The 57,671-nt window shown below is 32.7% G+C and carries 53 protein-coding genes and 1 tRNA gene (2 of these 54 cut by a window edge); 20 read left to right on the top strand and 34 right to left on the bottom strand.

All coding sequences use genetic code 11. From position 1 onward, the window contains the following. From ABD011_RS00735 to ABD011_RS00695, 9 genes are all read right to left on the bottom strand, one after another. On the bottom strand, positions 1 to 662 hold the 5' portion of the coding sequence (locus tag ABD011_RS00735; protein ID WP_343795110.1) for a 2-hydroxyacid dehydrogenase. 274 nt of this gene lie to the left of the window's left edge; only the first 662 of its 936 coding nucleotides appear in the window; its start codon is at positions 660 to 662; its stop codon lies beyond the left edge, outside the window. Positions 663 to 665: 3 nt separating this feature from the next. After that, entirely contained in the window at positions 666 to 2,036 is a 1,371-nt protein-coding gene (gene mgtE, locus ABD011_RS00730; RefSeq protein WP_343795109.1) for a magnesium transporter, read from the bottom strand. Positions 2,037 to 2,078: 42 nt separating this feature from the next. Further along, the gene (gene rsmA / locus ABD011_RS00725) at positions 2,079 to 2,858 is read right to left on the bottom strand and encodes a 16S rRNA (adenine(1518)-N(6)/adenine(1519)-N(6))-dimethyltransferase RsmA (RefSeq protein ID WP_343795108.1); all 780 of its coding nucleotides are present in this window, start codon (positions 2,856 to 2,858) and stop codon (positions 2,079 to 2,081) included. A gap of 4 nt (positions 2,859 to 2,862) precedes the next feature. Continuing rightward, positions 2,863 to 3,186 carry a DUF4286 family protein gene (locus ABD011_RS00720; RefSeq protein ID WP_129760873.1) on the bottom strand — a complete coding sequence of 108 codons (324 nt, stop codon included), beginning with the start codon at positions 3,184 to 3,186 and terminating at the stop codon, positions 2,863 to 2,865. Between the two features lie 51 nt (positions 3,187 to 3,237). Continuing rightward, the gene (locus tag ABD011_RS00715) at positions 3,238 to 3,747 is read right to left on the bottom strand and encodes a GNAT family N-acetyltransferase (protein ID WP_343795107.1); all 510 of its coding nucleotides are present in this window, start codon (positions 3,745 to 3,747) and stop codon (positions 3,238 to 3,240) included. A 5-nt stretch (positions 3,748 to 3,752) separates the two neighbouring features. Then, positions 3,753 to 5,531, bottom strand: a complete 1,779-nt coding sequence (locus tag ABD011_RS00710; RefSeq protein WP_343795106.1) for a tetratricopeptide repeat protein — start codon at positions 5,529 to 5,531, stop codon at positions 3,753 to 3,755. Positions 5,532 to 5,963: 432 nt separating this feature from the next. Next, entirely contained in the window at positions 5,964 to 7,232 is a 1,269-nt protein-coding gene (serS, locus tag ABD011_RS00705; protein ID WP_335972637.1) for a serine--tRNA ligase, read from the bottom strand. Between the two features lie 45 nt (positions 7,233 to 7,277). After that, positions 7,278 to 8,591 carry an HTTM domain-containing protein gene (locus ABD011_RS00700; RefSeq protein WP_343795105.1) on the bottom strand — a complete coding sequence of 438 codons (1,314 nt, stop codon included), beginning with the start codon at positions 8,589 to 8,591 and terminating at the stop codon, positions 7,278 to 7,280. Then, on the bottom strand, positions 8,592 to 9,512 hold the full coding sequence (locus ABD011_RS00695; RefSeq protein ID WP_343795104.1) for a bifunctional riboflavin kinase/FAD synthetase: 921 nt from the start codon (positions 9,510 to 9,512) through the stop codon (positions 8,592 to 8,594). A gap of 202 nt (positions 9,513 to 9,714) precedes the next feature. Here ABD011_RS00695 and ABD011_RS00690 point away from each other — a divergent pair, with 202 nt between their 5' ends. Next, positions 9,715 to 11,757 carry a zinc-dependent metalloprotease gene (locus ABD011_RS00690; protein WP_343795103.1) on the top strand — a complete coding sequence of 681 codons (2,043 nt, stop codon included), beginning with the start codon at positions 9,715 to 9,717 and terminating at the stop codon, positions 11,755 to 11,757. Between the two features lie 85 nt (positions 11,758 to 11,842). Then, positions 11,843 to 15,196, top strand: a complete 3,354-nt coding sequence (locus tag ABD011_RS00685; RefSeq protein ID WP_343795102.1) for a zinc-dependent metalloprotease — start codon at positions 11,843 to 11,845, stop codon at positions 15,194 to 15,196. A gap of 45 nt (positions 15,197 to 15,241) precedes the next feature. Here the strand turns inward: ABD011_RS00685 and pth are convergent, their stop codons facing one another. The 3 genes from pth to ABD011_RS00670 form a co-directional block, all read right to left on the bottom strand. Then, positions 15,242 to 15,874: an aminoacyl-tRNA hydrolase gene (pth, locus tag ABD011_RS00680; RefSeq protein ID WP_131508746.1), complete on the bottom strand. Its 633-nt coding sequence runs from the start codon at positions 15,872 to 15,874 to the stop codon at positions 15,242 to 15,244. Between the two features lie 77 nt (positions 15,875 to 15,951). Further along, positions 15,952 to 16,587, bottom strand: coding sequence for a 50S ribosomal protein L25/general stress protein Ctc (locus ABD011_RS00675; protein WP_262733301.1), 636 nt, complete (start codon positions 16,585 to 16,587; stop codon positions 15,952 to 15,954). Between the two features lie 89 nt (positions 16,588 to 16,676). Further along, positions 16,677 to 17,618, bottom strand: coding sequence for a ribose-phosphate pyrophosphokinase (locus ABD011_RS00670; protein ID WP_129760882.1), 942 nt, complete (start codon positions 17,616 to 17,618; stop codon positions 16,677 to 16,679). Positions 17,619 to 17,763: 145 nt separating this feature from the next. Here ABD011_RS00670 and ABD011_RS00665 point away from each other — a divergent pair. Next, a tRNA-Leu gene (locus tag ABD011_RS00665) sits at positions 17,764 to 17,845 on the top strand. 91 nt (positions 17,846 to 17,936) lie between these two features. Here ABD011_RS00665 and ABD011_RS00660 read toward each other — a convergent pair. From ABD011_RS00660 to ABD011_RS00650, 3 genes are read right to left on the bottom strand one after another with little or no spacing between them, the layout of a single operon-like run. Further along, positions 17,937 to 18,413 carry a hypothetical protein gene (locus tag ABD011_RS00660; protein ID WP_343795101.1) on the bottom strand — a complete coding sequence of 159 codons (477 nt, stop codon included), beginning with the start codon at positions 18,411 to 18,413 and terminating at the stop codon, positions 17,937 to 17,939. Continuing rightward, positions 18,410 to 19,036: a helix-turn-helix domain-containing protein gene (locus ABD011_RS00655; protein ID WP_343795100.1), complete on the bottom strand. Its 627-nt coding sequence runs from the start codon at positions 19,034 to 19,036 to the stop codon at positions 18,410 to 18,412. Before ABD011_RS00655 ends, ABD011_RS00660 begins: the two co-directional genes overlap by 4 nt. Next, entirely contained in the window at positions 19,014 to 19,397 is a 384-nt protein-coding gene (locus ABD011_RS00650; protein ID WP_343795099.1) for a hypothetical protein, read from the bottom strand. Before ABD011_RS00650 ends, ABD011_RS00655 begins: the two co-directional genes overlap by 23 nt. A gap of 275 nt (positions 19,398 to 19,672) precedes the next feature. Between ABD011_RS00650 and ABD011_RS00645 the strand changes: the two genes are divergently transcribed. From ABD011_RS00645 to ABD011_RS00620, 6 genes are all read left to right on the top strand, one after another. Beyond that, on the top strand, positions 19,673 to 19,951 hold the full coding sequence (locus ABD011_RS00645; RefSeq protein ID WP_343795098.1) for a helix-turn-helix domain-containing protein: 279 nt from the start codon (positions 19,673 to 19,675) through the stop codon (positions 19,949 to 19,951). 6 nt (positions 19,952 to 19,957) lie between these two features. Continuing rightward, the gene (locus tag ABD011_RS00640; RefSeq protein WP_343795097.1) at positions 19,958 to 21,412 is read left to right on the top strand and encodes a hypothetical protein; all 1,455 of its coding nucleotides are present in this window, start codon (positions 19,958 to 19,960) and stop codon (positions 21,410 to 21,412) included. 321 nt (positions 21,413 to 21,733) lie between these two features. After that, positions 21,734 to 22,462, top strand: a complete 729-nt coding sequence (locus ABD011_RS00635) for a hypothetical protein (RefSeq protein ID WP_343795096.1) — start codon at positions 21,734 to 21,736, stop codon at positions 22,460 to 22,462. Positions 22,463 to 23,009: 547 nt separating this feature from the next. Further along, complete coding sequence (locus ABD011_RS00630; RefSeq protein ID WP_343795095.1) at positions 23,010 to 24,275, top strand: DNA cytosine methyltransferase; 1,266 nt, start codon at positions 23,010 to 23,012, stop codon at positions 24,273 to 24,275. A gap of 37 nt (positions 24,276 to 24,312) precedes the next feature. Next, complete coding sequence (locus ABD011_RS00625) at positions 24,313 to 25,059, top strand: SinI family restriction endonuclease (protein WP_343795094.1); 747 nt, start codon at positions 24,313 to 24,315, stop codon at positions 25,057 to 25,059. 45 nt (positions 25,060 to 25,104) lie between these two features. After that, positions 25,105 to 25,617: a hypothetical protein gene (locus tag ABD011_RS00620; RefSeq protein ID WP_343795093.1), complete on the top strand. Its 513-nt coding sequence runs from the start codon at positions 25,105 to 25,107 to the stop codon at positions 25,615 to 25,617. Between the two features lie 38 nt (positions 25,618 to 25,655). Here the strand turns inward: ABD011_RS00620 and ABD011_RS00615 are convergent, their stop codons facing one another. From ABD011_RS00615 to ABD011_RS00605, 3 genes are all read right to left on the bottom strand, one after another. Further along, positions 25,656 to 26,387 carry a hypothetical protein gene (locus ABD011_RS00615; protein WP_343795092.1) on the bottom strand — a complete coding sequence of 244 codons (732 nt, stop codon included), beginning with the start codon at positions 26,385 to 26,387 and terminating at the stop codon, positions 25,656 to 25,658. Positions 26,388 to 26,428: 41 nt separating this feature from the next. Next, positions 26,429 to 27,685, bottom strand: a complete 1,257-nt coding sequence (locus ABD011_RS00610) for a tyrosine-type recombinase/integrase (RefSeq protein ID WP_343795091.1) — start codon at positions 27,683 to 27,685, stop codon at positions 26,429 to 26,431. A gap of 262 nt (positions 27,686 to 27,947) precedes the next feature. Further along, positions 27,948 to 28,967 carry a helix-turn-helix transcriptional regulator gene (locus ABD011_RS00605; protein WP_343795090.1) on the bottom strand — a complete coding sequence of 340 codons (1,020 nt, stop codon included), beginning with the start codon at positions 28,965 to 28,967 and terminating at the stop codon, positions 27,948 to 27,950. A 162-nt stretch (positions 28,968 to 29,129) separates the two neighbouring features. On the opposite strand from ABD011_RS00605, the gene ABD011_RS00600 reads away from it, so the two are divergent. Continuing rightward, complete coding sequence (locus tag ABD011_RS00600) at positions 29,130 to 30,518, top strand: RtcB family protein (RefSeq protein WP_343795089.1); 1,389 nt, start codon at positions 29,130 to 29,132, stop codon at positions 30,516 to 30,518. Next, on the top strand, positions 30,515 to 30,943 hold the full coding sequence (locus ABD011_RS00595; protein ID WP_343795088.1) for a hypothetical protein: 429 nt from the start codon (positions 30,515 to 30,517) through the stop codon (positions 30,941 to 30,943). Before ABD011_RS00600 ends, ABD011_RS00595 begins: the two co-directional genes overlap by 4 nt. Before the next feature lie 35 nt (positions 30,944 to 30,978). Here ABD011_RS00595 and ABD011_RS00590 read toward each other — a convergent pair whose 3' ends face one another. Both ABD011_RS00590 and ABD011_RS00585 read right to left on the bottom strand, forming a co-directional pair. Further along, on the bottom strand, positions 30,979 to 31,428 hold the full coding sequence (locus ABD011_RS00590) for a LexA family protein (protein WP_131508755.1): 450 nt from the start codon (positions 31,426 to 31,428) through the stop codon (positions 30,979 to 30,981). Continuing rightward, positions 31,419 to 32,681, bottom strand: coding sequence for a Y-family DNA polymerase (locus tag ABD011_RS00585; protein WP_343795087.1), 1,263 nt, complete (start codon positions 32,679 to 32,681; stop codon positions 31,419 to 31,421). The genes ABD011_RS00590 and ABD011_RS00585 overlap by 10 nt, the downstream gene beginning before the upstream one ends. 121 nt (positions 32,682 to 32,802) lie before the next feature. Between ABD011_RS00585 and ABD011_RS00580 the strand changes: the two genes are divergently transcribed. The 3 genes from ABD011_RS00580 (at position 32,803) to ABD011_RS00570 (ending at position 35,533) form a co-directional block, all read left to right on the top strand. Continuing rightward, entirely contained in the window at positions 32,803 to 33,393 is a 591-nt protein-coding gene (locus tag ABD011_RS00580) for a HupE/UreJ family protein (RefSeq protein WP_129760885.1), read from the top strand. A 110-nt stretch (positions 33,394 to 33,503) separates the two neighbouring features. Continuing rightward, positions 33,504 to 33,935, top strand: a complete 432-nt coding sequence (locus ABD011_RS00575; protein WP_129760886.1) for a deoxycytidylate deaminase — start codon at positions 33,504 to 33,506, stop codon at positions 33,933 to 33,935. Then, a complete protein-coding gene (locus tag ABD011_RS00570) occupies positions 33,935 to 35,533 on the top strand; it encodes a S41 family peptidase (RefSeq protein WP_131508758.1) in 1,599 nt (532 codons plus the stop codon). The genes ABD011_RS00575 and ABD011_RS00570 overlap by 1 nt, the downstream gene beginning before the upstream one ends. Here the strand turns inward: ABD011_RS00570 and ABD011_RS00565 are convergent. From ABD011_RS00565 to ABD011_RS00555, 3 genes are read right to left on the bottom strand one after another with little or no spacing between them, the layout of a single operon-like run. Beyond that, complete coding sequence (locus tag ABD011_RS00565) at positions 35,530 to 36,132, bottom strand: NAD(P)-binding domain-containing protein (RefSeq protein WP_131508759.1); 603 nt, start codon at positions 36,130 to 36,132, stop codon at positions 35,530 to 35,532. The genes ABD011_RS00570 and ABD011_RS00565 overlap by 4 nt on opposite strands. Further along, on the bottom strand, positions 36,132 to 36,335 hold the full coding sequence (locus ABD011_RS00560) for a hypothetical protein (protein WP_131508760.1): 204 nt from the start codon (positions 36,333 to 36,335) through the stop codon (positions 36,132 to 36,134). Before ABD011_RS00560 ends, ABD011_RS00565 begins: the two co-directional genes overlap by 1 nt. A 12-nt stretch (positions 36,336 to 36,347) precedes the next feature. Then, positions 36,348 to 36,935, bottom strand: a complete 588-nt coding sequence (locus ABD011_RS00555; RefSeq protein ID WP_129760890.1) for a MarC family protein — start codon at positions 36,933 to 36,935, stop codon at positions 36,348 to 36,350. A gap of 115 nt (positions 36,936 to 37,050) precedes the next feature. On the opposite strand from ABD011_RS00555, the gene ABD011_RS00550 reads away from it, so the two are divergent. Next, on the top strand, positions 37,051 to 37,620 hold the full coding sequence (locus tag ABD011_RS00550; RefSeq protein ID WP_343795086.1) for a DUF3109 family protein: 570 nt from the start codon (positions 37,051 to 37,053) through the stop codon (positions 37,618 to 37,620). A gap of 2 nt (positions 37,621 to 37,622) precedes the next feature. Here ABD011_RS00550 and ABD011_RS00545 read toward each other — a convergent pair whose 3' ends face one another. Beyond that, positions 37,623 to 39,611 (bottom strand): tetratricopeptide repeat-containing sensor histidine kinase, encoded by a 1,989-nt coding sequence (locus tag ABD011_RS00545; protein ID WP_343795085.1) that lies wholly within the window; start codon positions 39,609 to 39,611, stop codon positions 37,623 to 37,625. 1 nt (position 39,612) lies between these two features. After that, positions 39,613 to 40,347 carry a LytR/AlgR family response regulator transcription factor gene (locus tag ABD011_RS00540; protein WP_131508762.1) on the bottom strand — a complete coding sequence of 245 codons (735 nt, stop codon included), beginning with the start codon at positions 40,345 to 40,347 and terminating at the stop codon, positions 39,613 to 39,615. Between the two features lie 496 nt (positions 40,348 to 40,843). Between ABD011_RS00540 and ABD011_RS00535 the strand changes: the two genes are divergently transcribed. Next, complete coding sequence (locus ABD011_RS00535; RefSeq protein ID WP_343795084.1) at positions 40,844 to 41,335, top strand: RDD family protein; 492 nt, start codon at positions 40,844 to 40,846, stop codon at positions 41,333 to 41,335. A 4-nt stretch (positions 41,336 to 41,339) separates the two neighbouring features. Here ABD011_RS00535 and ABD011_RS00530 read toward each other — a convergent pair whose 3' ends face one another. Beyond that, entirely contained in the window at positions 41,340 to 43,640 is a 2,301-nt protein-coding gene (locus tag ABD011_RS00530; protein WP_134200615.1) for an inorganic phosphate transporter, read from the bottom strand. A 300-nt stretch (positions 43,641 to 43,940) separates the two neighbouring features. On the opposite strand from ABD011_RS00530, the gene ABD011_RS00525 reads away from it, so the two are divergent. Further along, entirely contained in the window at positions 43,941 to 44,291 is a 351-nt protein-coding gene (locus ABD011_RS00525) for a toxin-antitoxin system YwqK family antitoxin (protein ID WP_131508765.1), read from the top strand. A gap of 75 nt (positions 44,292 to 44,366) precedes the next feature. Here the strand turns inward: ABD011_RS00525 and ABD011_RS00520 are convergent, their stop codons facing one another. Then, positions 44,367 to 47,204 carry a TonB-dependent receptor gene (locus ABD011_RS00520; RefSeq protein WP_343795083.1) on the bottom strand — a complete coding sequence of 946 codons (2,838 nt, stop codon included), beginning with the start codon at positions 47,202 to 47,204 and terminating at the stop codon, positions 44,367 to 44,369. 93 nt (positions 47,205 to 47,297) lie between these two features. Further along, positions 47,298 to 48,569, bottom strand: a complete 1,272-nt coding sequence (locus ABD011_RS00515; protein ID WP_131508767.1) for a hypothetical protein — start codon at positions 48,567 to 48,569, stop codon at positions 47,298 to 47,300. Between the two features lie 201 nt (positions 48,570 to 48,770). On the opposite strand from ABD011_RS00515, the gene ABD011_RS00510 reads away from it, so the two are divergent. Beyond that, positions 48,771 to 50,114, top strand: a complete 1,344-nt coding sequence (locus tag ABD011_RS00510; RefSeq protein ID WP_131508768.1) for a deoxyguanosinetriphosphate triphosphohydrolase — start codon at positions 48,771 to 48,773, stop codon at positions 50,112 to 50,114. A 180-nt stretch (positions 50,115 to 50,294) separates the two neighbouring features. Continuing rightward, positions 50,295 to 50,462, top strand: coding sequence for a hypothetical protein (locus ABD011_RS00505; protein ID WP_161566756.1), 168 nt, complete (start codon positions 50,295 to 50,297; stop codon positions 50,460 to 50,462). Here the strand turns inward: ABD011_RS00505 and ABD011_RS00500 are convergent. Then, entirely contained in the window at positions 50,436 to 52,220 is a 1,785-nt protein-coding gene (locus ABD011_RS00500; RefSeq protein WP_343795082.1) for a 1-deoxy-D-xylulose-5-phosphate synthase, read from the bottom strand. The genes ABD011_RS00505 and ABD011_RS00500 overlap by 27 nt on opposite strands. A 22-nt stretch (positions 52,221 to 52,242) precedes the next feature. Then, on the bottom strand, positions 52,243 to 53,163 hold the full coding sequence (locus ABD011_RS00495; protein WP_343795081.1) for an energy transducer TonB: 921 nt from the start codon (positions 53,161 to 53,163) through the stop codon (positions 52,243 to 52,245). 79 nt (positions 53,164 to 53,242) lie between these two features. On the opposite strand from ABD011_RS00495, the gene ABD011_RS00490 reads away from it, so the two are divergent. Then, entirely contained in the window at positions 53,243 to 53,692 is a 450-nt protein-coding gene (locus tag ABD011_RS00490; RefSeq protein ID WP_131508771.1) for a nucleoside deaminase, read from the top strand. A 63-nt stretch (positions 53,693 to 53,755) separates the two neighbouring features. On the opposite strand, the gene ABD011_RS00485 is transcribed toward ABD011_RS00490, so the two are convergent. The 4 genes from ABD011_RS00485 to aspS all read right to left on the bottom strand — a co-directional run. Continuing rightward, positions 53,756 to 53,947, bottom strand: coding sequence for a cold-shock protein (locus ABD011_RS00485; protein ID WP_129760902.1), 192 nt, complete (start codon positions 53,945 to 53,947; stop codon positions 53,756 to 53,758). Between the two features lie 88 nt (positions 53,948 to 54,035). After that, positions 54,036 to 54,278: a hypothetical protein gene (locus tag ABD011_RS00480; RefSeq protein WP_343795080.1), complete on the bottom strand. Its 243-nt coding sequence runs from the start codon at positions 54,276 to 54,278 to the stop codon at positions 54,036 to 54,038. Next, positions 54,275 to 56,050, bottom strand: coding sequence for a chloride channel protein (locus ABD011_RS00475; protein ID WP_343795079.1), 1,776 nt, complete (start codon positions 56,048 to 56,050; stop codon positions 54,275 to 54,277). The genes ABD011_RS00480 and ABD011_RS00475 overlap by 4 nt, the downstream gene beginning before the upstream one ends. A gap of 45 nt (positions 56,051 to 56,095) precedes the next feature. Beyond that, positions 56,096 to 57,671: the 3' portion of an aspartate--tRNA ligase gene (gene aspS / locus ABD011_RS00470; protein WP_343795078.1), read on the bottom strand. It continues 179 nt past the right edge of the window; 1,576 of the gene's 1,755 nt are visible here — the last part of the coding sequence; its start codon lies off the right edge, out of view; its stop codon occupies positions 56,096 to 56,098.

Genomic DNA, 57,671 nt, shown 5'->3' with positions numbered 1-57,671 from the left:
CAAAATGGTTTTTGAAACCCGTTAATAAAATCAGCATTAACCATATTGAGCGTTAGTGGTGTTTGTGGTGTGTGTAAACTTAAAACATCAGCGTTTTTTTGTAAAGTTTCAAGAGGTACTTGTTTGCAGTTATCGTCGCCAACATTAGGTTTTATATCATAGCAAAGAACTTCAACATCAAAACCACGAAGTTTTTTAGCAAAGGCTTTTCCCATGTTGCCATAACCAATAAGTCCAATGGTTTTGCCATCTAGCTCAATACCTCTGTTGGCTTCACGTAACCATTGACCATGTCGTACTTCGTTATCAGCTTTATTGAGATTGTTGAATAAGGAAAGTAACATTCCTAAAGCGTGTTCGCCAACAGCATTGCGGTTACCTTCTGGTGCTGAAATTAAATAAATGCCTTTACTTTCGGCATAATCACAATCTATGTTTTCTAAACCAGCACCAACACGACCTATAAACTTTAAGTTTGTGGCAGCATCAAGAAACTGCTTGTCTATAGTAAAACGACTTCTTATTACAATACCATCATACTCATGAATTTTTGCTTCAACATCAGTTTTTGATGAGGTGTAATCTTCATGATTTGTAAACCCTAATGCATTAAGTTGATTAATGAGAAGCTCGTGATTGGTATCTAGATGTAGGACTTTCATAAGTTAAATCCCTAAAATAAGTTTAGCTATGGTAAAGTAAATTAAGATTCCAAAAATATCATTGCTGGTAGTGATAAAAGGTCCTGTTGCAATAGCAGGATCAATACCACGTTTGTCAAGGAATAATGGTACAAAAGTTCCTATTAAACCAGCTACTATAATTACTACAACTAACGAAATTGAAATAGCAAAAGCAGTTGCGGCATCTTGTTGGGTTGCCCAAACAAAAAGAAATAAGAAAATAGCCAAAATAATTCCATTAAGAGCAGCTAAAAGCATTTCTTTCATTAAACGACTGTTAATACTTCCTTTTATATCATCATTTGCTAAACCTTGCACAATAATTGCACTAGATTGTACACCAACATTACCAGCCATTGCTGCAATAAGTGGTGTGAAAAAGAATAGGATTGCATATTTTGAAAACGCTTCGTGAAAACCTTCCATAATTAAAAAGGCTCCAACACCACCAATAAGTCCTAAAAATAACCAAGGTATACGTGCTCTGGTAAGCTTCCAAACGCTATCATCAGAGTCTACATCTTGAGAAATACCTGCAGCTAACTGGTAATCTTTATCGGCTTCTTCTTTTAAAACGTCAACAATATCATCAATAGTAATTCTACCTAAAAGTGTTTGGTTGTCATCTACAACAGGAATCGCTTCCAAATCGTATTTTGCCATAACTCTTGCCACATCTTCAACATCGTCTTGCACATGAACCCAATCCACACTGCTGTTAGAGATATCGGCTATTTTTTGATCACTTTTAGCAACAATTAAATCTTTAAGTGAAAGTCTGCCAATAAGCTTGTCTTGTTTGTTTACAACGTATATTGAGTGTACTCTTGTAACCTCTTTGGCTTGTCCACGAATGCGACGTAAGCATCCAGCAACAGTCCAGGTTTCATACACTTTTACAAGCTCTTTTGCCATGAGTCCACCAGCTGTATCTTCGTCATAAGCCAAAAGCTCTTCAATTTCGGCTTTATGCTCTTGGTCTTCAATGTTTGAAATTACTTCGGCTTGACGTTCTTCTGGAAGTTCGGCAATAATATCTGCTGCATCATCAGTATCCAACTCTTCAATTTCGTCGGCAATTTCTTTAGCAGAAAGATTTTTTAGGACTTTTTCTCGATTGTCTTCATCGAGCTCCATTAACACATCCGAAGTGGTTTCAGAATCAAGAAGTTTTATGACATAAGTCGCATCTTCTAGATCTAGTTCGTCTAAAACTTCGGCAATATCAGCATAGTGAAACTCACTAAAAAGCGTGTTGAGTTCCTTATCGTTTTTCTCTTCGATAAGAACTTCTACTTGCTCGATGAGTTCATCTGTTAGTTCAAATTGTATGTGCTCTTTTTCCTCTTGCATAAAATTTCTTGTCGTTGCACACTGTTGAAGTGACAAATTGTGTTATTCTTGAGTGTCGTTTTCAATTAATTGCGTGAGAGTTATAAATTCTTCAACGCTTAACTGCTCTGGACGTTTGCCAAATATAACATTTGCTTTTAAATTATCTGACAAATTGAATGTTTTTAAACTGTTACGAAGTGTTTTTCGACGTTGTTGAAATCCTTGTTTTACAACCTTGAAAAATAAGGTTTCGTCACATGGTAAGGAGTAGTTTTCTTTTCTTGTTAATAAAAGTACACCAGAATCTACTTTTGGTGGTGGATTAAACACCGAAGGTGGAACTGTAAATAAATATTCTGCATCGTAAAATGCTTGTGTTAAAACAGATAAAATACCGTATACTTTACTACCTTCTTTAGAACAAATACGTTGCGCAACTTCTTTTTGAAACATCCCTGAAAACTCAGGAATTTGGTCGCGCATTTCTAAAGTTTTGAATACAATTTGTGATGAAATATTATATGGGTAATTACCTATGATAGCAAAAGGCTGCTCGCCAAAAACTTGTGTGATATCGTACTTTAAAAAGTCTTGTTCTATAACTCTATCAGCAAGATTTAGGTAATTGGCTTTAAGGTATTCAACCGATTCGGTATCAATTTCAATAACGTGGGTAGTGATGTCTTTTTTGAGCAAATATTTAGTGAGTACGCCCATTCCTGGACCAATTTCTAAAACATGTTTATAGCCTTTAAGCGATAAACTATCAGCTATTTTTTCAGCAATAGATTCGTCGGTTAAAAAATGTTGTCCTAAATGTTTTTTTGCTTTTACTGACATAGTATTAATTAAAGCTTACTGAAAATTCGTCGATTACTTCTAATTCGGTTCTAAATGCTAACATTTTATCTGCAAATCGTTTAAGTCCGTCTTGACGTAAAGCATCAGCATGATTGTTGTAATAGTCTTCTAAATCGGTTCTTGATTTTGCACGATATTGAATGGAGTAGGTTGTGCCTCCCATTTCTTCTTCAATAAGTACTTTGGTTAACTTAGCTTCAGTGAAATGACCTGTTGCCAAAACCAATGCAATGTGGTTTTTTATCCAATTGAGCCACTCTTCATGTATGCTTTCGTCAATATTAACGGTTACGTTGTATATTATCATGGTTGTTATTTTAATGGATTCCGAACTGGTTACGGAAAGACAAAACTTTTATTATAGTGTTTTTGCAAATAACAGGAGTTCTTCATCATCTTCAAAAGGTTTTACTCTTTTTTCATAAGATAAACCTAATTTTTCTAATAGTTTAATTGAATTTGCATTAGTAGGCAATGTGATTGCTGTTATTTTTTTTAGTTTGAATTGGTCTTTGGCAAGTTTTATAATTTCAGAAGACGCTTCAAACCCATAACCTTTACCTTCATAATTAGGTAGTAGCGAAAAACCAATATCGACATATTCTAACTCATCACGTTTTACCAAACCACAGGTACCAATTGATTTTAGATTTTCATCTTTTAGTTGAATTTTATAAAACCCAAATCCGTGAGTGTCGTAACTTTTTAGGGTTCGTTCTTTTAAATAGTCTTCAGCTTGAGCAACAGTTCTCACATTTCGGTCACCAATATATTTCAACCAATGAGGGGAATTCATGAGTTCTAAAATAAAAGGAGCATCTTCTAAAGTGATTTTAGAAAGCTGAAGACGGTTGGTTTCAACAAACATAAAATTTAGTTTATAGTATCACCACGTAGCATCCTGAAGTTTTTCCTGGCTTCAACAAAATAAATACTGTCTTGATGATTGAATATGATTTTTTCGTAAAGTGCTTTAGCTTCTTCGGGTTCGCCTAAAATGTTATTGTAAAGTTCAGCTAAAAAATAGTAAGCATCGTCAATTAAAATACTGTCACTAAAGTCTGTTATAATTTTTTGATAGTTAACCGTTGCTTTTTCATACTGTTTCTTTTTTTCGAAAAGTTGTGCTTGCATTAACAAAGCTTGACCTTCGATGTTTTCACCTTCATGCTCTGTAAGAATCTTGTCTAAAAGCGTTATGGCTTGATCAGTTTTATTTTGAAATGCCATAAGGTCTGCTTTTGCATAAAGCTTTAACGCTACGTGTAAAGAATCTTCATATTTATTGTCAGAAATAAGTAGTTTTAAATCCAAAGCATCATTAGCAATAAGCTGCGATGTTGATGATTTTAATATTTTAAGTTGCGATTCAGCCCAGTCAAAATCACCTTTATAATAACTAGTTTTGGCAACTTTAAAACGTGCATCTTGCGAGATGGTACTGTTTTTTAAATTGGCTTGTATTTGTGAATAGTAAATAAGCGCTTCATTAAATTTTTCTTGATACACCAAAACATCACCAAGTTTTAGCTTTACAGTAGCCTTTTGAAAGTCGGAAACATTAAGGTTTAAAGTTTCTTTTAAGAATTTGCTTGCATCTTCAGGTTTGTGTAAGTGAAACGCCAAAAAATCGCCATAGGCAATTTGTAAAGAAAGAGTTTGCTCATACCTGCCATATTGATTAAAAAGCGCTAGATACTTATCGTTTATCGCATTAAAATCTTTTTTAGTAGCATTTATAGTTTCTATCTCCAATAAAAATTGATGTGCTCTTAAAAGACTAGAAATATCTTGTGAATTTTCTAATACAAAATTGAATATTTCGGTTGCAATGCTGTATTGTTTTTCGTCTAGAGTTGTAAGTGCAAGTTCAATAATTCGGTCTAGACTTTCAGGATTTCTTCTATAAAGGGCTTTCTCTTGAGTAAAGGATTTGTTATACTCTTTTTCTTGAACAAACAACCAGCTCAGTAGCTCATACCAATACACATCAGGGTTGGTTTGCAGTTTTTTTAGTAATAACCGTTTTAAGAAAATGTTGTTTTCGTTTTCGCTGTTTTCTGAAACAAAATCGCTAAAAGCACGCTTTGAGTTATTTAAAAAGCTAGGGTTGGTTTCTATATAATCTATATAGTTAGAAAACATTTGTTCCACATTACCTTGCTCACCATAAATTCGTGCCAGCTGAATGTTATAGTTTTGTTTAGGATTAAGTTCAGCACCTTTTTTATAGGCAGAAATGGCATAATCTAAAAGGGAATGATTTTCAAATTGTCTAGCAATACTACTTGTATAAATAGGTTTTTCATCGATTTTTAAAAGCGCATCGTTATAATATTTTTTTGCAATTTCTATACTGTCTTGTAGTTGATAGTTGTAACCCAATTCAACCATAAGGGTTGGAAAAGTACTTTTCTCTAAACGTTGGAGCAATAGGTTTTGAACTTCGGTATAGCGCTCTAGCTGTTGTAATGTTTCAACTATTTTGTAAAGGTAAGTTGTGCTTGGTTTTTCAGTATATAATTTTTGGTATTCAATAAGGGCTTTTTCAAATTCACCACGTTTAAAATAATCACTTGCCAACTGCTCACTTTGGGCAAGCATTAAAGTGCTACACAGTATTAGGGCAAAAGTTATTAATATCCTCTTCATAAAGCTAATTTAAATAAACAACCTAAATACAGGTTTTGGTGCGCTTATTTCGATTATTTAGTAAATATAACAAATGCTAGCTTTGGATATTGTAAATGTTTTGATAAAAAAAATGCCTAAACGCAAGTTTAGGCATTACCAACCAAAATAAATGTGCTATTAACCATTATTTTAAAAAATGATTCAGTTATTCTGCTCTGGCATTTTTTATTGTTAACCAAAGGTATATTCTAAAAGAAAATTTTACTGACCATAACGACCAGTGAAACCAGTATTATAATGCGTTTGATATTTTTCATAAGTAGGTTAGCTTTTAATACTTTACTAACATCAAAAAATTTTATGAAAAAACAAAAGAAAACGCTAAAAATTCGTTAAACAACGTCTTTTTTTAGCGTTTTATCGAAATTTGTAGAAAAAATACTACAGATTTTAGATTTTATCAAATCCAGTATAAGGAACTAGAACATCAGGGATTTTTATACCATCTTCAGTTTGGTAGTTTTCTAAAATTCCTGCAAGCACTCTTGGTAGAGCCAATGAGCTTCCATTTAGGGTATGTGCTAATTCATTTTTACCTTCAGAATTTTTAAAACGTAATTTTAAGCGGTTTGCTTGAAAGGTTTCAAAATTTGATACTGAAGAAATCTCTAACCAACGGTCTTGAGCAGTTGAGAATACTTCAAAATCGTAGGTTAATGCAGATGTAAATCCTAAGTCCCCACCACATAAACGTAAAATTCTGTAAGGTAATTTCAGTTCTTTTAAAATGGTTTTTACATGCTCTACCATTTCGTCTAGAGCTGTATAAGAACGCTCAGGATGTTCAACACGTAGAATTTCAACTTTATCAAATTGATGTAGTCGATTTAACCCTCTAACGTGTGCGCCATAACTTCCTGCTTCACGACGAAAGCAAGGTGTGTAGCCTGTAATACCAATTGGTAAATCGCTTTCGTTAAGTAAGGTGTCTCTAAATAAATTGGTTCCAGGAACTTCAGCAGTTGGAATTAAATATAAATTGTCACCAGTAACGTGGTACATTTGCCCTTCTTTATCTGGCAACTGTCCTGTTCCAAAACCAGACGCTTCATTAACCAAATGAGGTAACTGGAACTCTGTATAACCTGCTTCGGTATTTTTATCTAAAAAGTAAGCAATTAGGGCACGTTGTAATCTTGCACCTTTACCTTTATACACAGGAAATCCTGCTCCAGTAATTTTATTACCTAATTCAAAATCGATAATGTCATACTTTTTAGCTAATTCCCAATGTGGTAATGCACCATCAACTAATTTTGGAATATCACCTTCTCTATACACTTCTTCGTTATCCTCATCGGTATTTCCTTTAGGAACACTTTGGTGAGGTACGTTAGGTAGTTGGTATAAAAGCGCGTTTAGTGCTTCTGCTTTATCATTAAGCTCTTGCTCTAATTGTTTAGTGTCTTCTTTAAGTTGAGTTGTTTTTTCTTTTAAAGCATTGGCTTCTTGTGCTTTTCCAGCTTTAAACAAGTTCCCTATTTCTTTGGAGATACTATTAGATTCAGCTTTTAAGTTATCTAAAGTTGCTTGAAGATTTCTTCGGTCTTCATCTAAAGTAATAACATCGTTTATAGATTGTTCAGCATCAATATTACGTTTTGCTAAACGCTCAATAACCAACTCTTTGTTTTCTCTAATAAAAGGGACTTGTAACATAGTGTGAAAAATTTAAGCGACAAATTTAATGAATTGCCAAAACATTTAATTGAGTTTTGAAGGTAAAATCCACGAGCTGTGTTTAAAAACATCCCATTTTACATTGGCAAGGTCAATATTAGGATCTATAAGCTGTTGTCTTGGTCTTCCATTTACGCTTATGCTACAGTTTACAAAGACTTGCACGTCAAATCCTTTTTTTGCAAAATCTTGTTTTAAATGTTGTGCAAATTGCCAGATGACATCTGGTTTGGTGGTTGCACCTCGTTGTTGTTTTCGGGTTAAATAGTCGTTTAATTTAACAGGTAATACATTGTTAGTGTTTTTGTCAATGACTTTATAAGTGCAAAACCCACTTTTTGAGCGCAGCATCATTCGCCATGACAGTCTGTGACCTTCTTCGGTCCAAAGCACATTATCTTGAATAAAATGATGACGAATAGGTAATAGTACTTGAATAATAAAATACACTGAAAATAACCCTACATAAAATTGATTTCCTTTAGGGATGATAACTTCAGCTTCATTATAAAACGGTTTCTTTTTTAAGAATATATTTTGAATGGTTTTAGGCTCAAAAAAGAATAAAATAAAGGCTAAAGATAAATATGGAAATATACCTACATGAAAAATGAATGAATTGAACAGATGAAAGAAAATAGAAATGATAAACGCAAATTTTCTTGTTCTTTTCCATAGTAACAACGGAATGATAAGTCCGTCAAACAAAATGCCTCCATAAGCCAGCATATAGTGTAACCACTTGTATTGTAAAATATCACCAACTAAAACAAAATGTTGTTTGGCTTTCATCATGAGTTCAATAGTAGTGGTGTTTAACCAATCAGGATATATCTTGGCAATTGAGGCGTATGTGTATACAATAAAGAGCTGAATAACAAATACATATTTGCACCACTGTGGCATTGAGCCTCTTTTTAATTTTGGGGTTTGTTTGGCATCAACCGAAAGGTAAGTGTGCGCAGGTTGAAACACCATTATGGCACTCAATAACATTAATAAGTAGTAGTGATTGTTATAAGACGATTTTTGCATAAAGTAAGTGGCAGACCACATGATGGTAAATGCAAACATGCTCCATCTGTATTTATAACCTATCATTACAAAAAGGCCAAATATTCCCATAATAGCATAATAGAGATACATCCAGTTTCCTGGTAAAGGCTGTAACCATTCAAACCCTATAAATGTAAAAGTGAATTCGGGTTCAATAAGCGTTCGTTTTACCCAACCAGTAAAGATGGCTCCAACACTTTCTAAGAAAATAAGTAGTCCAAAAATAATTCGGAATACAATTAATGCACTGTTGTCAATATGTTTAAATAAAAACCTGTTCATCTAGTTAAATAAAGTTAATGCTTTTTCTTTGTCTTTGTTGAGTTGTTCTTTAAGTAATTCAACCGAATCAAATTTTTGCTCGTCTCTAAGTCTGTCAATTAATTCCACTTGTATTGAAGTGTCATAAATATCTTCATTAAAATTGAAAAAGTGTACTTCAATAGATTGCGTTTTTCCATTAACAGTAGGATTGGTTCCAATATTCATCATCCCATAAACTGTAGTGTTGTTAATATTAGATTGCACTACATAAGCACCATTTTTTGGGATGAGTTTATAATCTTCAGGTATTTTAACATTAGCAGTAGGAAATCCTATTTTACTACCAATTTGTTTTCCTTTTACAACGTTACCTGATAAAAAGTAATTGTAACCTAAATACGTATTTGCGGTTTTAACATCACCATTATTTAAGGCATTTCTAATTTTAGTTGAACTAATAGCAACATCTTCAATGTCTTTAACAGAAATTTCTTCTACTTCAAAATCAAATTGAGCACCATAACCTTTTAGGTCTTCAATGTTTGCGCTTCTATTTCTTCCAAACCTATGGTCGTAACCAATGATAACGTGTTTAACGTTTAATTCATCAACTAAAATATGCTTTACATAATCGTTAGCTGATAGTCTAGAAAAATCTTGAGTAAACTTTTTTATAATAAGATTATCAATACCAATTTGAGACAAAATAGTTTTGCGCTCATCAATAGTATTCAACAATTTAATATCAGCATGAGTTTGCAATACCATTCTAGGATGCGGAAAGAATGTTAGCAATGAAGATTCTAGTTTTTTTTCTTTTGCAACAGTTATTAACCTATTAATTATTTTTTGATGTCCTAAATGGACACCATCAAAAGTACCAATAGTAAGTACTGATGGCGCTTTAGAATAGGAAGTTAGGGAATTATATATTTTCAAAAGATTTTTTTGTAAAAATAGCTAATAAGCATTGAAATAAAAAGGAAGGCTTAAAAGGTAATAACTTCACAAATATTAGAGTTTATTTATGTTAAAAAATCACATTTTGTTAAAGAAAACTTAATATAACAATTGATTTTGATTAAATTTGGAGGATGTTTATAGATATTATCCTTTTTTAATTAATACAATTTATATGAAAATGAACTTTACTATTAAATCCCTTTTTGCAATGCTTATGCTAATATGCGTTGCTAATAGCTACTCTCAACAAAGGACTTGTGGAGTGGATGAGTATATGGAAGAAATGCTCAAAAACCCTGAGTTAGCTAAAAAATATGAAGAAAATCAAAAGAAATTTCAAGCAGAGCTTGCTAGAAGAGCTAATGGAGACTATAGTGCTAGAGGAGCTTCAATAGTTATACCTGTAGCTGTTCACTTTCCAACAGGAAATGAGGCAGATAGAGACTGTCTTGTTGCATTGGCTCAAAGTCAGGTAGATGTTTTAAATGCTGACTATACAGCAATGAATGCTGACATTTCTAATTGGACTGCAGCAAGTCCGTTTTATCCAGGATTACAACCTGGAGTGGCAAATATTTCTTTTTGTTTAGCAGTTTCCGATCACCCTGTTGGAGTTGACCCAGAATTACTTGAAGGAGAGCCAGCTGTTACTATTGGTTATAACTTTGCAAATGGTTCTGGATTTCCAGAGTTAGACTCTAATTGGGCTGGATATATGAATTTTCTGATCAAACCATTAGATGGTACAACTCTTGGGTATTCACCATTAGGAGGTAGTATTGAAAATGGAGGAGCTGTTGTAATGAATCTTAGTACTTTTGGAACTGGATCTGGTTGTCCTGGTTCTGGAATTGTACCTGGAGCACCTTTTAATCTTGGTAGAACAGTGACGCATGAGTTAGGGCATTTTTATAATCTAAATCATACATTTGCGGACTTTACATGTACAGGTGATGATGGGCTTGCCGATACGCCAAATATTGACACAGAATCTTATAACTGTCCACCAGCTGGATCAGTGAATGCTTGTACACCAGGTCAATATTCATTAACGATGAATTATATGGATTATGTTAACGATGCTTGTATGTATATGTTTACACCAGATCAAATGAATGTTGTTGATGCATATGTTTCAAGTGTTTTAGCATCTCAAATAAAACCAGGAGTTTGTGAGCCAGCTACACCAGGTTTTAATTTAGCAACAACAGATAATGAAATATTCAGTTGTCCAAATACAGACACAGAAGCTGTATTTACGTTTAATTATTCAACAATTTTAGATTTTAATGAGACTACAACTTTTTCTGCTTCTGGCGTTCCTGCTGGAGCAAGTGTAGCCTTTAGTCCAACGTCATTAAATAGTAATGGAAGTTTTACTATGACTATTGGTAACTTAGGAATGACTGCTCAAGGAGATTATACAATAACTGTTACGGGAACTTCTAGTTCAGTAACTAAGAGTTTTGACGTTGTTTTAAATAATAATTGTACAGAAATACAGTGTAATACATATGAGTCAGCTCCAAACTTGAATTTAACAATAACAGATGGTGCTGGTGGTTCGGCTGGTCAACCAATTTTAGAGCATGTAATTAATATTCCTGATTCAGGATTAATAGAAAGTATGACAGTGAATGTAAATGTTTCTCATACTTATGTTTCTGATGTAAGAGCTGTTTTACTTCACCCTAATCAAACAGATTTTATCTATCTATGGAATTTAAACTGTGGTAATAACGATGACTTTGATGTGACTTTTGACGATGAAGCTAGTGCTATTACTTGTGGTTCTCCTACTGTAGGAACTTTTCAGCCTGCTCAAGCATTAAGTGCTTTTTCTGGGTTAGAATCTCAAGGAGATTGGACATTGATTATGTTAGACTATTTTGCAGGAGATGAGGGCACATTAAATAATTGGTCAATTGAAATTTGTTCAGAACAACAACTTAGCGTAGATGAGTTTTCAGCTAATGAGTTCTCAATTTTCCCTAATCCAAACAATGGTGAGTTTACTATTAAATTAAACTCAAACTCAGGAAACGATATCGCTGTTGATGTTTTTGATATTAGAGGAAGAAAAATATTTAACAATTCTTATTCTAGAAATAATTCAGATTTCTGTCAATCTATTAAACTTAATAGTGTAGAGGCAGGTATGTACTTAGTAACCGTAAGTGATGGAGCTAAGAAAATAACTAAAAAGATTATTGTAGAATAATAATTTTTAAAATTTATAAAAAGAGAGACACTAGCGTCTCTCTTTTTGTTTTTATACCTTTACGTAAATAAAATTTTTCAATATTATGAGAATAAAATTACTTTCCATCAAAGCCCTTTTCTTCTTATTGTTACCATTAATGTTGTCTGCTCAAAATAACGAGTGGCAGCAATTAAAAGAAGTTAGAAAAGTAGAAGACGTCAGTCTCGAAAATTTAGACAAAGATAATTTTAGCATTTTTCAGCTAGATATAGAATCTTTAAAATCAAAACTTGTTGATGCGCCATTAAGAAGTGAATACAGTGGGACATCAAACACAGTGGTTTATTTTCCTGATGTTTCAGGTAATTTGCAACAATTTAGAGTTGTTGAAACAGCAATCTTTTCTTCACAAGATAATGCTAGTCTTCATAAAAATATAAAAACTTATTTGGGTTCTAGGCTTGATAATTCAGGTACTCGAATTCGTTTTAGTGTTACACCTTTAGGCTTTAATGCAATGGTTTCTGAACCAGGAAAGGAAACTTACTTTATTCAACCAGTAACTAAGGTTTCAAACGGACAATACCTTGTATATAACAGAAGTGCAAGAAATGAAACAACTGTTAATAATGCATTTGAATGTTTAACAGAAGACCTTCATTTATCTTCTAGAGAGACTATGAATACATTGTTAGCAAGAGATGCTAATGATCAGTTGTTAAGAACTTTTAGAATAGCTGTTTCAGTTACTCAAGAGTATACTAGCTTTTGGGATGATGGAAATGACGCCAATGGTATTGATAGAGAAGATGCATTAGCACAAATGGTATCAACTTTAAATAGAACTAATGAAGTGTTTGAAGTAGATATGGCTATTACATTTCTATTGGTTGATACTGTAGATGATCCTGCATTAGATCTTATTTATTCACCTACTTTCCCTGACCCTTATGGTAGTGACTTAAATGGAGGTTTACAAACAAATTTAACAGCAACAGTTGGTGAGTCTGATTATGATATAGGTCACTTATTAGATTATGGTGGAAATAATGGTAATGCAGGTTGTATTGGCTGTGTTTGTGAAAGTGGAAAAGGTAGTGGGTTTTCTTCGCATTCGTTTTTAGATAATGATGGAGGTCCATACATGTCTGATTTTTTTGACATTGACTATGTGCCACATGAAATTGGTCATCAAATGGGAGCTAACCATACTTTTTCATATGGATCTGAAGGTACAGGAGTAAATGCCGAACCAGGAAGTGGTACAACAATTATGGGTTACGCTGGTATAACAGGAGCTAATGATGTTCAGGATCATAGCGACCCTTACTTCCATTATTTTTCAATTAATCAAATTTTGACTAATGTGTCGTCTGCTCCAAATAATTGTGCAGTAACAACAAACATTACAAATAATCCACCTGTAGCTAATGCAGGAACTAATTATACAATTCCTCAAGGAACAGCATTTATTTTAAAAGGAAGTGCTACTGACCCTGATGGAGGAGATGTGTTAACCTATACTTGGGAGCAAATTGATAATGGTGTAACCACATCAAGCAATTTTGGACCTACTAAAACTACTGGAGCACTTTGGAGATCAAGACCTCCTAGTACATCTCCTAATCGTTATATGCCAATTCTTCAAAGAGTTTTAGACGGAGAACTTACCGAGAGCAACCCTGTTGAATCTATAGATAATACAACTTGGGAAACCGTTTCTACTGTAGGAAGAAACTTAAACTTTGCTTTAACTGTTAGAGACCGACAAGAAACTGGAGGAGTTGGACAGACACCTCAAACAAGTTACGATACCATGACAGTGACAGTTGATGGAAGTTCAGGGCCTTTTACAGTTACATCTCAAGATTCAAATGTTACTTGGGATGCTGGTTCAACTCAAACTGTTACCTGGAATGTTGCAGGAACTGATGCAGGTTCTGTAAATACACCAACAGTAAATATTTTATTATCTGTTGATGGTGGGCAAACGTTTCCTTATATTTTAGCTTCTGATGTGCCAAATGATGGATCACATGATATTACTGTTCCTTTAACAGGAGGAGATACTTCAACAGCAAGAGTAATTGTTGAAGGAAACAATAATATATTTTATGCAGTAAACTCATCAGAGTTTAGTATTCAGGAGTCAGAGTTTGTTATAACGGTTGATGAGGTTTCGTTAGATGTTTGCCAACCGAATGATGCAGTATATTCTTTTACTTACAATACATTTTTAGGGTTTAGTGATACAACAAACTTTAGTGTTACAGGGTTACCTGCTGGTGCAAGTGCAACGATAAACCCAACTTCAGCTACTGCTGACGGAACCACAGGTACAATTACTATTAGTGGTACAGGGTCTCTTGCAACAGGAAATTATACTTTTACACTTGAAGGAGTTTCAGGAGCTATAACTCAAACTGTAAATTTAGAAATGAATGTCTATAGTACTACAGTAGCGCCTGCAGTACTTACATCACCTTCTGATGGTGCAACAGGTGTAAGTTTAGAAGCAGATTTGATGTGGAATGGAAGTGACAATGCACAAGAATATTTTGTTGAGGTTTCTACCGAAGCAAATTTTGCATCAATAACTGAAAGTGCTACAGTACAAGGCACATCTTATACAGTAAGTAATCTGTCAACTAACACACTGTATTATTGGAGAGTTACAGCGTCCAATTTATGTGGAACAGCAAATTCATCGGCTGTGTTTAGTTTTACAACTGCTAATATTGAATGTAACTTCTATAGTGCAACCGATTTACCTATAGATATTCTTGAAACAGGTAATGGAACGGATAATTACACATCAATCATTAACGTAGCAAACGACGCTCCAATTACTGATGTTAACGTAACCATCAATATTCAACACGATTGGAATAATGATTTAGATATATTTTTAATAAGCCCATCAGGAACAACTGTTGAACTTTCAACAGATAATGGTGCAGATGGAGATAATGATTATGTTGATACAGTTTTTGATCAAGAAGCATCTACACCAATAACAAGTGGAACATCACCATTTACTGGAACGTTTATTCCAGAGGGAGATTTATCTACACTTTATGGTGAAATGTCTGGAGGAGATTGGACACTATCAGTAGATGATGATTTTGGTCTTTTTGATGGAGGTCAAATTACTGAGTTTACTCTAGAGCTTTGTACAGAAGGCTCGTTATCAATTGATGAGTTTACTACAAGTGAATTTACAATTTTCCCTAATCCTAATCAAGGAGAGTTTACAGTGAAGTTAAATTCAAATTCAGGTAGAGATATCACAATTGGTGTTTATGATGTTAGAGGTAGAAGAATTTTTAATAACTCTTATGTTAACGCTTCTGATTTTACACAAACCATTAGGTTAAATAGTGTAGAAGCAGGTATGTATTTAGTTACCGTAAGTGATGGTGTAAATAAAACCACTAAAAAGATTATTGTAGAGTAGTCTTTAGTTTGAAATAAAAAAAAGAGGAGCTGTAAGCTCCTCTTTTTATTTTCCGTTAAAAGTATTCATAGTATTGTTTACACCTGCTGTAGCAAATGATTTTATAATCTCAACCGATTTTTCTAAGCGTTCTTTTAGTTGAGTCGATTCTTCTTCTGTCCATTCTCCTAAAACATAATCTACTTGCTTGCCTTTGCTAAAACTATCGCTTATTCCAAATCTAAACCTGTTGTATTTGGTGGTTTGTAATTTGTTTTGAGTGTCCTTTAATCCGTTATGGCCACCATCACTACCTTTTGTTTTAAGACGTAGTGTTCCAAAAGGAAGGTTTAAATCATCAGTAATAACTAATAAATTTTCAAGCGGAATTTTTTCCTTGGTCATCCAGTATAGTATGGCTTTTCCGCTTAAATTCATGTAGGTGTTAGGTTTTAATAATAGTAACTGTCTGCCCTTAATTTTATAAGTGCATAAATCACCTAATTTTTGAGTTTCAAAAGTAAGCGACTCGTTTTCCGCTAAAAAATCTAAAATCTTAAACCCAATGTTATGGCGTGTGTTTTCATACTCGCTACCAATATTTCCTAATCCAACTATTAAAAATTTCTTCATTACTTGTTCTTCTTCGTTAAAGGAAGTTTGTTTTTTCTTAAATATGTTAAACAGAAATTTACACATTTTTATCAATTTCTGTAAAAGTAAAAAAGCATCCTGAGTTATCAGAATGCTTTTTATAATTTAAACTATTAAGTTTTTTAAGCTTCAGCAGGAGCTTCTCCTTCTGCTGCTGGTGCTTCAGCTCCTTCTTCTAGTTCTTCTTCATCTTCATCATCAGTCATAACTGATGCTCTTGCACGTTTAACTTGACAAACAACAGTGTTGTCTGGGTGCATGATTGTAAAGTCATCACTAGCTAATGCAGTTACATATAATTTACCACCAATCTTTAAAGGTGTAATATCAGCCTCTAAAAAGTCTGGTAAGTTTGCTGGTAAAGCTTTTACTTTTAACTTACGATTATTCTTTCTAAGAACACCACCATTTAATACACCTCTAGAAGTTCCTATAATGTGAACAGGAATTTCCATAGTAATTGGTTTGTCTGGGAATAACTGGTAAAAATCTATGTGTAAGATTTTATCTGTTACTGGGTGAAACTGGATGTCTTGTAACACAGCATCGAAAGTGTCACCATTGTCTAAAGCAATCACAACTGTATGCGCGTTAGGCGTATAAACCAGTTTTGAGAATGCTAATTCATCTGCAGAGAAATGCACTGGTTTATCTCCTCCGTATAATACGCAAGGAACCTGACCAGCATTACGTAAGGCTTTTGTTGCTTTTTTGCCCACGCTTTCTCTTTGAGATCCGTTGATTGTAATTGATTTCATAATTGTTTATTTATATTACTTATTTGTGTTATGGAAACTTCGTTGATTAAAAATCAACTTGTTTTCATTATTTATATAATTATTAAAAATTACATTACAAATTTTGAACTAATTGATTTGTTGTAATGTACATTTTGCATTACATCAGCAAAAAGTTCAGCACAGCTTAAAATTCTAACTTTTTCACAAGCTTGTTTAGAAGGGATCGAATCGGTAACAATTAATTCTTCTAACTTAGAATTTTCTATTTTTTCATAAGCACTTCCAGATAGAATAGGGTGTGTACAAATAGCTCTTACACTTTTTGCGCCTCTTTCCATCATCAAGTCAGCTGCTTTTGTTAGCGTTCCTGCTGTATCTACCATATCGTCTACAAGAACAACATTTTTACCAGTAACGTCTCCAATTAATTCCATATGTGAAATAACATTGGCCTTGGCACGTTGCTTGTAACAGATAACCACATCACTTTCTAAAGCTTTAGAATAAGCATAAGCTCTTTTCGAACCTCCCATATCAGGAGATGCAATGGTTAGGTTATCTAGATTTAAGCTTTTTAGATATGGTAAAAATATTGTAGATGCAAATAAATGATCTACAGGTTTTTCAAAGAATCCTTGGATTTGATCAGCATGCAAGTCCATAGTAATAATACGTGTTGCACCAGCAGCTTCTAACATTTTTGCTACTAATTTTGCAGCAATAGGAACTCTAGGTTTGTCTTTTCTGTCTTGTCTTGCCCAACCAAAGTAAGGTAAAACAGCAGTAATGTGTCTTGCAGATGCACGTTTTGCTGCATCTATCATTAACAACATTTCCATTAAATTTTCTGGACCAGGATGTGTAGACCCAATAATGAAAATTCGGGTTCCTCTTATTGATTCTTCGTATGATGGTTGAAACTCACCATCGCTGTAAGTTGATGTAATGACATTACCTAATTTCACTCCAAAATTAGCTGCAATTTTCTCAGCAAGTTCTTTACTTTGAGTACATCCAAAAATCTTTGCTTCTGTGCTTACATTTGGCATTTGTAAAATATTGTTTTGTAACGTATTAAATCGCCTTTGTTAAATGAGGTGCAAATTTAGGAATTTATTTGAACTGAAAAAGCATAAAACCCACTATTTTTGATTGTTGGTATAGAATTATTTTATAATTTTGCAATCCAAATTTGCTCAAGTGGCGGAATTGGTAGACGCGCTGGATTCAAAATCCAGTTTCTTTGGAAGTGTGGGTTCGATTCCCACCTTGAGTACTTAAAAATAAAGCTAACTTCTTAATTAATAAGTTGTTAGCTTTTTTGTTTTTAAAGAATTGTACGTTATATGTACGTATATTTGAAGTGTTTAAGATTTTTTCTTTGTTTTGGGTTGATTTCTAGAACCCGTGTTTTGCTTATCCTTTTTGAGTTTATTTTTTTCTATTTGGTCTTTTTTTTGATTTATAAGTTCTTTCAGATTGATTAATGGAAAATGTAATGGCTCACCCCTAGTGAGTGAAGTTATTGTAAAGACAGAAGTTTTCAAGAAATCAATTAAAAGTGCCATTGAACCAAAATTAATAATAACATCCTTATCTTCTTTTTTATAATTATCTCTTTTTAATTGATATATTCCTTCAACTATAATTTGAAATTTTTCTAATCCAAATTTCAATACGATTAAGTGTTCTGATTTGTTCTCTTTGTGAAAGTATATTTCAAAATCTAAATTTGAAGTGTTAAAATCAAATTCTTTAATTAAGAACGTATCATCAGAGAGTGAAATCCTTCTGACAGATTGACTAACTACGTGGATGTCATCTAAAAATAATTTATTACTCATTTAACTAGTCTCCTTTTTAGTATAGTTACAAGATTATCCTTTCTTAAGTGCTGTTTAGCACCAGGATTTTTCCTACGACCAACTTGAGCATTTGCTCTTGCAATTGCCATCCCAGGAAATTCTGCTGATTCAATATCGTAAGTTGACCAAACTTCAGTGTCCGAACAAAAAGAGCCTACACATTTGACTTTATTTGTTCGAGGGTAGTGCCCTCCAATAACGTATGCACCTTCTTTAAACATTGCTTCAGTATGTTCTAATAGTAATGCTTCAAAGTTTTCTTGAGGATTATCCAAAACATATTCACAATCATTTTTTGGGTTGTAAAATTTTTCGTAATGATTCTCAATAGATAAAACTTCGGGAGATTGTAATTTAATGCCCAAGGCGTTTTGAAACTTAGCGATATGTTCCATATTTAGCCTACGCTTATTATTAAATATAGCACTTAAAAAAGATTGATTTAGACCAGTTTTTTCTTCTAATTCAACTTGAGTCATTTTTTTTTGATTTATGGCGCTCAAGATTGGACTTAAAATTCGAGCTTGTACCATTTTGGTCTCGTGTTCTAAATCAAATTTCTTTTTACCAAATATTTCGTTAAGGGTTTCCAATGATTTCATATTTGTAGCTTGAAACTATTTTATATCTTCTATCTATTCTTCTATCGTTTTGTTGAGTCTTTTTTTGAGGGAATAATTCAGCCATTATAATTAGCCTAGATTTATTTGGACGCTTTTGAATATTACAAATAATTCTATCATTTTGTTTACCTAAAAAAGGTTTCATAGACATTGTTCCATATGGTTCATTGCCATATTTTTTTGATGTTAATTTTTCATGTATTGAATCAAAAATCTCATTCATTTCTTTTCTGTGTTCATCATTTGAAACAACATATGAGTAAAATTCTTCAATGAAACCTACATCACAACAAATACAATAATTTGAGCCTTCGGATATGATAACTGCTTTTCGTTGCAACGCAAATATATCTTATAAGTTATAATTTATTATCAATATTAACAAATATTTTTGATATAATGACATTTTAGGGCATATTATTACAAATAATAACACTCTTGATTTTTATTTCAATCATTCTTGAAAATAATAATTAGTATCCATTTTTGTAAAATACCTTTAAAACAAATCAAGCAAATTACACAAACACAAACCCTTGATTTTTGTCCAAATAGCTGTTATTCCCAAATACTTTAGCTCCTGTAAAACAAAGTTAAACCCATAACACAGAAGCTATGAGTAAAATAGAAATTTCCTTGCCTGATTACTTCAACAGTCTTCCAGAAGATATAAGAAGCCTTAAAGAAAAAATCCAAAACATTGAAAAAAATCTTCAACCAAAAGAACCTAGTGTTTATTTATCACGAAATGAGGTTGCAGAAATGTTGAGCGTGGATTTATCTACAATTCATAATTGGACAAAAAAAGGAATACTAACAGCTTTCCAAATAGGTGGACGTATATTCTACAAACGTTCAAATATCGAAGCAGCAATACAGAAATTAGAAAAATAAAGGGCTATGGTTAAAAAATCAAAGCATAGCCCTAAAAGTATTCTATCCGAACTTCAAGCTAAAGGTAAGAAATACAAAGGGAAGGAATTTTGGCAAATTCATCCAACCAATGGTAAGCCTATTATTGACCCTGCTTTATTAAGAGAATTTTTAATTGCTAATGGGTTTGCCAAACTTAACTTTTTTAGCGGTTTCATTTATGTTAAAAAGACGTATAACATTGTTGAACACCTTACTTCACAGGACGTTTTTAATTACTGTTTAGGGTACGTTAATGTCCAAAATAAGAAAAACTTGACGAGTGAATTTATAGTGCAAGGAGAAAGGCATATCATATCAAAAATTGCACTTTTGGGGAGTTTGCCTGAATTAGAAATTCAACAGTACAAAGACACGATAGAAACTTCACATTACTTTTTTGAAAACACAGTTGTAAGAGTGTCGTCAAAAGGGATTAAGGTATTGACTTATAATAAGTTTCAGAAGCTTAACAAGTTCATTTTTAAAAGTCAAATAATCAAAAGAACCTTCGATAAAGAAGCTTCTAATAAGTCACAAATAAAGAAGTTTTTCAAACTTATAACCAACTCAAAAGAACATTACTTAAATGTTTTAACAGCTATTGGATACTTACTACACAAATACAAAAATCCCTCCGTTGCCAAAGCTGTTGTAATTAGCGATTTGCTTTCACAAGCGACAAACAATCCTCATGGTAGAAGTGGTAAGGGTTTAGTTGTTAAAGCTATTTCGGAACTTCTTAATGTGGTTGAATACAATGGCAAGAACTTAGATTTAAGACGAGACAAATTTGTTTACCAAAGCATTGAGCCTGATACTGATTTATTTGTTATTCAAGATGTGAGCAGGGGTTTTGATTTTGAAGATTTGTTTAGCAGCATTACAGATAGAATGAACATTGAAAAAAAGCACACAAAGAAAGTCATTATTGACTTCTCTAATAGTCCAAAAATTGCCATAACAACAAACTATACTATCCCAAACAGTTCCGACAGCTACAAAGACCGTAAACAGCTAATTATATTAAACAACTACTTCAACGCTCACAACAAGCCGGAGCATGAGTTTAAAAACTTGTTCTTTTCGCAATGGAATGTAAGCGAATATCAAGCGTTTGACACATTCATGATGAAGTGTTTACAATTATACCTAAAGCACGGTTTAACTCATTATGACGACCCTGATTTAAGAAGACAAAACCTCATAGCCAATACATCCAAAGAGTTCGTGGAACTAATGGAAAATGAATACAATTCTAAAAAGGAATATTACAACGTAAAAGATTTGGCTAACAAGCTGGATATTTCTTCACAAGAGCAAAGTGTTAGAAGTCGAGTAGCAAGTCAATGGCTACAATTATATGCTGATTTTAAAAATCTAAAATACGATTCCAGAACGTCTGGCGGTATTACAAAATTCCGTTTATCCAAAGAAAAATAATAACCATGAAGAATAACGATTTTAAGAAGGAACTCACAAAAATTAAAAATTACTCTACTTACTCTACAAAAACTTCTGAAAACTGTAGAGTTAGTAGAGTTAACAATTCGTCACTCATGACGTTACTCTACACTAATAAGCCACCGTAAACCCTGAAAATTTTACTCGATTGTAGAGTTAGTAGAGTTATTTTAAAAATAAACGCATAGCGCACGCATACGTGCAAAGTTTCTCATAATTACTCTACTTAGTCATGATATTAAAATTATTAAAAACAATAATCTAAGCAGCATTAAAAAGCTGCTACTTAAACATAACACAATGAAAAAATTTCAAAAAATTGGCTTCGATGAAAAGGGCTATGAAAACAATTTAAAACTTATTACAGGTACTGCTCAAATTTATATTGATGCAGACAAAGAACTAAAAAAACTAAAAGTGAAAGGCTTTAGGACTGACAGTTTAACCAATGGGGGATTTATGGATATTTTCAACAAATATCAAAAAAAGGAATACCAAAAATCTAAAGCTGCTAAAGAACTGGGATTGACTTATGAAAAGTTTTTGGATTTACAGGAACTGGACACCACCAAATTAAAAGAATTGGAACAAAACCATGAACTGATGAAAGACAGAACAGTTGATTTATACGAGTATAACGATAGCTTTTTTAAATATGCTGAATTAAACAAGTCAACTGATACAAAGTTTGAACGAGTATTAGAAATTGCTCCCTCAAAGAAATCGTATAAACTGTTGAAGCTTTTTAGCATCAGTAGTGGCAAAGTAAATGTTCTTTTATCTAAAGAGCCTTTCGATGTTTATGCGTTGAAACAAGAACAAATCCAAATCATGTACGATGTTTCAGATTATGTCAAGGCTTCAAAAGCCATAGGACTGCAATATAAAGATGTGTGGCCTATGGTTAAGAAATTCCTGTTTGATGACAGTAGTTTGCCTAATGAGACAAGAAGCGGAAAACATGGTTTGAGCAGGGATTTAAACGATGTGATCTTCGGTTATAATAAAATATTAACCTATAAAATTTAATCATTATGAAAGAGATTAGGCTTATTACAGGTTATATCGATGGCGATGATTTTCAGAAAAAAATAAACAAAGCCTTGAAGGAGGGGTTTAAAATGAAGAAAAACATCGTGGTAAGTAATTCAGAGACGCTCTATTTGCTTATGGTTAGATAGAGTTGTTTTTGTTGTTTCTGCTTTTTTTGGAAGTCCATAATCATTGTGTTATGGACTTTCTCATTTTTCTTTGTTATCTGTCGTTTTAATGACATTTTTATCAATGTTATATAACCGTTGCGACCAAGCAAGAACTTCACTATATGAGCATCTCTGTCGATAATTTGACGGATTAAATATTAAAAAGGCAACAAAACTCATAACAGGATTTTAAATTCGTGTGGTCTGAATGCGAGTCGAAGTGCGCAACATATTGCATCAAAAAAAAGATGTTGTGTAAGTAACTTTTTGTTTTATAAGTACTTAAACATCCATTTAAAGAATATTAATAACTATTTAATAATAAATGTTACGACAGTATTCAAACTCATTTTCAAAATTATATTTTTGTTACTATGATTAAAGAGAATATAACTGATAAAATATCCAACAAAAGAATTATACCAAATAAACTAACCACCCTTTCATTTTTTACTGGTGCAATGGGTTTAGATATTGGTTTAGAGAAAGAAGGATTTAATGTTATGCTTGGTTGTGAATACGATAAAGCCAGTCGTAATACTATAAGCCTAAATGAGCCTAGCATGGGTTTAATAGGGGATATTAGGAATTACACAACTGATGATATTCTGCGTCATGCCAACTTGAATGATAGGAATGAGGTAGATGTAATTGTAGGTGGCCCACCATGTCAAGCATTTAGCACAGCAGGAAAGAGAAAAGGTTTTTCGGATGAAAGAGGTAATGTGTTTTTAAAATTTTTGGAAGTCATAGAGGATATTCAACCAAACTATTTTGTAATCGAAAATGTTAGAGGTTTAATGTCTTCTATTTTTCAGTTAGATGTACTTGATGAATTTTCAAGTGATATACCAAACCAATCAAGGAAGAAAAAAGGCTCGTCTTTGTTTTATGTTGTCAAAAGGTTAGAAGCTGCTGGATATTCAATAAACTTTGATTTATACAATGCGGCTAATTTTGGAACACCTCAATCACGCGAAAGAATTGTGATAATTGGAACAAGAGCTGCAATTCCTGTAAGCAGGCTTACTCCAACCCATAGTCAAACAGGCGAATACGGTCTGCCAAAATGGAAAACAGTTAAATCTGCATTCAAGAAATTATCGAAAGTTGAAACGCATAATCACATCAATTATACTGAAAAACGTATCAAATATTTTAAGCTGCTTAAAGCGGGTGAAAACTGGAGGAATTTACCTGATGAACTACAAAAAGAAGCTATGGGCAAGGCTTATTATTTAGGTGGTGGTAAGACGGGATTTTTAAGAAGGCTTGATTGGGATAAACCGTCGCCAACAATTGTTACTAATCCAGCTATGCCCGCCACAGACCTTTGCCACCCAAACGAATTAAGACCTATCAGCGTTGAGGAATACAAAGTGCTTCAAGAGTTTCCCTTAAAATGGAAATTTGGTGGAACAATATCAGACCAGTATAAACAAATAGGTAATGCCGTTCCTGTTGGTTTAGGGCGTGCTATTGGTAGGGAAATTATCTCGCATTTTGAGGGCAAAACGGCAGACACTTTTGATGACTTTAAATATTCCAGATACAAAAAAACTTCTCATTTAGAATTTGTAAATGAATTCGAGAAAGAAATCATCAAAGAAAAAAAAGAACCTGTTTATTTGGATAAGTAATAAATCTTGACTCTATTTGAGTATTTATTTACTCAAAATGGACAAGTATTTATTTGATGAGAAGGATTTTAGCAATGTTCCAAAATACATTGCCATGCACGCTAAAAGCAGATATGACAAAGCTCTAGACGTTGTAGCTCAAAACGCTTTTAGTGACATAAGAAATTTACCAAATCTTAGATACCCAAAAAAGGTTAAAGGTGTTGCTCAGCCAATACCATTACAAGAATATGTAGGTAAATGGGTTGAAGCATACTTTAAAGGATTTGACAACAGACCTTCTCAAAGAACAGCAAATAAATCATCTACTTTCGCAGACCCTATCATGGCGTTAACCTTGTCATATAGGTCTTCAAATTTAGCACCCAAGGATTTAGGTTTTATTGAAGAAGGGCATGGGATTTTAATGACTACTGAAAATTTGATTGGGGATATGCTGGAAGAATACTTGGCTTTAGAGTTAGCTGGAACTGGTTGGTATTGTTGTTGGGGAAGCTGTATTGATGCGGTTGATTTTTGTCAAGATAAGGGAAGATTGTTGCAAGTAAAAAATAGCGATAATTCAGAAAACAGTTCATCAAGCAGAGTTAGAAATGGAACAACAATTGAAAAATGGTATAGAAGAAAATCTAAAAAGTACAATACTTTTAATTGGGCTAAATTAGTTGCTATGACTGGAGTTAAAACATTGTCAGAACAAAACTTCCGTTTATTCGTAGAAAAAACAATAAAAGCTAATCCAAGCTGTATTTACATTGACCCAACAAATAAACATATTAGATAAATGAGCTATAAGCAATATGATAAAAATGGCAATGAAATCAACCACATGGATTTACAAGCCAAAAAATTGTGGTGTAAGGATGGAGAAAAAATTGAGCAGGCTTTTGTAAACAAGTATGGGGAAAATTTGCAGGTTCAAATCAACCCTGAAAAAGTTCAAAACCCATTTGCTCCAGACTTGATTTTCAATAACGAACAACTTGCAGATTTAAAAACACAAAACACCCCTTTTTTTAAAGCAGGTAGTCTTTATGGTATTGACCCTAGTTATGCAGTCGTTTTTAATCAAAAAGACTTTATACGATATAGTGAAAAATATCCAAATATCTTGATTTACTTTTGGGTAGAATGGCACTCTGTTAAATTTGAAATGGGTAGTTTTGTTAATGAAGTTGAGTATGTAAATGGGGTGTGGAGAATTAAGTTTAGTGATTTAAAAAAGGTTTTAAGTGTCGCTCCTTTACATTCTTACCAGCAGAGAAAGTATGATACTAGGGGAAATGCAAAATCAAGTTTTGTTTTAGATATAAGACATGAATTTTTTGAAAGGCTACTTTAAGTTTAGATATTCCTATTTTTCTACCACTCATAAAGGAATTAATCTATTTTGAAATCGGGATATATTTTGCCTATTTCCTCCACCAATTCCTTTAGTATTCTGTAATACTTATCGAAGTCGTCATAGTCTTTATAATTTGTATTTTTCATAAACTGATTGAAATTGGATTGTCCTTTAGGCACTTCGTCCAATAAGAGCATTCCGGTAGATTCAAACATTTGCTTTTTTTTCAATCCAGTCGGGAAAATTTTCAAATCAAATAAAGCTAGTGTTATTAGGTTTAAAGGTTGTTTGTCTCCCTCTTTGTAGCTTTTATAAATATCCGTTTTGAATTTGGACTTTAATATGCCTACAAAAGCTTCTTTACCTTTTGGCGTCCATTCCTTATTAATATAGCTTACAAATGATTTAGTAATTGATTTTGGACGTCCTTTAGATTTTTCATTATCTATTTTTTTTGGAATAGTTGGGACACCTAAATATAAATCATTCATCCTTTTTTCAAATACATTTCTCAAGCCATTGAGTGCTTCAATATGCTGTTCAGTTAATTCACTTATTTGATGTTTATGTTTAGCATCGTGTAAGGCTTCTGTTATTTTATCCATTAGGCTTTGAATAAAATGAACTTTGTCGTTCAAGTTTGAATGTAGTTCAATTTCTTGGTCATACCTTTTAGAGAGAAAGTCATATAGTTTCTTAAAGTCTGTTTCAAACTCTTTTCTTTCTTCTAAATCCATTATTAACCAATCTTCAGCTATTAGCTTCATGCTTATGGATTTTTTATTTTGTTTATCTTTCATAGATACAGCTAATTAAAGTAATCAAACGCCTGTGCGGCTTTTTCATAATCAGGCAAAACAATATAGTTCAAAAACTGGGCTTCTGAATGATGCCCAGTAATGTAGATTAAATAAGGCGTTGGTATCTTGCCATAATTGTTTGTGGCAAACGTTCTTCGCCCAATATGACTACTTACTAACTCCCACTTTGGAAAGTCCCCAAGAACATTTCTAAAGTCGTTTTTGGTTGGCTTTTTTCCTTCCTCTGCAATGCAAACTCTTTTCTTGCCGCTTACTAACTGATTTATCTTGGCTTCTTTGCAAACAATCTTGATATAATCATTATACTTTTGGTCAGATATTGGACGTGGAAAGTCATCGTTTAGGGTAGATAATAATTGCTTGAGTTCTTTTGATATGGGTATATACATATCCTTGCCAGTCTTTCGCTGCTCAAATTTTATAAATGACCTTTTATTTTCATCTTTTACTATCATGTCCTTAGTAAATCTCATAAAATCACTTATTCGTTGACCTGTGTATATGCTAATAAGCAACCAATTTCGAGCATTATTCAAGTAGTCTTGTTCTAATTCTACTTTTTTAATTTCTTCTATTTCGTCAGTTGTTAAGTATATTTTTGGAGTTTTTTCAGCTTTAATTTTCAAGTCATTAAATCCTGCATAGACTTCTACGCCTTTCTTACTGGCATTTCTGCAAAAAGTTTTAATTCTATCAAGTTCTCTGCTCTGTGTATTAAGTGAGTAACCATGTTTTGTCGAAAACTGAATGTACTTTGTTTTAAAGTCTTCGTTGACATCCTTAATTCTAAAAACTGTATTGTATTCTTTTTGAAGGCGAATAAGTTTGTTTTTAGTTGTATTGATACGCATTACTTGACGTTCTTTAATGTCCTTTTCTTCTTTTCTGCAATCAATGTAATAATCAATAAACTCAACAAGGTTTTCAGGTGCTAATCTGTTTGGTTTTTTGTCCTCGTAATATTCATTAACTACATTTTTCAACCATTGCCTGTTAGTTGCATCAGGTAATTCTTCCTCATATCTTTTATAAATGTAATCTTCAAGTGGCTTTCTTTTTACATTGAATTGAGTTAGGCTGTTTTTTTCTTCAGCACTTAAATTTCTTTTCTTAGCCCAAGCACTTTTAAGGCTTCTGATTTTAGTGGTAGCTTCAAATTGCTCCCTGTTAGAGTTAAGTTGAAGTCTTACTTTTAAATAAGCGGATTCTTTTTTGGAACGATACAGGAAATATAATCTTGCCATAAAACTAAATTTATTTGCGTACAACTTTTTAAAAAAACGTACGTAAAAGTAAGTTTTATTTCCATGGGTTTAAATTATTTTCCATTTTTATTTTTGTGAAATCTTTTGTATATAAGGGTTTTGAAGGGTATTTGCTATTTAATACTATAGAATAGGATGCGTCATTTGTACTGCCACCTTGAGTACTTTTAAAACCTTAACTATTTGATTATGAATATGTTGAGGTTTTTTGTTTTCATTATTTGTACGATTGAATTCGTTTTTAACCAAAATCCTTATAAAATCCTGCTGCTTTTTCAAGCTTTAGTTTCATTCTATCTCTAAGACGTTTGGGTTTAATAACTTCAATAGAATCACCAAACCCTAAAATTAAGCGTTCAAGTTCAAAGTTAATCTGAACAAAAATATTAAAAATGACGCCATCTTCTGTTTTCTTTATTATTCTTTGGGAACGATGGAAGGGTTTCGTGATTACATAAGGTGCATTTTTTTTGTCAACCCAAAGTTGGATACGTTCTGCTCTATTGTTAGAAACTGTTACACCAATAACATCTCTATAATATTCATCTCCATTGAAATTATTATTTTTATATGTAATAGAAGTGTCGTAGTCAATACATAAAATTCTATCTAAAGCAAAAGTAACTATAGGTTTTTTAGCCTCTTTTCCAGGTCTTCCTATTAAAAACCAACGGTTGTTAAACTCCTTTAATATGTAGGGGTGAAAAATGACTTCAGAAGCTTCCCTTGCCTTGAATGACTGATATTTTATTTTCAAAACCATTCTCTTAATAATAGACTGATACAAAACATCCAAATGTTCTAAACCTTTTAATTTTTCATTTTTATCCAAATGAATGATGGCTGATTGGTCTGTCTTTTCCGTATATACTTTGTCTTCTAATCGTTGAATGATACCTCCTAATTCAGAAAATAAAGAGAAATCTTTAAACTGTTTTAGCATTTCTACAGTTTCAGAAAGTACATTCATGTCATTCTCATTCAAAGGAATATTAGTTATAGAGTAGTCCTCATCTTCGTATTTGTAAAACTTCTTGTTATAAACAACTATAGGTGCATTGTAACCTAATTTATCGCTACGCATCATTTGAATATCTAACTGAATTGTTCGTTTGCTAACATTTATTGCTCTTCCTTCATATTCATATAATGCATCAGAACAGGCGTTTATTAAATTATCTAGAGTCCATTGCCTAAAATTGTTTTGAAGACATTTGTCAATAGTCTTATAGCGTATTAGAGCATTTTTGTTTAAAGCCACAGAGGAAATTTTAATGAAAAATAAGAAATAAATTTATCTACGCAAAAAGATTGCGCATATAGATAAAATATTTGTATCGGAATCATGAATAAGTCTTTTGAAAGACTTTAAAGTAGTGCTCCGTTAGACAGGGAAGCTAACGGAGCTTAAAATTAATTTAAGATGAAAAACACAAACAAGATAACAGGATACGATTTAATTAACTTAGGATTTAGGTCAGGAAAATGGTTTAAAGAAGCTTTAGACTATATTAACGAAAATGAATTGGAAGGTGATGCTTTAAGTAACTACCTAGAGCAATTTAAATCCCCTGACCCTATTGCATTGCATGTAGAAAGCATTCCATTTTCAATTAACATTAAAGCTGAAAATGAATTAGAAGTAACTAATGTGAATTCTGTTGTTGAAACTATGGAAGAGCTTATGAAAACGCCTACTCTGGTTGATGGAGCAATTATGCCAGATGCTTGCCCAACAGGACCAAAAGGGACAATTCCAGTGGGTGGTGTTGTGGTAGCAAAAAACGCTATTCATCCGGGAATGCATAGCGCAGATATTTGTTGTTCGGTGATGTTGACAGATTTTGGAAAAGCAGACCCAAAAGATGTTTTAGATGCAGCTCATAGTATAACTCATTTTGGTGCAGGTGGACGTTCTAGAGAAAGCCAGTTTAGATTTCCTATGGATTTGTTAGCTGAGATAGAAGCGAACTATTTTTTAAATGACCAAAAATGTATTTCATCTGCAAGGTCTCATTTAGGAACACAAGGTGATGGAAATCACTTTTTATTCGTTGGTAAATCTAAAAAGACAGGTAACACTATGATGGTAACGCATCATGGTAGTAGAGGATTGGGAGCTAACTTATATTCTAAAGGGATGAAAGTTGCTGAGAAATTTAGAAGAGAATTGTCTCCAGACACCTTAAAACAAAATGCATGGATTCCTTTTGAAACAGAAGAAGGAAAGCAATACTGGGAAGCTTTGCAGATTATTAGAAAATGGACAAAGAAAAACCACGAGGTTTTGCACGATGCTACTTTAGAAAAATTAGGAATTGATAAAGAAAAAAGGTTTTGGAATGAGCATAATTTTGTGTTCAAAGATGGTGATTTGTTTTACCATGCTAAAGGTGCAACGCCTTTAGATAAAAAGTTTATGCCAGATATTACAGGGCCAAGATTGATTCCGTTAAATATGTCTGAACCTGTTTTGATTGTTGAAGGAGAAACGACAAACTCTAATTTAGGTTTTGCACCACACGGAGCAGGTAGAAATGTGAGTAGAACACAACATAGAAAGAGTAAAACAGGAACGTTTCAAGAGATATTTAATGAAGAAACGCAAGGATTGGACGTTAGGTTTTTCTCTGAAGAAATTGATATTACAGAATTACCAAGTGCCTATAAAAATGCAGAAACCGTAAGGAATCAAATGGATGAATTTGGTTTAGGAAAAGTAATAGATGAGGTGGTGCCTTATGGATGTATCATGGCAGGTGATTGGAAGAAAAATGCGCCTTGGAAAAAAAGAAGAAATAAAAAAAGATGACAAATAATATTATTTATACAATCATTAATCAATTGAAAGAAGGAAATTCTAAAGAGAAAGCTTATTTGGGCTTTTTTCAATATGGAAGAGATATAGATGAAAGTTGTATAAAAGCAAATAAAGAGGGGTTATTGCTCTATGCGTCCTATCTTCTTGAAGCCGGATTAGAGATAAACAAAAGAAGTTTTGATAAAAACAAAATTGAAACATTTGCACTATCTCCAGATTTTATTTCAGAAAATACGGATTTTGATTTCCATTATATAGAGCTATTGAATAAACCTAGATTAGAAATTGAATCTATTTCAGAGTATAAAGAGAGTTGGAAAGATAAATTAGTTGGTTATGTTATAGGAGGGTTCTTGATTTCTTTAATCGTATTAATAATCATTGGTTTTATAACCATTTTAAAATGGATTTTTTAGAAAAGCTTTAACAGAAATGTTGAAGCTTTTTTGTATTACAACTTTTTTATAACATGAGTTACAATTCCCCAAATTTGAAAATCGTTATCATTGGTTACTAATAATGGCTCATAAGCAGGGTTTTCTGGTTGAAGGTAAACACCTTCTTTAGTCACTCTCAAACGTTTTACAGTAAATTCGCCATCAATAAAACATACTGCAATTTTATTATGTTGCGGTTCTAAACTTTTGTCTACAACCAGTAAATCGCCATCATCCAATCCTGCACCAATCATGGATTGACCACTTACTCTAGCATAAAATGTAGCTTCTTTGTTTTTAACTAAAGTCTTGTCTAAACTTATTTTAAATTCTTTAAAATCATCAGCAGGTGATGGAAATCCAGCAGAAATACCTGTTTGCGCAAGCACAACTTCTAAATCGTGAGAATCATCAGGAGAGTAGAACTCTAATGCGTTTTTTGGTGTTAAGAATTTTAATGACATTTTACAGTAAGTATTTCGTTAATATTTGTGGTGTATCTTGGAGATAATCGTTCTTGACGCATTTTCCAGGTGCGTTTTAAATCTTGATTACCTATTTTTATTTTGTAGGTTTCATATTTTCGGTTTAATACATCAATAGAGTGCATTAATGAAGAATGTTTTGGGTTTTCATGAATAAATAAATCTAGTTGATGATTGTCAGTTGGTACCAAGCCAGTAACAATAACACCAGCGCGCTTGTACTTAATTCCAGATTTATAAATTTCAGAAACTGCTTTTACAGCACATTGGCTAATAGTTAACGAGGAATCAGTTGGGTAGGGTAATGCAACCATTTTGCTCGCTTTATGTTGTGGTAGTTCTTTTTTATGTCTGTCACTACTCAGTAATACTATTATTGCATGACAACGCGATTTTTGTTTTCGGAGTTTTTCAGCACAACTAGTAGCAAATGTAGAAATACGCTCTTTTATGTTTTCTAGATCTGAATAGGTGTATTCAAAACTTCGGGTTGTAGCAATAGAGCGTTTAGGTTCTCTGTATTCTAAAGGTATTTTAGAGATGCCTTCTAAATCTTTTTTTAATCGCCATTCAGTAATTGAAAAATTAGATTTAACCCATTCATCTGAAAGTTGAGTGAAATCAAAAGCGGTATGACATTCCTTCGCTTTTAATCGTTTTTGTAGCCTGTAACCAATTCCCCAAACATCTTCAATTTTTAGCCATTTTAAGGCTTTAATGCGTTTTTCTTCAGAGTCAATAACATAAACGCCTTTGGTTTGCTTAGGAAATTTTCGTGCTATTTTATTGGCTACTTTAGAAAGTGCTTTTGTAGGTGCAATACCAACACAGGTAGGAATTCCTGTCCATTTTAATATGCGCAGCCTAATGTCATTTCCGTAGGAATTAAAGTTATAGTTTTCAAACCCTTTAAATTGCAAAAAAGCTTCGTCTATACTATACACTTCTACATCTGGAGTAAATTGTTCTAATATCTTCATAACACGACTACTCATGTCGCCATACAATGGATAGTTTGAAGAAAATACATGAATATTGTTTGCCTTAAAAAACGCATCATATTTAAACGCAGGAGCTCCCATGGGTAAACCCAACGCTTTGGCTTCATCACTACGCGATATTACACAGCCATCATTGTTTGATAATATTGCAACAGGCTTATGGTTTAATTGAGGTTGGAATACGCGTTCGCAAGAGGCATAAAAATTATTACAATCTACAAGTGCAAACATGTGTATAAAATTAATGCAAATGGCTTTATAATTATAATTTTTTGTGGGTCAGTTATGTTAAAATTTGTTTTGCAAATACGTTATTAATTGTAACTTTGAATTAACCCAAATACAATAAACGATGCTTGACGATTTTTTGTCCAACTTACAACATGGAATTTACCATATCCTAAACGTAAATGCCTACGAACACATTGTTTTTTTAATTGTGTTAGCAGTGCCTTATTTGTTTAAGGACTGGAAACGTATACTACTTTTAATAACAGTTTTTACTTTAGGTCATACCGTTTCTTTGCTGTTGGCTACTTACAATGTAATTAGCGTTAACAGTAGTTTGGTTGGTTTTTTAATACCACTTATAATACTTGTTGTAGCGCTTTATAATGTATTTACAGCAGGTAAAAAAGCGCATAACGAAAAGGTTGGTATACTATTTTTGTCAACGTTATTTTTTGGTTTAATACATGGCTTAGGTTATGTAGGTACTTTTGAGTCTCTTATAAAAGCATCAGATAATAAATTACTTTCAGCATTAGAGATTTCGTTAGGTATAGAAGTAGGGCAAATTATAGTTGCTTTTATTGTTGTGTTTTTAGGATTCTTATGTCAAACCATTTTTAGGTTTTCTAAACGCGACTGGGTTATGGTTGTTTCTGCTATAGTTGTTGGGTTACTTATACCAATGCTTATTCGAAGCAATATATTTTCGTAGAAATTATATTTTTTTTGATAAAATTTTAACGCATAATTATTATAAATTAAACTGCGAAGCACTTATATTCGTTAAATGTTTGATTTTAAACGCACAATTCAAATTAATTAATGCCAAAAGAAAAACAATTAAGATACGATAAAGCTTATCTTAGAATAGCAAAAGAATGGGGAAAACTGTCACATTGCAAGCGTAAACAAGTAGGCGCTTTAATAGTAAAGGACAGAATGATAATTTCTGATGGTTATAATGGCACACCAACTGGTTTTGAAAATTACTGTGAGGATGATGAAGGCTACACAAAATGGTATGTATTACATGCCGAAGCTAATGCTATTTTAAAAGTAGCAGCATCAACACAGTCTTGCAAAGGAGCAACACTTTACATTACGTTGTCACCATGCAAAGAGTGTAGTAAACTTATTCATCAAGCAGGTATTGTTAGAGTAGTGTATAGTGCTGCATATAAAGATGATTCAGGTTTAAAGTTTTTAGAAAAAGCAGGAATTGAATTACAATTAATAGAAGATGTAAAAGCATAATGTCATTTCAAAAAAAATACATACCATTTATTATAGGTGTTGCTGTTGCAGCAGGTGTTTTTATTGGAGGCAAATTAAACTTTACAGATACTTCAGATAGATTATTTACATCAAACAGTAAAAAAGACAAACTCAATAGGTTAATAGATTATATTGATTATGAGTATGTTGATGAGGTAAATACCGATAGTATTGTTGATGTAACTGTAAATGGGATTTTAGACAATCTCGATCCACATTCTACTTATATTCCAAAAAGCGAATTACAACGTGTTACCGAAAACATGAAAGGTGATTTTATTGGTATAGGCGTGAGTTTTTATACTTATAAAGACACTGTTACAGTAATAAGACCAACCGAAGGAGGTCCAAGTGAAAAAGCAGGAATAAAAGGAGGTGACCGAATTATTATGGCTGATGGCGATTCTATTTTTGGAAGAGAATGGAGTAATGAAGCTATTATTGAAAAACTTAAAGGCGAGAAAAACACCAAAGTTCATTTAAAAGTTTTAAGAAAAGGAGAGGACGAACTTCTAGATTTTACTGTAAAACGAACTGATATTCCTATTAAAAGTGTTGATGCTGCTTATATGCTTACCAACAAATTGGGTTATATAAAAATCAATCGTTTTGCAGAGTCTACCTATAAAGAATTTAAAAAAGCATTAGATAAACTACAAAATCAAGGAGCAACCCAATTGGCATTAGATTTAAGAGATAATCCAGGAGGTTTTCTTGGAGTTGCTGAACAAATTATAGATGAGTTTTTAGAAGACGATAAACTGATTTTATTTACTAAAAACAAATCGGGAAAAATTGAGAAAAGCTACGCTACGCGAAGAGGCGATTTTGAAGAAGGCGAAGTCTATATTCTTATTAATGAAAACTCAGCCTCAGCAAGCGAAATAGTTGCAGGTGCTTTACAAGATAATGACAAAGGAACCATTGTTGGTCGTCGTTCTTATGGAAAAGGGCTGGTGCAACGCGAAATGGCTTTAGGAGATGGTAGTGCTGTGCGTTTAACGGTTTCAAGATATTACACACCTACAGGACGCTCCATACAAAGACCATATCATAATGGTAATAGTGACGATTACTATAACGATTATTACAAGCGTTTAAGTAGTGGTGAGCTGAGTGAACAAGAAAATATAAAAGTTGCCGATTCTTTAAAATTTACAACACCTAACGGAAAAGTGGTATATGGTGGAGGTGGTATTATTCCTGATATTTTTGTGCCACTAGATACTAGTATTCAAAACGAAACTTTAAACTACATAAGACGTAGAGGTTACATAAGTAATTTTGTGTTTGAAGAATTAGATAGAGATCGAAGTGTTTATGAAAACGTAACTAAAGACGATTTTATAAAGAATTTTGAAGTAAGCGATGACATTGTTATAAAGTTTCAGGATTATCTAAACCTAAAAGAGCGTACTAAAATCACATTTGTAGCGTATCATGATGCTATGAAGCAACTTATAAAAGCAGACTTAGCAGACCAATTATATGGTGGTAATGCCAGTGAGCAAATTATAAATGAAAAAGATGAAATGATTTTAGAAGTGATTAAACTTAGTGAAGATGAAAACTTCTAAACCTTATCATGCACATGGCTTTGTTTGCCATTATTCCATAACGTAAGAATATCAGTCGCTACTTGTGCACCACTACCTGATGCTATGGCGAATTGACTTCTCCAACCAGCTAATGTGCCAGCAACATATAAACCTTCTTCTATTAAATGATCATCGTTTTTAAGCCAAATACGGTCTTTTTCTATAGCAGCTCTTGGGTGAGGTTCTACATAACTTTCCAACCCTTTAATAGATAAAAGATTAGTGTAGCCAACAGCTACAACTATAGTTTTAGATTGGTAACTACTTTTATTGGTAGTAACAGTAAAATAGTTGTCAGTTTTAGAAATCTCCAAAACTTTTTCGTTTTCTATCTGTTCAACATGAGGATAACGAGATGCTAAATGCAATTTGCCATTTTCTAAAATAGCTTCTCCTGTAGTGCCTTCGGCTAAACCAAGTACATTATAAAATAAAGCGTTTTGTAAATGAGACGCTTTTTGATGCACAATAATACCTATTTTTTTGTCTTCAGCGTAGGGCTTTAATTTAGCAGAACCTAACACTAATGCACAAGACATACCTGCTGCTCCACCTCCAATAATTAAAGTGTCAAACATTACTTATTCTCTTTAGTTTTTTTCTCAATTAATTTTGAGGTTCTCAATATTTGTAACAAAACAATTGCGCAAAGTGAGGTTAAAATAGTGATAAGTGCAATAACACTTTGTCCTTCAAAAGGAGCATTAACATCTACTTGAGTGATATTAAAAATTATTAATGCAATAGCAATAACAGTTACTATTATGGTGAAAATTTTCATTTAATATTAGTTTTAAACAACTTCAAACAGCGCTTTAATGTTGTGAGCAAACAGTTTTACAGCGATTGCTAATAATACAACACCAAACACCTTACGGATAATATTAATTCCGTTTTGGCCAATTAAACGCTCAATTTTAGAAGAGGTTTTTAATACTATAAATATAATAATTACATTTAGTACTACAGCAATTATAATATTTTCAATTCTATATTCAGCACGCAAAGAAAGCAGTGTGGTTAAACTTCCTGGTCCTGCAATTAGCGGAAACGCCAAAGGGAACACCGAAGCTGTCATAGCAGTGTTTTCATCTTCTTTGTATAAAGTGATACCCAAAATCATTTCTAAGGCAATAAAAAATAAAATAAAGGCACCAGCTACTGCAAATGAGTTAACACCAACACCAATTAATGACAGAATTGTTTTTCCTAAAAACAAAAACATAATCATTATAATACCAGCAATTATTGAAGCCTTTTCACTTTGAATATGACCTACTTTTTTACGTAAGTCGATAATGATAGGAATATTACCAATAATATCTATTACAGCAAATAATACCATAAAAGCCGTAAATATTTCTTTAACATCGAATTGCATCAGAATAGGGTTTTAAATTTTTTGCAAATTTCGGTAATTATAAATGAAATATGCTATTAAATAACAGTAAAGTTTATTTGCTTTTTTTATGCTGAATATAACCTATATTTGCTGCATGTTTCAGTTAGGAAAAACCATAGTTTCAGAAGATATTATAGAAAATGACTTTGTTTGTAACCTTTCGGCATGCAAAGGTGCATGTTGTATTGATGGTGATGCAGGAGCTCCATTGGAGGAAGATGAGACAAAAATTCTAGAAGATATTTATCCTAAAGTAAAGCCTTTTTTAAGAAAAGAAGGGATTGCGTCAATAGAAGAACAAGGTACTTTTATTACCACAGAAGATGGTGAGTTTGAAACGCCTTTAATTGATGGCGCTGATTGTGCTTATGTTATTTTTGATAAAAAAGGAACTGCACTTTGTGCTATTGAAGAAGCTTACAACCAAGGAGAAATCAACTGGAAAAAACCAGTGTCTTGTCATTTATATCCTATTAGAGTTAAAGACTACAGCGAGTTTTCAGCAGTTAATTATAATAGATGGCACATTTGTGATGATGCGTGTACGTTGGGAAAAGAACTTCAGGTTCCTATTTATAAATTCGTAAAGGAAGCACTAATACGAAAGTTTGGAGAAGATTGGTATATGGAGCTCGAAAAAGTAGCTCAAAAACAAGACCGATAGTTTTAAGCAGTTCTTAAAGCTTGAGTTTGTATAGGGATATCAATAATAACTTTTGTGCCAACAGGTTTTTGTTGGTTGTCATAAAGATCATCTATCTTTAATTTGTACTGACTGGTATATCCTTTTGAAAAGTTTGATAATCGTGCTTTTGTTATAGCAATACCTACCGATTTTCGTTTTAATAGTTTACTCTTATTAATTTTTTCAGATTCTTTTCTACCTATTCCATTATCAGAAATAGTAACAGTAACATAATCATTAGAAGATTTTGTAACATGAAGGTCAATTTTTTTATTGTCCTTTTTGGTAGATAACCCATGCCAAAGTGCATTTTCTAAAAAAGGTTGAAAAATCATTGAAGGCACTTTTACACTTGCGGTATTTATCGTGTCGTCAATATGAATTTTAAAATTGATTTCGTTAGAAAAACGAATGTTTTCAATATTCATGTAAAGCCTCATAGTGTCCAACTCGTCTTCTAAAGAAATTTCCTTTTCGGTTGAAGCAATGAGTATTTTTCTAATAAGCTTTGAGAATTTATTTAGGTAGTAAACAGCGTTTTCTTTTTCGTTGTTTATAATATAGAGCTTTATTGAGTTTAGAGAATTAAAGATAAAATGAGGGTTCATTTGACTCCTTAACATATCTTGCTCTAAGGTTAAAATTTGTTTTTCTTGCTCTAGTTGTCGTTGTCTGTTAAGTGTAATTATAACTCCAGCAACAAGTATTAGGCCTACTAGTGTGTACCAAAATATTTTTTTGTTTTTCTCAAGCTTGGATTTTACCATTTCATTTTCGCTAGCAAGCGCACGAATTTGATTGTTTTTTATTTCGTTTTCATACTGAACAATAATATCATTAACATACTGTAGGTTTCTTTCGTTTGAGATGGTTTCTTCAAGCTCTATAGAGGTTTTGTAATGCTGCATAGCAGTTTTATAGTCTCCTTTTTTGGTGTATAAATCAGATAAATGTTCATTGGCTTCAACTACTGCAGATTTTAATCCGTAAGTTTCTCCAACTTTTAATGCTTTTTTTAAATTGTCTTCAGCTTCAGCATCTAAATTTAATTCTATTTGAGCCCAACCTAAGTTGGTGTAAGACGAAGCAATATAAAATTGGTCTCCAACCTGAAGTGCTTTTTCCAGAGCATCTTCAAGTATGGTTTTAGCATCGTTATATTTACCTTGTTTGATGTAGATTTTCCCTATACTATTAAAGCAAATTACGCGTCCTATTTCGGAGTCTATTTCGTTATTATACTGTAATGAAGTTTGGTAATCTTTTAAAGCGTCTTCTAAGTTGCCCTTGGCTTCTTTAGCATAGCCAATGTTTTGGTAGTTAATGGCTAGTCCTAACTTATTATTGGCTTCGGTTTCAAAAACTAGAGATTTACTAAACTGAGCGATTGCCAAATCGTATTGCTTTAACGCTAAATAAATATTACCCATACTATTTTGTGATACAGCAATACTGTGTTTCATTTCTTGTGTTGGGTTTTTGAATGAGTTTGCAATATCCAACGCTTTTTTATGATAATCTAAAGCGGGTTTTACTAAGTCCATTCTACGATACACAACACCTAGCATGTTTAGATTAATAACTTCTAGTTCTTGATTTTTTGCTTCTACAGCAATTTCTTTTGATTTTAAATGAGTTTCTATTGCTTTATCATATAGCGAGACATTTCGGTATATAGTTCCTAGTGCATTTAGGCCATAGCTTTCACCTTCAAGATATTCAAGTTTTTTAGACTTAGAGACTAGCTCTTTCATATTAATGCTGTCGTACTTGGTTCTATAAAATATAGAGTCTAAAATAGTGTAAGAGTTAGGTTTTGTGTCTAAAACATTTTCAAGTAAGACTTTAAAGTCTGTGCTTTTATTGTTTTGAGCGCTTATACTTAAAATACCTATGCAATTAACGCATAGTAACAAGAAAATGACTAGAGCTTTTTTACTGTAAGTTGTATTTGCCAATAAATTGTGCATGCTATAATTTTTCTAAAAAATCAGATTTACGTTGTCTGGCTACAGGTATTTTATGGTTAGATTGCATAACAACATAGCCTTCATTTTTTATAAACTCTTTTATCTTATTAAGGTTAATAATAAAAGAGTTGTGTATTCTAAAAAAGTAATGTTCTGGTAAAATTTCGTTGACTTCTTTTAATTTTTTTGTAGCTACAATTTTTTGTCCATCGGCTAAAAATATAGTGCTATAATTTCCATCAGATTCAACAAATAAAATATCATCAAGAGTAACGAATATGAGTTTGCCATCGGTATTAATGGTAATCTTTTTTTGGTCAAATTTAGCATTAAAGTTTATGAGAGCCTTTTCGATTTTTGATGAATTTAAAAGTCTGGAATTAAACTTTTTGATTTTTTTTATTGTGTCTTGAAGATCATCAGAGTCTATTGGTTTTAAAAGATAATCTATAGCTTCGTGTTTTAAAGCTTTAATGGCATATTCATTATATGCTGTAGTGATTACAACAGCAAAATCCTTGTGTTGTAACTTGTCTAAAAATTGAAATCCATCCATTGCTGGCATTTGAATGTCCAAAAACAGACAATCAGGAGTATTGTATTCTAAGTATTCTAGGGCAACTTCAGGGTCAGAGAACGTTTTTGTAATTTCTATCTCATTACTAAAATTAGTTAATTCCCAAGATAAACTTTGAATAGCTTTTGGCTCATCATCAACTATTACAGCTTTTATCATAATATCAAATATAACAATATATTATCTGCAACTTTAAATATATGTGTGGTTTGACAGTGTTTTTGTGTAATATGTTAAATATTAACGTTAAATAATGCGTTTTTGACAAAATAAATCAAATTCCTACTTACCAACTATACAATTTTCATAACCATTTATACAAACCTAATTTACAAACCAATTTTATTTATAGATATTTGATGTAACAAATTTTTATAGAAACCTAACCATAATACAAAGTGATCGTGGGGATTCACTTATCTGATTAAATGCTATTAATCAACAAATAAAAGTCAGGTTTATTCCTGACTTTTATATTTTCCACAGGGTTTAAGGTGACTATCCTTTTAATTTAAATAAAAAGTTTTAGTTAGTTTAGTTAATTATTGGGGAAAAAGAGAGCTTGTCTAGGCTCTCTTTTTTGTTTTGTAAGTTTTCTCGTATTATTTTTGGTTAAACCACAACATGTATAGCTCAACAAAAACAAATCAAACCAATGGAAGTTACTGAAGACTTATTAGCAAGCAAAGGCAAGCGTTTTGTTAACCATCTTATAGATTTAGTGCCACAATACGCAGTTATATATGGGCTGTCTTATGGGTTTTACTATTTAGGGGAGTTCACAGGAAATTATGCATTGAGTGATTGGTTTAATGGAATGTCTACAGTAATGGACTACGTTTTTACTTATTTACTATTACTTATCTATTACACCTTAATGGAAGGGTATACCGAAAGAACATTAGGTAAATATGTAACAAGAACAAAAGTCATTAAAATTGACGCTGAGCCTATAACGTTAAAAGATGCTTTTATAAGAAGCCTGTGCAGATTAATTCCTTTTGATATGTTATCCTTTTTAGGAACAAATGGTAAAGGATGGCACGATTCTATCTCAAAAACTTATGTTGTTGACATTGATAAATTTGAAACTAAAAAGCAAACCGAGATTAACCTTGAAGCTATTGGTAATACTCTAATCGAGTAAACTACTACTCTTCTTCAGACGATTTAGATTTGTTTTTGTCTACAGCTATAGTTGCAGGTACAACGGTATCGTCATAAGCCTGATAATACTCTTCTAGTAAATTCATAGTAGCTGTAAGCAAATCTTTAGTTTCTAATAGAATGCTGAAATAAAGTGTCGTGTTTTTAGGACTCGATTCTTCAGTTCGAGTACGCTCCACTTGCTTTTGAATTTTTTGGGTAAGCGTATCAAAAATCACTTTTTTATTGTTAAGCACTTTGCCAATTTCTTCAAAAGTTTCGGAGTCAAATGAAGTTTTTGTATCATCAAATAAACGTTGAATTAGGTCATCAACCTCTTTAAGTTCCTTTATTTGACTAAACTTAAGCTTTTTGTGATTGTTGTTAATGTGTTTGTGGCTTACCTTAGAAATGTATTCTAAAGATTGCGCCATATCTTGCAAGTAGCTTAAAATATTGATGTAGAAATTACTCGCATTAACACTTGGGTCTTCAAGATTTTTAATAAAATAGAAAATGTTATCCCTTAAATCTTCAATCTCAGAAGATAGTTTTTCAATATTCTTTTTATTTTTTTTAAGTGCGTTTAGGTTTTGAGTAGCTAATCCATTAATTGCACCAGAATATATTTTATTTCCTCTTTTAATAACGTTTGAAATGTTACCAGCACTTTCAACGATAACGCCTTGTAGCGAGCTGCTTTCAGCTTTATTTAAACTATCAGTTTCTTTAATTGATAAAGATTTTTTTCTGTGGTTTAAATAGTTTTTTACAAGAAGAATTATGGCAATAGTTAATAATGCAGATAGCGCATAACCTTTTCCGTAAAATAATATAACAGCCATAATAGCAGCAGCAGTAAAAGCACACAAAGCAGTTAAGAACCAACCACCAATAACATTTAAAACTCCAGCAACTCTGTAAACTGCACTTTCACTTCCCCAAGCTCTATCAGCTAATGATGTACCCATTGCAACCATAAATGTTACATAAGTAGTTGATAAAGGTAATTTCATAGATGTTGCTATAGAAATAAGTACACTAGCAACCATAAGGTTTACTGATGCTCTTACAAGGTCAAAAGCTGGTGCATCTTCTTTAGATGAGGTATAAGAAAGTACAGGTTTAACAAACTGTTTTTCAATTTTTTCTTTAGCAGAAGCAGAAAGAAGACTATTGAAGCTACTAGATATAGCAATACTTCCTCTAACGATACTACGCGATAAAAAGTTTGGTTCAAAACGCTCTTTTACATCATCTTGACGAGATAAATCTACTGATGTTTTTACAACAGCCTTTGCCTTACTAGAAAACCATAAGGTAAGCACCATTACTAATCCAGCAATAAGTAAAAGGTAAGGTTCAGTTTTAACCTTTTCAGCTAAAGAGCCCATGCTAAATTCAGTAGGCAAAATACCACTAGCAGACCATTTATTGAAAGAGTCAAAAGCAGCAATAGGAACACCAATAAAGTTTACAAGGTCGTTACCTGCAAAAGCCATAGCTAACGCAAAAGTTCCTATGATGATGATCATTTTGTAAATATTGGTTTTAAATGCAGAGATAACAACCATTGATATTAAAGACCAAGCAATAAGGTTGATGCCTAAAAAAGCAAGAGTGTTTTCTTGTACTAAGTCTAAAAAGTTACCACTCATAAATGTTGCACTTTTTAAACCTTTTATTATTATGAAATAAAGTATTGAAGTTACTGCAAACCCACTAAATACAGCTCCGTACCAACTTGGTTTAGATTCGAATTTAAACGATAATAAAATTCTTGATATGAACTGAATTAGTGCACCTACACTAAATGCTATAACTACTGAGAGCAAAATACCCAATATAATTTCAATAGCTTTCTCGTTATTGATATATGTCCCAAGATCTAGAATGCTTTGAGTGTCATCAGCATTTATTTTAAGTAAAGCTACACAAACCGAAGCTCCTAATAATTCAAATACAATAGATACAGTCGTTGAAGTAGGTAACCCAAGTGTATTAAAGAAATCTAGCAAAAGAATATCTGTAATCATTACAGCCATAAAAATGACCATGATTTCATCAAACATAAATTGCCCAGGATTAAAGATACCCTTTCTTGCAACTTCCATCATTCCGCTAGATGATAACGCTCCAAGAGCAACACCAAGACTAGCGACTATCATTATAGTTTTAAACGTAATTGCTTTAGAACCTATAGCAGAGTTTAAAAAGTTAACAGCATCATTACTAACACCAACTACAAGGTCAGCTATTGCTAAAAAAGCTAAAGCGACCAACATGTAGATATAAATATTTTCCATTAAGAAAGAGTCAAAATTTAATTAGCAAATTTCTTGTTTTAAATTGAACGAAATGTTACCAAAATGTTATGTTCTTTTTAACTAACATATATTATAGAAGTAGGTTAGCTATTGTTTTTATTATGAAATGTGAACTTCCAATGTTAAATTTTTAATTTTTTAAAAAATTAAATAATTGTAAATCAACGTGTTATAATTTCAATGTTAATTTAATGTTACGTAAGTGTTACCAAAATGTTTTAAAATTGTAAATATATCTTTATATTTGTTACATAATCATTAATTAAAACCCAAAGTAACATGAAAAATATAGTATTAGTTGTATTGATGTTGGTGTCTAGTTTAAGTTTTGCTCAGGTAGATGCTAAGGTAGAAAAAAAAGGAGATTTAACTATGGTTACTTATTATCATGATAATGGTAATGTTGAACAAGAAGGAACTTTTAATGCTAAGGGTGAATTGCATGGTGTTTGGACAAGTTACGATTTAAAAGGTAATAAAGTTGCTGTTGGTAATTATAACAATGGTCAAAAATCTGGTAAATGGTTTTTTTGGGTAGATGATACACTAAAAGAAGTAGACTACAAAGATTCTAAAATTGCTAGTGTACAAGAGTGGAAACAATCTACTGATGTAGCTATAAGAAATTAAGTTTATCCTTATTAAATTAAAGCAAAAAGGCACTCTGAAAAGAGTGCCTTTTTTTATTTTATAAAACTAATTTGATTAAAATTTAAAGCTATAACCTAAAGAAAATTCAATTCCTGGATCTCTTAATGAGAATATTTGATCATCTGCTCTAAAAGATTCTGATAAGCTTTCTTTCTTATCGTTTAATAGGTTGCTTATTTTTAATTCTATAGAAGAGTTTTTGGTCTCTCCAAAAGCTTTGTTTAATGTAAAGTTTAAACTGTTAAAAGGCTGTGTGTAAACATCAGGAACAATTCCTGTTCCAACAACCTCAAGTGTTTTACCTTGTACATTATAAAATAATCCTGTTTGCAAACCAATGTCTTCGTTGTTATAGTCTAAACCAATATTTAATAAAAATGGTGATTGTCCTTGTAGGTCACGCTCTCTATCTATTGATTCTCCTTCTCTTGCAGCAAGTACTCTACGGTTATATTCTTGCTGAGACATTTCAAGTTTTGAACTTATTACAGATACGTTAGCATTGAATTTAAGGTCATTTAAACTTTCTAAAATAAAGCCTAATCGTTGTCTAAATTCAAACTCACCACCTATTACAGTAGCGTTACCTAAATTAGCAGGTGTTAATTGGTTTGCTGCTGATTCGAAAAATGTAATTTCGATTGGGTCTTTAAAGTCTTTATAAAAACCACTTATTGCAAACATTTGACCTGAATCGCCATAACGCTCATACCTTAAATCAAAGTTGTTGATGTAAGAAGGAACTAAGTCTAAATCACCAATAAACAGTCTGTTAGTAATTGGGTCATAGATTTGTGAGTTTGATTGTTCCTTAAATGATGGTCTAGCTGTAGTACGATAGTAAGAAGCTCTTAAATTTACATTGTCATTTAAAGAATAAATTAAGTTAGCTGATGGGAAAAAGTCAAACTTATCTTGAACTTCTTCTCTTTCATAAACAATGTCTTCTTGAGTATCTGCACCAGTATAATAAGCTTTAAAATACTCAGTTCTTAAACCTAAAACGGTTTTGAATTTCTCAGTAATGTTAAACTCATTAGAAATGTAAGTTGAAGCAATGTTATGTTCACCTTCATAAGCGTTATCTGGATTAAACGTATCACCAAAGGTAATATGAGTTCCGCTATCAGAGTCAGGTGTCCAAATGTTTTGAGTAGCTAATAAGTTATCTACATTTCCGTTTTCAATAAATGAATCGTCTCCAGTTATTTGAAAAGTGAATGCATCAATACTAAAATCTCTAAACTTATATACATAGCTACCACCAAACTTTAATTGCGCAGGACTATTAAAAAGGTTGTATTTTTTCTTTAAGTCAATTTTACCAACCCAGTTTTCTTCTTGAAGCCATCTCCAAATTCTTATTGGGTATGTAGCAGTACTAGGACTAATAACAAATGTGTTATTGTCTGAAGGTCTCAATGGTGTAATACGATGATCTTTGTCGTACACTTTAGAAAAGGTAGGAGAAAGTTTCCAATCTAAGTTCCATGCATTTTCGTCATTGCTAAATCTATGACTACCACTAAGCAAAAAGTTAGTTACAGAACGCTCAGTATAAGTAAGTGCATTTTTATAGATAGGTGCTTGAGCTCCACCAGTTCCATCTTCAGAGATCTCTTGGTTATATACACCTGCAGTTGATTCACCATTTTGAATATGTAGTACATTAAATTTGTACTTTGACTTTTTAGTCTTAAGAGATACACCAGCAAGTCCATTTAAAATAATATTGTTAATACCTTCAGATCCTCTTGAGCTTAATGTGCTGTTAAGTTGGTATTCAGAAGGGTCACCATTTTGTCTTATCCAAGCTCCATCTATTCTTTCTTCATAAAATGTTGTTTCATTTTTGTAAGAAAAAGAGGTTTGGTAGCCTAGTTTCATATCATTACCTAAATCATACTGATCACCAAGTGTAAAACCTAAGTCAAAATTCATTCCGCTATTTTCTTGCTTAGCAGCTAATTCTTTATTGAATTTATCTGTTAAAGAAGTTAATAACAATCTGTTTTCAAAAGTACCAGGTATAGGTTGGTATCTGTTTATTGGAAGATTTCTTGTGCCATCGTCATAACCAAAAAAATCAGTATCACTACCAGTATATGTCAAGTATTTGTCATTAAAGTGCATATCAGGATTGTATCCCATACCTAGAGAAATTGAAGACTCAAATTTATTTGGGAAATCTTTTGTGATAATATCAACTACACCACCTGTAAAATCAGCAGGATACTCAGCAGAAGCAGACTTTAAAACTATTACATTATCAAGTATACTTGTTGGGAATAAATCCATTTGAATTGTGTTTCTGTCTGGATCTAAACCAGGAATATCAACACCATTTAAAATAGATTTGGTATAACGGTCTCCAAGACCTCTAACATACACATATTTTCCACCTTGAATAGAAACACCAGGTACACTTTTTACAGCCGTAGCTACTGAACTTGCTCCACTGCTTTTAATGGATTGAGCAGAAAGACCATCTAATAAAGTCACAGACTTTTTTTGCATGTTCAATACTGCATTTTCAGTATTTCTTTTTACTGTTGTGGTTACTACAACGGTTTCAAGTGAGTTTGTACTTAAGGTAACATCAATTACAGTAATTTCGTTAGACTTGATAACAATTTCACTTATTTCTTGAGTGTCATAACCAACAAAAGAAAATATTAAAGTATAAGTTCCTGGTTCTAATTCTAATTCATATTTTCCATCAAAGTCTGAAGTTGTACCAGTAGTAGTGCCTTTTACAAGTATGTTTGCAAAAGCCATAGGCTCAACAAACTCACCATCCATTACTGTTCCGGCAACTTTACCCTTTTGAGCATAAGAAAAAGAAACTGCAAGAAAGAAAAAGAAAATAAATGTAGATATATTTTTTTTCATAATAAATATTCTATAAACAATTGTCCACCCTATTTTAGTGGACAATTGTTTTTTTTAAGGGAGTTAAAACGTTGTCTAGATTAATGTCTAGATTTATTGCAAAGCACCAGAAGCGCTAGCATAAGTCCAGTCAAAGTCTGATAAATCAGCTCCAACTGTTTGAGATCCTAGAGTTACAGCAGTAGCTTCAGATCCAAAACCTGTTACTGTTACAGTTTCAGCTTTATTTACAAAGATGTCTTCTACGTTAGCAACACCTGTAGGTAAAACAATTTCCCAGTTGCTAAAAGTTACTAAACCGTCGTTGTAATTAGTTGCAACACCATCGTTGTCTAATTCAACATCTGATTCAGCTTTAAATCCGTAAGCAAGAATATTGTTTGTAGCTCCCATTGCATTACTTCTATAGTCAGCATACTCACCATCAGCAGTTACAGTGTTACCAATTATAGTTGCGTTTTGTAAAGTAAAAGAACCTGTTAAAGAACCTTCAGGACCATCAATTTCAAATGCGTGGTCAGAAGCTTCTCCTAATACTACAACAGCGTTATCAATAGTACCAGAGTAAGCTTGGTCAATATCTAAAGCGTCATCTCCTTGTCCCCAAACTAATAAGTTAGAAGCGTTAACTGAACCACCAAAGAATTCAATACCGTCGTCTACGTTAGCAACAACTTCAATATTGCTAATAAGAGTTCCAGTTCCAACACCACCTAGAGTTAAACCGTTAATTTCGTTACCTTCTCCAATTAAAGCTCCACCATGACGAATAGAAATGTATTGTAATACACCAGAGTTGTCAGCAGCATCAGAACCACCATAAAGACCAAATGTGTCATCAGCAGGAATACCTTCTATTTGAGCTTCAGTAATATCTCCAGAGAAAGAACATGGAGCATAACCCATAACTAATAATCCTCCCCAAAGACCTCTATCGTTTACATCTAGGTTAGTACCAGCAGTTTCTCCACAAGTAATGTTATCACTTGTAGAAGTAAAGATAATTGGCTGAGAAGCAGTTCCTACAGCGTTTATTTTAGCACCTCTAGCAATAATTAATGCAGAAGCTAATGAACCAGTTCCTGGAGAACCTTTAATTATTGTACCTGGTTGGATAGTTAAAGTAGCACCATTGTCTACCACTACTTTTTGGTTTAAAACATAAATGTTGTCGCTAGACCAAGTTGTGTCTGAAGTAATTGCTCCTGTTACAGAAACAGTAGGACAAATATCTCCTCCACCATCTCCACCACCTTGGTTGATGATTGTAGTTTCCTCAATAATAATAGGAGTATCGTCATCTTTAAAACAGCCAGTAAATACTAATGATAGCATTGTTAATACGGCTAAAGTTAATTTTCTCATTTTACTTTTTTTTAAAATAGTTTTGTTATATTAAATCGATGCTGCAAAGAAACTGTTGAACTGTAAAGACAAGGTTAATCAGAAGTTAAACATTGGTAATAAAAAAGTTATTTAAATGTTACCAAACCTTGATTTTTTGAGTTTCTCTAAACATTAAATTAACATTGAATTAGCTATCTTGCGAGCACTTAATATTTTGTTATGAATTGGGAACAGTTACTCTCTTTAAAACGATTTGGTGATACTAATAAAAGGCTAAGAAAGGAGCAGGATGAGACTAGATTAGGGTTTGAGGTTGATTATGATAGGGTTATATTTTCTTCGGAGTTTAGAAGCCTTCAAGACAAAACTCAAGTTATTCCACTTTCTAAAACCGATTTTGTTCATACTCGTTTAACGCACAGTTTAGAGGTAAGTGTCGTGGGTAGGTCTTTAGGTAGAAAGGCAGGACAAAGGTTAATAGAGAAGCATCCTTATTTACAAAATATTCATGGTTATCAAGCAAATGATTTTGGAGCTATTGTTGCCGCAGCTGCTTTAGCGCATGATATTGGTAATCCGCCTTTTGGACATTCTGGAGAAAAAAGTATAGGTGAGTTTTTTAAAACAGGAAAAGGTGTAAAGTTTAAAGATAAACTTACGCAAAAAGAGTATCAAGATTTATGCGACTTTGAAGGAAATGCCAATGGCTTTAAAATATTAACCGAGAGTAGACCAGGTAGAGAAGGAGGTTTAAGGTTGAGCTATGCTACCTTAGGTGCTTTTATAAAATACCCTAAAGAGTCATTGCCTAAAAAGCCAACAACTCATATTGCTGATAAAAAATATGGCTTTTTTCAAAGTGAAAAATCAGTGTTTTTAGATGTTGTTAAAGAACTAGGTCTTGTAAAGCGTGGTAATGATAATGATATTAGTTTTAGTAGACATCCGCTAACTTACTTGGTTGAAGCTGCTGATGATATATGCTACACTATTATTGATTTTGAAGATGGTATCAATCTCGGCTTAATACAAGAAGAATATGCGCTTGAGTATCTTATTAATCTTGTTAGAGGCTCAATTAACACTTCAAAATATCACGAATTAACGACCACGCAAGATAGAGTTAGTTATTTAAGAGCTTTAGCCATTAATACGCTAATTAATGAAGCTGTTGAATTGTTTATTGAAAATGAAGAAGCTATTTTGGATGGAACATTTTCCAAAGCCTTATTGGATTTGAGCAAATACAAAGCTCAAATAAAGGATATTATTCAAATAAGCATTTCAAATGTTTACCAGTCTGAAGAGGTGATTGATAAAGAGATTTCTGGTTATGAAGTTTTAAATCAGTTATTGAGTGTATATACTGATGCTGTCGACAATAAATTGAATAATTCACTTTCTAGTTTTAATAGTTTAGTTTTAAAATCATTACCAAAAACTGTCAATTTGAATGATGATAATCTTTACAGTTGCCTAATGGCTGTATGTAATTATATTTCTAAACTTTCTGACAGTAATGCAATTTTAACCTATAGAAAACTTAAAGGGAATCACCTATAAATACTCAAATTGTTAATATAAATGTTGATAATTTTCAACTGTTTTTTTTAAAAGTGGTTGAATTAAGCCTGAACTTTGAGAGTATAGTTGGGAAATTAAATAACTGCATTTCATCGATAAAATTTGTATTTTAACGATGATTTGTTATATTTGTTAACACAATCCCATAAATCTACTAAGATGAAAAAAAATCTATTAGGTGCGATAGTTATATTTTTTGTAACAGTAGCGTTTTTGCTAATGATAGACGATATCTCTAAAAGCAAAAATTCACAGCATGTACAAAACATTGATATGTACAATGTAGATCAGCAACCAGATTTAGCTACTACTGATACTGAGGAGTAGGTCTTCAATAGTTTTAACCAAGCTATCTACATCCATTTTAGAAACCTTTTGTAATTGGTCAACCGTTCCATGTTGAATAAATTCATCAGGAATACCAACAACTTCTGTTTTTGCTGAGTAATCATATTTTGACTTAAACTCTAAAACTGCACTACCAAAGCCACCAACTACTGTTCCATCTTCAACTGTTATTACAGCTTTAAATGTTTTAAAAATATGATGCAATAAACTCTCGTCAAGTGGTTTTACAAAACGCATATCAAAATGAGCAATTGTACCAGTATACTTGCAGTTTTCAATAGCATTTTCAACGTTTTTGTAAATAGAACCAATACTTAAAACAGCAACGTCTTTACCTTCTTTTAGTTGAATACCTTTACCTATTTGTAAAGTTTCAAAAGGGGTTTTCCAATCTATTACACTACCTCGTCCTCTAGGATATCTTATAGCAATTGGGTGGTCTAAACCTAATTGCGCAGTGAACATAATATTGCGTAATTCAATTTCGTTTCTAGGTGCAAAAACAATTAAATTAGGGACACATCGTAAGTAAGCCAAATCAAAAACACCATGATGTGTCGCTCCATCTTCACCAACCAATCCTGCTCTATCCAAGCAAAAAATGACAGGAAGATTTTGAGTAGCAACATCGTGTATTACTTGGTCGTAAGCACGTTGTAAAAATGTAGAATAGATATTACAAAACACAGTAAATCCCTGAGTAACCAAACCAGCAGCAAAAGTTACTGCATGTTGTTCGGCAATACCAACATCAAAAGCACGTTTAGGAAATTCTTTCATCATGTATTTTAAAGAACTTCCGGTAGGCATCGCAGGAGTAATCCCAATTATGTTTTTGTTGTTTTTTGCAAGTTCAACAATGGTTAATCCAAATACATCCTGAAATTTAGGAGGTTGGCTAGAACCTGATTTAACAATCAGTTCGCCTGTTTTAGCATTGAACTTTCCTGGAGCATGATATTTTACTTGATCGTTTTCAGCTTGCTTTAACCCTTTTCCTTTAGTAGTTATTATATGAAGAAACTTTGGTCCTTTAACGGTTTTTAGTCTGTTGAGCTCTGAGATTAAAAGTGGTAAATCATGGCCATCAATTGGTCCTGAATAGTTAAAGTTTAGAGCTTCAAAAATATTGTCTTGCTTTTGAGTGCCTTTTTTTACGTTGGTTAAATACTGTTTTAAAGCGCCAACACTTGGGTCTATTCCAATAGCATTGTCGTTTAAAATCACCAACAAATTAGCATTAGTTACTCCAGCATGATTAAGACCTTCAAAAGCCATTCCGCTTGCAATAGATGCATCACCAATAACTGCAATATGGTGTTTGTTTTCATCCTTTAATTGAGATGCAATTGCCATTCCTAAAGCTGCTGATATTGATGTAGAAGAATGCCCAACACCAAAGGTGTCAAACTCACTTTCGCTACGTTTAGGAAACCCACTAATACCACCAAATTGCCTGTTGGTGTCAAAAACGGTTTTTCTGCCAGTTAAAATTTTATGCACATACGCTTGATGACCAACATCCCAAACCAAAATATCATCAGGTGTATTAAACACGTAATGTAACGCTATTGTAAGTTCTACCACACCAAGACTAGCACCAAGATGTCCTTCTTTAGTTGCGATAATGTTAATGATAAATTCACGCAGTTCTTTGGCAAGTTGAGGTAAATCATCAACTGATAATTGACGTAAATCCTTAGGAACGTTAATATGGTCTAAATGTCTTTTTTGCACTATACAAAAGTACAAGAATTAATTAGTCTTTAATATCAAAAATAATAGGTAAATAGTATACTGATGCAATATTTTTATCACGCTGTTTTGCTGGAATAAATTGAGGAAGTAGCTTCATAACTCGTGTGGCTTCTTTATCAAAATAAGGATGAGGTGATCTTACTTTGATGTCTTTTGTAGTTCCTTGCTCATCTATAGTGAATTGGACATGAATTCTTTGTTTGCCAGATAAGCCTGCTTTTTTTGCGTTTTCTATATCAAAGTTTTTTTCAATAAACTCTCTTAGTTGTTTGTTAAGATATTCTTTCTGTCCTTGAATAGATAAACTGTCAGGAGTGTTTGGAAATTGTGGATGAGAATTAATAATCATTCCAACAACAATATCAGTTACATCCTCTTCATCTTCCATCTGTTCTTCAACTTCAATAATTTCTCCAGTTACATTAGGAATAGGGCAAAAAGGAGGAGCAGTAATTTCTGTAGAATCTTTTTTTGATGTCTTTTCTAGAGTTTCATTAAGTATTTGTTCAACATCTGTGTCAATTTCTCCCATTTTTTCAATAGTGTCTGTTTTTGTATCTATCAACTCAATGCTTTCAATTTTCTTTGTATTGCCTTTTTCATCAGCACAACTAAAAATAGTGGTTCCCATAGCTAATAATAATGCCAATAAGAACATTTTATGAAAACTCAGTGTTTGGTCAAAAACACTTTGAGACACTTTTAGGTTAATGGTATCTAATTGACTTTGCTTAATGTGTCCGCAAATACGTTGGTGCTTGTTGTTGTGGATAAAGTCTTGAATGTCATCAGTGGTCATATTTGTAAAGTCGACAACGGTTTTGGAGCAAGATTGACAAAAACGCCCTTTTTCATTAGGCGTCATTTTCAACCAGTTTTCATGACATGGTTTGGGAATGGAAATTGAATAGTGAGGTTTCATAATTAATAGCTTTGTAGTTTGAGTATCAAATTTCTTGCCGATTTGTTTTTGATTCAATTAGAATTGTATTTTTACAACCATGGAAAACCCTTTTGACGATACCTATTTTATGAAAAAAGCTTTGCAGGAAGCTGAAATTGCTTTTGAAAAAGGCGAAATTCCTGTTGGAGCTGTTATTGTAATTGAAGATAGAATTATAGCAAGAGCACACAACCTTACTGAGTTACTCAATGATGTTACTGCTCATGCCGAAATGCAAGCCATTACTGCTGCAGCAAATTTTTTAGGAGGCAAATATCTGCACAACTGTACATTGTATGTCACACTTGAACCTTGCCAGATGTGTGCAGGCGCATTGTATTGGAGTCAAATATCTAAGATAGTGTATGGAGCTAGTGATGAAGAACGTGGTTGTATAAACCTAAAAACAAAACTGCATCCAAAAACTAAAATGGTAGGAGGTGTACTGCAAGACGAAGCTTCGCAGCTGTTAAAGCGTTTTTTTATTGAAAAACGCAATTTAAATTAGGGTATAAAAAAACGCCCAACATTTCTGTTGAGCGTTGAAACTGTGATAAATAAAGTATATCTCTTAGAGAACTTGCACGTTAGCGGCAACCATCCCTTTTCTTCCTTCTTCTTCTGTGTACTCCACACTATCGCCTTCACGAAGTTCAACACCATTTAGGTTTGAAACGTGTACGAAAATGTCTTTTCCTGTTTCGTCGTTGGTAATGAATCCAAATCCTTTTGAATCATTAAAAAATTTAACTGTTCCAGTCATTGTAAAAAAATATTAATTAAAGGACAAAGGTATAATATTAAATGAAGCAATATGTTAACAAATTGTATTTTTATTAAAAAATTGATAATCAGCGTTTTTTTTCACGATTTCGCATTTTTTCTAAATTCTCATTGGTAATCATATAGTCTTTAAGATTTTTATCTTTCCATCTGTAGTAAGAAAACAACGGAAACACAACAAAAAACAACCCTACCACACCTAATCCAATAAGTTTTTGAGAGTATTCAGCATCAATAACAAAACCACAGATAATAGATGTTAGTGAAGCAAAAAACGCAATGCCTGTAAAAATTTTTATAAATCGAATCATGATGTAAAATTAATCAATTCGCGTCTATAGGCAGTGAGTAATTTAGATTTTGACACAAACCCATAGTACTTCCCATCTTTTATCACTGGTAAATTCCAAGCTCCAGAATCTTGAAAGCGCTGCATTACCTTTTGCATGGAATCTTCATTATAGTTTATATAATCTGGTGGATTATGCATAAAAGTTTCAACTGAGGTAGTGTTATATAAACTTTGGTCAAACATCACATTTCTTATATCATCCAGTAAAATAATACCAACCAATCGTTTGTCTTCATCTACAACAGGAAACAAATTCCTGCTTGATTTTGCAACACCTTTGTGAAGCATTTTGCCTAGAGACATTTCAGGGTGTAAAAGCGTAAAATCATTTTCAATCACACTATCTAAAGTCATTAATGTTAATACACTTTTGTCTTTATTATGAGTTAACAAAGCGCCTTTTTCAGCCAATTCTTTAGTGTAAATAGTGTGCTCAACAGCATTTTTTGTAATAATGAACGACATAGAAACTGTAATCATTAACGGAACAAAAAGTTCATAGCCACCAGTAATTTCGGCAATTAAAAATATAGCAGTTAAAGGCGCGTGAAGTACACCAGCAATTAATCCTGCCATTCCTATTAAAGTGAAATTAGATTCAGAAACATTAAAATTCAATCCTAGATTATTAATGATTTTTGCCACAACATTTCCCAAGGCACTACCCATAACCATTGTTGGGATAATAATACCACCAGCTCCACCAGCTGCAAGAGTTGTGGTCATGGCAATGGCTTTAAAAATTGTAATCCCTATTAATAAAGCAATAACCACCCAAATGTTATCAATAAAAGCGTCAAAAGGAGTTTTTCCTAATGCTTTTAGATGGTTGTCGTGTAATAAATCATTTATAAAACCAAAACCTTCACCATATAAAGGCGGAATAAAATAAAGCATAGTACCTATTGCTAAACCACCTATAATTAACTTTTGACCATTGGTTTTAAACCGATTAAAAAATGCATAAACGCCAAAATATATTTTAGAAAAATAGATAGAAGCTATTCCTGTTCCAACACCAAGTACTAAGTAAAACAGCGTGTCTTTAATGGTGAATTTATCAACAACGGTAAAGTTGAACAGCACTTCATCACCTAAAAAGAAATAAGATGTCAATACTGAAGATACCGAAGCAATTAAAAGCGGAAGCAATGAAGCAAATGTGAGGTCTAAGCTAAAAACTTCAATAGCGAAAATAATTGCTGCAATAGGCGATTTAAAAATAGAAGCTATAGCACCTGCAGATGCACAACCTATTAATAAAGTTCTTGTTTTTCTATCAATATGAAATAATTGACCAATATTAGAACTTATAGCCGAAGCAGAAGCTATTGCAGGACCTAATAGTCCTACCGAACCACCAAAACCTACAGTTATTGGAGCAGTAATTAGCGGTAAGTAAATTTTACTTCGCTTTAATAAACCATTCTTTTTTGAAAGTGAAAATAGTATGGTTGGGATAGCGTGTTCAATAGGTTGTTTTGAAATATGCTTAACAAATAAATACACTAACCACAACCCAATAATTGGAAAAATGAAGTAAAAACTACTTTGAGAAAAGGTAATGGTTTCTAAAAACCACTCAATACCATAGGTGATATTTTTTATGACTACAGAAACAATACCAGCTAGTAAACCAATTAAAATACTTAAAAGGAATACAAAGTTTTTATGGGAAATATACTTGTATCTCCATATATGTATTCGTTTTAAGAATGATTTTGCTGGCATAAATTAAAACTACTAAAAAATCCTGCAATTAGCAGGATTTTATTTTTATGATTTTAAATTGAGTTTTAAATTGAGTTCTGTGAGTTGCTCTTCATCAATAGGAGCAGGAGCGTCTATCATAACATCTCGACCAGAATTGTTTTTTGGGAATGCAATAAAATCTCTAATGGTTTCTTGTCCTCCAAGAATAGCCACTAGTCTATCTAGTCCAAAAGCTAAACCACCATGAGGAGGAGCTCCATACTCAAAGGCATTCATAAGGAAACCAAACTGTGCTTTTGCTTCTTCTTCGGTAAACCCTAAATAGTCAAACATTAAGGCTTGCGTTTTTTTATCATGAATTCTAATAGAACCACCACCAATTTCGTTTCCGTTTAACACTAAATCATAAGCGTTTGCTTTAACAGCTCCAGGGTTGGTTTCTAAAAGTTCCAATTGTCCTGGTTTTGGAGAAGTAAATGGATGATGCATTGCATGGTAACGCTCTGTGTCTTCATCCCATTCTAATAATGGAAAATCCATTACCCAAAGTGGTGCAAATTCATTTGGTTTTCTTAATCCTAAACGTTCAGCAAGCTCCATACGTAAAGTACTTAACTGTGTTCTTACTTTATTTGTGTCACCAGATAGCACACAAATTAAATCTCCTGCTTTAGCTCCAGTTACTTCAGCCCATTTAGCTAAATCGTCTTGGTCATAAAACTTATCCACTGAAGATTTGAAAGTACCATCATCATTACAACGACAATACACCATTCCTAAAGCGCCAACTTGCGGACGTTTTACCCAGTCAATAAGTTTGTCTATCTCTTTTCTTGTGTAACTGTTTCCTCCAGGAACAGCGATTCCTACTACTAATTCAGCGTTGTTAAAAACACCAAAGTCTTTATGTTGTGCTACTTCGTTAAGTTCTCCAAACTCCATTCCAAAACGAATGTCTGGTTTGTCGTTTCCATACAAACGCATAGCATCGTCATAAAGCATTCTTGGGAATTCTTGAATATCAACTCCATTTACTTCTTTAAGTAAATGACGTGTTAAACCTTCAAAAGCGTTTAAGATATCTTCTTGCTCTACAAACGCCATTTCGCAGTCTATTTGTGTAAACTCAGGTTGTCTGTCGGCACGTAAATCTTCATCTCTAAAGCATTTTACAATTTGAAAATACTTATCCATTCCACCAACCATAAGCAATTGCTTAAAAGTTTGAGGTGACTGCGGAAGCGCATAAAATTGACCTTCGTTCATACGAGAAGGCACCACAAAATCGCGAGCACCTTCAGGAGTAGACTTAATTAAATAAGGAGTTTCTACTTCTATAAAACCTTCTTTTGATAAATAGTTGCGAACTTCTTGAGTAACTTTATGTCTAAATATTAAACTGTTTTTTACTGGATTACGACGAATATCTAAGTAACGATACTTCATACGTAATTCTTCACCACCATCTGTATCATCTTCAATAGTGAAAGGTGGTAATTTGGCAGAGTTTAAAATGGTTAATTTGCTTACCAATATTTCAACGTCACCTGTAAGTATGTTAGGGTTTTTAGAAGCGCGTTCAATAACAGTTCCTGTAACTTGAATGACAAACTCACGACCTAGCTTTTGAGCTTGTTCC

The organism is Gaetbulibacter jejuensis (assembly GCF_039524015.1).
In the GTDB taxonomy this organism is placed as follows: Bacteria; Bacteroidota; Bacteroidia; order Flavobacteriales; family Flavobacteriaceae; genus Gaetbulibacter_B; species Gaetbulibacter_B jejuensis.
The sequence above is the reverse complement of the archived record's forward strand: the minus strand, read 5'-3'. Positions and strand labels throughout refer to the sequence as shown.

Coding starts and splice junctions, on each gene's coding strand:
- ABD011_RS00590 (WP_131508755.1), bottom strand. CDS start 31,428: ATGTCATTAAAATTCTTAACACCAAAAAACGCATTAGAGTTCTACTCT.
- ABD011_RS00645 (WP_343795098.1), top strand. CDS start 19,673: ATGAGTAAAATAGAAATTTCCTTGCCTGATTACTTCAACAGTCTTCCA.
- ABD011_RS00480 (WP_343795080.1), bottom strand. CDS start 54,278: ATGATTCGATTTATAAAAATTTTTACAGGCATTGCGTTTTTTGCTTCA.
- ABD011_RS00615 (WP_343795092.1), bottom strand. CDS start 26,387: ATGAAGCTAATAGCTGAAGATTGGTTAATAATGGATTTAGAAGAAAGA.
- rsmA (WP_343795108.1), bottom strand. CDS start 2,858: ATGTCAGTAAAAGCAAAAAAACATTTAGGACAACATTTTTTAACCGAC.
- ABD011_RS00610 (WP_343795091.1), bottom strand. CDS start 27,685: ATGGCAAGATTATATTTCCTGTATCGTTCCAAAAAAGAATCCGCTTAT.
- ABD011_RS00670 (WP_129760882.1), bottom strand. CDS start 17,618: ATGCCAAATGTAAGCACAGAAGCAAAGATTTTTGGATGTACTCAAAGT.
- ABD011_RS00550 (WP_343795086.1), top strand. CDS start 37,051: ATGTTTCAGTTAGGAAAAACCATAGTTTCAGAAGATATTATAGAAAAT.
- ABD011_RS00540 (WP_131508762.1), bottom strand. CDS start 40,347: ATGATAAAAGCTGTAATAGTTGATGATGAGCCAAAAGCTATTCAAAGT.
- pth (WP_131508746.1), bottom strand. CDS start 15,874: ATGTGTAAATTTCTGTTTAACATATTTAAGAAAAAACAAACTTCCTTT.
- ABD011_RS00475 (WP_343795079.1), bottom strand. CDS start 56,050: ATGCCAGCAAAATCATTCTTAAAACGAATACATATATGGAGATACAAG.
- ABD011_RS00655 (WP_343795100.1), bottom strand. CDS start 19,036: ATGAAATCATTGGAAACCCTTAACGAAATATTTGGTAAAAAGAAATTT.
- ABD011_RS00685 (WP_343795102.1), top strand. CDS start 11,843: ATGAGAATAAAATTACTTTCCATCAAAGCCCTTTTCTTCTTATTGTTA.
- ABD011_RS00495 (WP_343795081.1), bottom strand. CDS start 53,163: ATGAAACCTCACTATTCAATTTCCATTCCCAAACCATGTCATGAAAAC.
- ABD011_RS00545 (WP_343795085.1), bottom strand. CDS start 39,611: ATGCACAATTTATTGGCAAATACAACTTACAGTAAAAAAGCTCTAGTC.
- ABD011_RS00575 (WP_129760886.1), top strand. CDS start 33,504: ATGCCAAAAGAAAAACAATTAAGATACGATAAAGCTTATCTTAGAATA.
- ABD011_RS00530 (WP_134200615.1), bottom strand. CDS start 43,640: ATGGAAAATATTTATATCTACATGTTGGTCGCTTTAGCTTTTTTAGCA.
- ABD011_RS00565 (WP_131508759.1), bottom strand. CDS start 36,132: ATGTTTGACACTTTAATTATTGGAGGTGGAGCAGCAGGTATGTCTTGT.
- mgtE (WP_343795109.1), bottom strand. CDS start 2,036: ATGCAAGAGGAAAAAGAGCACATACAATTTGAACTAACAGATGAACTC.
- ABD011_RS00520 (WP_343795083.1), bottom strand. CDS start 47,204: ATGAAAAAAAATATATCTACATTTATTTTCTTTTTCTTTCTTGCAGTT.
- serS (WP_335972637.1), bottom strand. CDS start 7,232: ATGTTACAAGTCCCTTTTATTAGAGAAAACAAAGAGTTGGTTATTGAG.
- ABD011_RS00690 (WP_343795103.1), top strand. CDS start 9,715: ATGAACTTTACTATTAAATCCCTTTTTGCAATGCTTATGCTAATATGC.
- ABD011_RS00505 (WP_161566756.1), top strand. CDS start 50,295: ATGAAAAAAAATCTATTAGGTGCGATAGTTATATTTTTTGTAACAGTA.
- ABD011_RS00560 (WP_131508760.1), bottom strand. CDS start 36,335: ATGAAAATTTTCACCATAATAGTAACTGTTATTGCTATTGCATTAATA.
- ABD011_RS00515 (WP_131508767.1), bottom strand. CDS start 48,569: ATGAGAAAATTAACTTTAGCCGTATTAACAATGCTATCATTAGTATTT.
- ABD011_RS00595 (WP_343795088.1), top strand. CDS start 30,515: ATGACAAATAATATTATTTATACAATCATTAATCAATTGAAAGAAGGA.
- ABD011_RS00660 (WP_343795101.1), bottom strand. CDS start 18,413: ATGAGTAATAAATTATTTTTAGATGACATCCACGTAGTTAGTCAATCT.
- ABD011_RS00700 (WP_343795105.1), bottom strand. CDS start 8,591: ATGAACAGGTTTTTATTTAAACATATTGACAACAGTGCATTAATTGTA.
- ABD011_RS00510 (WP_131508768.1), top strand. CDS start 48,771: ATGAATTGGGAACAGTTACTCTCTTTAAAACGATTTGGTGATACTAAT.
- ABD011_RS00555 (WP_129760890.1), bottom strand. CDS start 36,935: ATGCAATTCGATGTTAAAGAAATATTTACGGCTTTTATGGTATTATTT.
- ABD011_RS00635 (WP_343795096.1), top strand. CDS start 21,734: ATGAAAAAATTTCAAAAAATTGGCTTCGATGAAAAGGGCTATGAAAAC.
- ABD011_RS00485 (WP_129760902.1), bottom strand. CDS start 53,947: ATGACTGGAACAGTTAAATTTTTTAATGATTCAAAAGGATTTGGATTC.
- ABD011_RS00490 (WP_131508771.1), top strand. CDS start 53,243: ATGGAAAACCCTTTTGACGATACCTATTTTATGAAAAAAGCTTTGCAG.
- ABD011_RS00640 (WP_343795097.1), top strand. CDS start 19,958: ATGGTTAAAAAATCAAAGCATAGCCCTAAAAGTATTCTATCCGAACTT.
- ABD011_RS00570 (WP_131508758.1), top strand. CDS start 33,935: ATGTCATTTCAAAAAAAATACATACCATTTATTATAGGTGTTGCTGTT.
- ABD011_RS00675 (WP_262733301.1), bottom strand. CDS start 16,587: ATGAAATCAATTACAATCAACGGATCTCAAAGAGAAAGCGTGGGCAAA.
- ABD011_RS00710 (WP_343795106.1), bottom strand. CDS start 5,531: ATGAAGAGGATATTAATAACTTTTGCCCTAATACTGTGTAGCACTTTA.
- ABD011_RS00620 (WP_343795093.1), top strand. CDS start 25,105: ATGGATTTACAAGCCAAAAAATTGTGGTGTAAGGATGGAGAAAAAATT.
- ABD011_RS00535 (WP_343795084.1), top strand. CDS start 40,844: ATGGAAGTTACTGAAGACTTATTAGCAAGCAAAGGCAAGCGTTTTGTT.
- ABD011_RS00585 (WP_343795087.1), bottom strand. CDS start 32,681: ATGTTTGCACTTGTAGATTGTAATAATTTTTATGCCTCTTGCGAACGC.
- ABD011_RS00720 (WP_129760873.1), bottom strand. CDS start 3,186: ATGATAATATACAACGTAACCGTTAATATTGACGAAAGCATACATGAA.
- ABD011_RS00715 (WP_343795107.1), bottom strand. CDS start 3,747: ATGTTTGTTGAAACCAACCGTCTTCAGCTTTCTAAAATCACTTTAGAA.
- ABD011_RS00600 (WP_343795089.1), top strand. CDS start 29,130: ATGAAAAACACAAACAAGATAACAGGATACGATTTAATTAACTTAGGA.
- ABD011_RS00625 (WP_343795094.1), top strand. CDS start 24,313: ATGGACAAGTATTTATTTGATGAGAAGGATTTTAGCAATGTTCCAAAA.
- ABD011_RS00580 (WP_129760885.1), top strand. CDS start 32,803: ATGCTTGACGATTTTTTGTCCAACTTACAACATGGAATTTACCATATC.
- ABD011_RS00525 (WP_131508765.1), top strand. CDS start 43,941: ATGAAAAATATAGTATTAGTTGTATTGATGTTGGTGTCTAGTTTAAGT.
- ABD011_RS00630 (WP_343795095.1), top strand. CDS start 23,010: ATGATTAAAGAGAATATAACTGATAAAATATCCAACAAAAGAATTATA.